This is a genomic window from Paeniglutamicibacter sp. ORCA_105 (assembly GCF_045798545.1).
Classification (GTDB): Bacteria; Actinomycetota; Actinomycetes; order Actinomycetales; family Micrococcaceae; genus Paeniglutamicibacter; species Paeniglutamicibacter sulfureus.
Window position 1 is genome coordinate 1 of sequence record NZ_JBIXLM010000008.1, and the last position, 55,113, is coordinate 55,113.

The window sequence follows — 55,113 nt, forward strand, 5'->3', positions numbered from 1 at the left end:
CCCCCCCCCCCCCCCCCCCCCCCCCCCCCCCCCCCCCCCCCCCCCCCCCCCCCCCCCCCCCCCCCCCCCCCCCCCCCCCCCCCCCCCCCCCCCCCCCCGCTTCTCCTGTCCCCGTGCTTGTGCCCCGGGTATTGGGCAAGACGAACTATCCGACCGGGACCTGCCTCAGGTCTGTTCCCACGATCAGTTTTCCGGAGTATCCCTCCTGGGCGTGCTGCCAGGCTTCGACCGGATTGTTGCCGGGAACCAAGTGCGAGAGCACCAGGGTTTTGGCACCCGATTTTTCGGCAACGTCCCGCCCGACCTGCTCAATGGTGGTGTGCGATTCGAGCAGGTGCTTCTTCAGCGGCACCCTGGCCTCCTCTGGCAGGTTTGCCGCCACCCGCTCCACGTAGGCCGGGTCGATGACTTCGTGGACCAGCACGTCGCAATTCTTCGCGAGGTCAATGAGGTTCGCGCTGACGTTGGTGTCACCAGAGATCACGACAGAGCCGTCGGGGGTGTCGAACCGGTAGGCAAAGGCCGGAGCCGTGGGGTGGTGGTCCACCAGGGTGGCGGTGATCCTGACGTCCCCGTCGTGCCAGACCTCGATGGGCCTGTCCAGGCGTGGCGGGACGCCGTCCGGATCCACATCCCAGATGCCCTCCAGATCGATGTCCTGAATGTCGAAGGTGGCATCGGGGTTGCCGAAGCTGCTGTCGCGCATGCGGTCGTTGAAGTCCGCGGCAAAGGCCCGGCGCAGCAGCGCCGTGGTGCCGACGATGCCCGGCGTCGGGGACTCGGGGCCGAACACCTCCGGTGCCTTGCGGCCCGGAGGATTCACACGGGGCAGGGTCCCGCGGTCGCCCGGGCCGAAGACACGGATCGGATCATCCCACGTTCGGCCAACCACGTTCTGGGCACCGGTGGCATACACCGCGGGCCACTCGACGGTGTGGTCGCTGTGCAGGTGCGTGAAGAAGATCCCGCGGACGCGGGCGAACGAGCCCGCGCCGGGCGTCTCGGAGGCCAGTCCCGCCTCGAACATGCGGCTGTGGGAGGCATGGCCAAGATCCACTAGGTAAACGCGGTCCCCGTAGACGACCGCCGTGCTGATTCCGCAACCGGAATTCTCCACCATCGCGGGCCCTCCGGCGGTGCCGAGCAGCACTACCCGGGTGCGGGTCGCCACCGCCGCCGGGTTCGCGGCCGGGACAGCCGCCGAAGCCTCCGCGGAACCGGCGACGGGCGTCGTCGCCGGGCTGGCAGGTGCCAAGTTGCCGGCGGCGGGGACGCATCCGGCGAGCGTGAGCGCCCCCAGCGCTCCGATGCTTCCCGCTAGAAAAGTCCGGCGACCGCTGCCGGCACCGATCTCGGTATGTTTCGTGCCCATGGTATTCCTCCTTGAATAACTGCTGTGATTGGTTGACATGATGCGTTCAGGGGCGCGGCGACTCCTGATGCGAAGGTGGGTTGCCCGGTCGCCTGGGTGGCGTTTCCCTAAGTGGCGTTCGCCGCGGAAGCATAGGGGACCGTGTCCGGGCCGTCCTCGCGCTCCTGCCCCTCGCGCGCCTTGACGGCAAGCGGGACGAAGGCGAAGGCCAGCGCCGCAAAGAGGCCCGGGATGGCGAAGAACAGGAAGTTCATTGCCACCGGCAGGTTCAGCGTCAGCAACACCCCGCCGAAGGTCGGTCCGACAATTGCCCCCAGCCGCCCGACGCCCGAGGCCAAGCCGATGGCCGTGGAGCGCATGAACGAAGGATAGTACTGGGATACAAAGGAGTAGGAGATGTTCTGCGCGCCCATGGTGCACGCGCCGGTGATGAACACCAGCACCAACAGGACGACCATGTTGCTGCCATAGCCCAGCAGCGTCAGCGAGATTGCCGAGACCACGAACATGGGTACGAGGACTTTCTTGACGCCCCACGTGTCGGAGAGCTTGCCCAGCAACAGGGTGCCGGCGATGGCGCCCGCATTCAGCACGATCATGAAGACCAACGAGGAATTCAGCGCGTACCCGGCGGTGACCATCAGCTTGGGCAGCCAGATGGAGACGCCGTTGATCATCAGCAGGCACATGAAGAAGGCAACCCAGATCATGATCGTTCCCAGTGCGCGGCGGTTGGTGAACAAGGCGGCCACGGGGCTGCCGTTTTCCTTCTCCTGCAGACCAATGAATTGGGTGTTTTCCGGTATGGCAGCCAGGGGGCTTACCTTGGCCAGGGCCGTGCGCAGTTCGCCGATCCGGCCCTGGCCCAGCAGCACAAACGGGGAATCAAGGAAGTACTTGTTCATGAGCGGCAACAGCAGCAGGGGAAGGGCTGCGACAAAGTAGACCGCGTGCCACCCCAGGGTCGGCAGCAGGAGCATCGAGACGAAGGCCGCAAGGATGCCACCCACGGAGAAGAAGCACATGAGCACCGCAATGAAGGTGTTGGCCCAGCCCTTGGGGGCGTAGTCGGTGAGCATAGCGATCAGACAGGGCAGGATGCCGCCGATGCCCAACCCGCCGAGGAAGCGCAGGACCGAGAATTCCAGCGGTCCGGGTGCGAAGCCACAAAGTGCCGACGCGAGCGAGAAGAGGATGATGCTGGCCATCAGCACGCGCTTGCGCCCGAGCTTGTCGGCGAGGATCCCGAAGAGGATCGCCCCGACCATCATCCCGAAAATGCCGTAGCTGCCGATGGCCCCGGCTTGGATGGGATCCATCTGCCATTCCTTCATCAGCACCGGCAACACGGAACCGTAGACGACCAGGTCGTACATGTCGAAGGTGATGATGAAGCAGGACCAGAACAACATGCCGGCGTGGAAGCGGTTGAACCGCGCCTGCGCGATGAAGTCCCTGATGTTGGTGGTTGTCATGGCTCTTGTTCCCGATGGATGGTTGGTGGCGCCGACCTGGTGCACTGCGAATGTGGACGATGTCCCGGGACGGCTAGCCCTTGTTGAGGAAGTCGCCGGTCTCGGCGAAGACCCGGTGGAATTCCGGGATCCAGGAGAAGTTCTGCACGAAGCCGTGGTTTGCCCCCGCGTAGCGGCACAGCGTCGTTTCCACGCCGGCCTCGGACAGGCGCCCGGCGTACAGCTCGCCCTCGTCGCGCAGTGGATCGAACTCCGCGGTGATGACCAGGGCCGGCGCCAGACCGGTGAGGTCCTCGCGCTTGATGGGGGAGACCAACGGGTCGGCCGGATCGGCGCCGTTCTCGAGGTAGAAGGAGTTGAAGGGAGCCAGGCCCGCTGTCTCCAGCCCGTAGCCGGTGGCGTTTTCCCTCATGGAGGAGTATCGCTCGACATCGAAGTCCAGGTCCAGCGACGGGTAGAACAGAATCTGGTGCGTCAGCGCATCGAATCCGTCATCGAGTGCCTTGGCTGCGACGGCGGCCACGAAGGTGCCGCCGGAGCTGTCGCCCGCAATGGCAAGGTTCTTGCCGTTCCAGCCGAGCGACTGCCCGTTATCCGCCACCCAGCGCAGCACCGCGTAGCAGTCCTCGAGTCCGGCGGGGAATGCGTTCTCGGGTGCCAGACGGTAGTCGACGGAAATGACCAGGTGGCCGGTTTCCTTGGCGAGGTTCCGGGCGACGTGGTCGTGGGTGTCCAAGGACCCCAGGAAGAAGGCGCCGCCGTGGAAGTAGACAAGCGCGCCGTGGGCCTCGGCCTCGGTCGGCGTATAGATGCGCACCGGCACCTCGCCGGCGGGCGTGTGCGCGGCGCGGTCCTCGACCCGGTGCAGCGACAGGCGGTCCTCCGGCGCGGGAACCTGCCCGGCCTCGAAGGCGCGCATGGCCGCCGGGTCCAGCGGCGAGCCGTCGGGTTCGGGGATGGTTGCCAGGATCTTGGCGATCTCGGGGTGAATGGCCATGGTGGATGCTTCCTTACTGGTTGGCCGGGAAGGCGGACTCGACGGCGTCGGCGTGCCAGCCCTGGCGCGAGACGCGCTGCAGCTCATCGGTCAGCGGCTTGCGGATTTCCTGGTAGATGGCCAGCGCGTCCTTCACGCTCTTGCCCTGCAGCAGTGCCTCCGCTAGGGAATCGGCGTCCATGATTGCGGAGTTCGCGCCCTGGCCCTGATGGTGGAGCATGGCGTGGGCGGCGTCGCCGAGCAGGGCGACGGAGTCGGTGTGCCAGGAATCTATCGGATCGATGTCAAACACCGAACGGCTCGTCACCTGGCTGATGTCGAGTTCGCCGGCGACCGCCACGATGCGCTCGTCGAAGCCTTCCAGCAGGCGGACCAAGTAGTCGTTGGTGATCTGCGGTGCCCACGAGCCGTCCTTGGACGGGGCCGTGATGTCGTAGGAAAGCTGGCCGCGGTGGGGCAGCGGCAGATTGTAGGCGATCGTGCCGTTCTCGCCCATGTAGAACCTCGGATTGTTGTCCGTGACCAAGCCGTGGGCGTCGTCGATCGCGATGACGGCGCGGTAGGCGTGCTCGCCTGAGAACACCGGCTCCTGCTGTGAGAACAACTGGTGGCGGACCGTCGAGCGGATGCCATCGGCCCCGATGACCAGGTCGGCCTCGACGACCGTGCCGTTGGCAAAGGTAAGCATCGCGGTTTCGCCGTGGTCCACGATGGTGTCGAGCTTGTGGCCCAGGTGCACCATGCCCTCGGGGAGCACGCTGAGCAGGACGTCGATGAAGTCGCCGCGGTGGATCATGCGGTTGTGGTTGACCTGTTCAAAGGCGTGCATGAACGGCCATTCCTCGGTGGCGAGGATATGTTTTCCGTCGGCGCTGATGATTTCCAGGTGGTCGCTGGGCGAGCTCACGGCGGCGATGGCATCGAAGATGCCCCACTTGCGGAAGAGTTCGACGGACGGCGGGCGCAGTCCGATCCCGGCGCCGACCTGGGCGAGGGCGGAAGCCTGCTCATAGACGTGGACGTTCTCGGCACCGATGTGCTGCAGGGCCTTGGCGAGGGCCGCCCCGCCGTAGCCGCCGCCGACGATGGCGATCCGGAGGTTCTTGATGTCGGAAATCTGCATGGTGGATTCTCTTTCGTGGGCCGGGAATGGAGCCCGGCAAGTTTGTGGGTGGGGAGATGGCTCGAGGCAGCGGATCAGGCGCTGAGCGACAGGAACCCGGCCGGGTTCTCGACGAAGATCTTGTTGATCTCGGCATCGCCGAGGCCTTCGTTGCGCAGGTCGGGGATGAGGTCCTCGAACATGTAGTTCACGGTGTGGCCCTTGACGCCGGGCCAGCCCAGCGGCGAGCAGTTGGCGTCGACACCGGCGAGCACCTTGTCGATGTTCCCGGCCTTGAGAAAGCGCATGAAGTGGTCCAGGCGGTCCTGGCGCGGGCGCGCCCAAAACGGTGGATCCTCCAGCTCTGTCTCGTATCCAAAGGTGTCGAAGCCGACTCGGCCGCCCTGTTCGGCGATCCAAAGGTCGGGGGTGTTGTCGGCGTTGAACCCGTCGTCCGCGTGGCCGAAGAGCACCCGGTCCAGGGACAGGCCCTCCTCGGTGAAGATGTCCATGGCAGGCTGCACATCGATGGCCAAATGGGTAAGGATCGGCGCGCCGGTGAGGGCCGAGGCGCGCGCTGCGGCGCGGTAGATGCGCTTGTCCAGTTCTGTCATCTTGCCACCCCGGGAGACGCCGACCTTGATGACGCCGGCTTTGGAGCCGGTGGTTCCGATGCCGATGGTGATTTCGTGGACGAAGACCTCGGCGAGGTACTCGACGGTGGCGCGGGCGAAGTGAGGCAGGGCGGTGTCGCCGCCGACGAACCCGGTGCAGGCGACGATGTGCACCCCGGTCTTAGCGGAGAGCGACTTGTAGTAGTCGATGTCCCGGCCGTTGCAGATGCCGGTGGCATCCACGAAGGTGCCGCCCCCGTACTCATGGAATGCACGCAGCTTGGGAACGGTTTCCTCGTACCTGGCTTCCGGGGTTTTCCACCATTTGGAGTCAAGCTCGGACCCGGGCATGCCGTATCCGATGTGTTCGTGGATGGCCACGAGTCCTAATTCTTCGGCCGGGAGGGTTCCCAATACCGTGTTTACCTTTGACATAAGAGTCACCTTTGGACAATAGAAAGCTTGGCGGGGGTATTGCGCATTGCTGATGTGCCTAGCGCACCGTGAGCAGCTCGCGCGGGTTGTCGATGAGGATGCGGCCGGCGTCCGCCTCGGTGAGTCCCTGCGATTTCAACTGCGGAATGAACGTGGTCAGCACATGGGCGAAGGAAACGCGGGAGTCCTGGTGGCCCTTGGCCACTCCGATGGCGTTGGACGACAGGACGATCCTTCCGGCGAAGCCCGCCGTGACCAGCTCCATAACCAGCGCGGCACGTTCGGCATCGTTGAGATGGTCCTCGTCGTCGGTGCCGACGTGGTCGATGCCGACAAAGGCGCCGCGCCGTGCGACCTCAAGGGCAACACCGGCGGCATCCTTGCGGTCCAGCCCGCCGACGAGCACCCGTCCGGCCGGGATTTTCTCGTCAAGCACGATGTCCAGGTCGGCCAGCGCGTCGGCGCCGTACCGGATGGACACCGGGACCCCGGTGGCGGCTGCGGTGCGGGCAGCACCGCGGAAGAGGGACTCCTCGGTGGGGGTCATGCCGTCGCGGGCGGCGGTGGTGGTCACCAAGCCGGCGGCGGCGCGGCGTTCGAGGCGCGGGACGACCATGCCGTCGGTGACTTCCCGGGAGAAGAGGTCGGCAAACTTCTCGGCCGGCCACGGGGTGGGCGGGTTCGTCTGCGGGGTGAGGAAGTAGCCGCCCAGGTTTTCCTCTGGGCCCATGCCGGTGGATGCGATGATGTGGACGCCGGTGGTGCGAGAGAGCGTCTCGTAGAGCGGCAGATCCCGGCCGTGGAACATGCCGGTGGAATCGACGATGGTCCTACCGCCCGCCTGGCGGAAATCGTTGAGCTTGTCGCTCAGGACCGCAAAAATTTCCGCGCGGTCCATGGTGATGTCCGGGGCGAACTGGGCGCCGGGAACAACCGATAGCAGGGCCTCGTGGACGGCGACGATCCCCAGGTCATGGGCTGAAACCGGGCCGAGGACCGTGTTAACGGAAGCGGGAGATGTTGTTGTATCCGTCATTCGGCACAACCTTTCGTCAGCGTCACGCCTGCAGTGGCGTCACGCGCTGGGAAGGATCATGCACCGCGACCTCTGGAAGGTATCCTCGCCGAACTCGGTGCAGGCAAGGCAATCGTGACGTCCGCCAGAGCGTGACGCCGTAGCCTTCCGGCTGTAGCGTGCCTCACGGGCGTGTGATTCCGATTACCTGTCAACTAGCTTTACATCGTGTCTTGCGAAAGTCAAGGGAGATTGGGATTGCGTCGGGTACGCCAAAGGTCGGGGCGTCGGGGGAGCGGTGATGCCAAAAGTGCGGTGAACGTGGTTTAGCGGCCGGTGGTGAACTTGTACTTGAACTTTTCGGCCTGGTGCACCGCGGAGCGCCAGCCGGCAGGTCGGTCGCCGGTGGTGTAGAAAATTGTTTCAATAACGAGCAGTGGACTGCCTTCTTTTACGCCGAAGACAGCGGCTTGCCTTGCCGTCGCGGCCGTGGCCCAGGCCTCGTGTTCGGCCCGGACAGGGGCAATGCCGAACTTCCTTTCCAGCAGTTCAAAGGCCGAACCCCCGGCCTCCAGTTCGGTGGCCGCGGGCTTGAAGTCTTCCGGTGCCCGGATGTAGACGTCGGCTTCGACGAGGGGCTCGCCCTCAATGGAGATCAGGCGCGTGAAGTGCAAAAGTCGTTCATCCGCGTCGAGCTCCAGTCGGTCGCGAACCCCTGCGGGGGGTTGGGTGCGTTCGACGTTGGAGACCTTGCCCGCCGGATGCAGCCCGGTCTCGGAAAGGTATTGGTACAGCGCGCCGGAACGTACGTTTGCGGGTCGCTGGACCCGGGCTCCGGTGACCGGAAATGTCCCCTTGCCCTGCTTTCGATAGACGTAGCCTTCCGCTGCCAGGTCGGCAAGTGCCTGTCGAATGGGTGCCCGGCTGACCTCGAAGCGGTCCAGCAGCAGAGCTTCGGTCATCGGCTTGTTGGGGTCGGCGGTGCCCTCGGCGATTTCCCTGCGCAGGATTTCCCTGATCTGACGGTAAAGGGGGACCCCGGACGCGGAATCGAGCTCGTCATGTGCCATGGTTTTTCCGTCCTAACGCGTCGTGGGTCGCCGGCGTGTCAACTGCGGGTAGTCAACCACGGGACGGTGAAAGCTTAGGCGATGGCTGTCCGTGGCGTGTAATGCGGGGCGCCTCGGTGCTGACGAGCGTGGCTGGACGATTCCGCCGAGTGTGGCCTGTCGGTCCGAGCGGGGCGAGGTGGGCCCGGCCATGCAGATCGCCGACCGGGTGCACTCTTGGAGGATCCGCATCAACTGACCGATAGCTTTCAGCGAGGCCACCGCCCGTTCGGCGGCGTTGCATCTTCTTCCACCGGGTCGCGCTCCGGCCAGGCGGCGGTGAAACTCGAGGCGTTCACCAGCGACTGACCATGCATCCGGAGACCGCCGACCACCTGCTCCGGGCAGGTGGCGGGAGGCCAAGAAAAACACTTTCAGCGGCTTTACTTGAAGCATCAACCATTTTAGGTGTATGCTGATGTCATGACTACTGCAGCCGACCGCCCACCGGTACTCTTCCTCTCCCACGGTGCCCCGCCCCTCGCCGACGACGCCACCTGGACCGCCGAGCTGGCCGGCTGGTCGGCGACCATGGAAAAGCCCAAGGACATCCTGATGATTTCCGCGCACTGGGAGAATGCACCGGTGTCGCTGAGTGCCACGCACCAGAAGCAGGAATTGGTCTACGACTTCTGGGGCTTCCCGCAGCACTACTACGACGTGCGCTACGACGCCCCGATGGCGCCGGAGCTGGCCGACGAGGTCGCCCGACTGACCGGCACCCACGGCCACCATGTGGAGCGCGACGAGACCCGCGGCCTGGACCACGGCGCCTACGTGCCGCTGAAGGAAATGTTCCCCGACGCGGATGTCCCGGTGGTGCAGATGTCAATGCCCACCCTGGATCCCCAGGGCCTCTTCGCCCTCGGCCAGTCGCTGGCTCCGCTGCGCGACCGCGGCACCATGATCATCGGCTCCGGCTTCACCACGCACAACCTGCGCTGGTTCAACCCGGCAGGCGGACCCGACGTCACCCCGCCGGCCGCATCGAGCGAATTCGACCACTGGGCCGAAGAGGCCATGGGCCGCGGCGACGTGGACTCCATCCTCGACTTCCTGCACAAGGCACCTGCCGCCCGCGAGGCGCACCCGCGCTCCGAGCACTGGGCACCGCTCTATGTCGCCCTTGGCGCCGCTTATGCCTCGGGAGGCATCGAGGCCAAGACTGCCATCGATGGCTTCTGGTTCGGGCTCTCCAAGCGCTCCTGGTCGCTCACCTAAACCCGAAGTAGGTCAGGGATTCGATCAGAGGTCGCGGCGCATGATCAGCCGCGGCATCCTGCTGGCCACCGCGTCGGTGGTGCCGATGGCGCGGAACCCTGCCTGCTCGAACATCGCCCGGGTTCCGACGAACGCCATGGTCGTGTCCATCCTGCCCGGGGGATCCACGGGGTGTGCCTCGATGGCCGGCGCGCCGCGGGAGGCCGCGTATTCCACGGCCCCCTCAAGCAGGTGGGCCATGACGCCCTGCCGTCGGTGCCCGCTGCGCACCACCACGCAGATGATGCTCCACACCGGGACCTCGTCCACGGGCCGGATGAGCTTTGAAGCCGCCAGCCGCGGGATCTCGGCGCGAGGGCCAATGCTGCACCACCCGACGGGCTCGCCGTCGCGGTACGTGATCACGCCTGGCGGATTCTCCCGCTCGCAGAGCCTGCGCATGGCGGTCTCGCGGTTGCCGCCGCCGAGCTCCTCGATGTCCTTCACGCCCAAGCGGTGCGAGAGGCACCAGCAGTGCGTGTCCCGCCGGGTCGGGTTGATGACGTCGGCGAAATCCTCGAAGTTCTCGGGCGTGACCGGATGGGTCTGCCACCGGTGGATCGATGCGGTCTCGGGCATATGCCCATTCTGCCGTTCCATTCCGGCCCCGGCTACCACCCGGCGACCGTGGACACTGAATTTCATACCTTATTAACTGCCTCCGGCCGCGACATTCAGGATCACCTGGAGATCGCGGCCGGAGCTGTTTGGGCAGCGCTTGGCCTCGGGGCGTCTGGTCTGCCTTGGCGTGCGCCGCTGCGGGTGGAAGGCATTCGGCGTTGGCGAACACATCGAGGCGCGGCAGGTACTCCTCGACGAGCAGGGGCCGATGTCCAGCATCTCGGGACCTTCGAGCTTATCGATGAGCCCGATGGACACGGGGAGGCAAATTCGTTGGACTGTTGTCAGTTTCCGGCCTAACGTGGGCATAGGAGGGGGCAGGCCGCACGAGGGACCAGGTTTGAGGGGCAACCAGCGAACCGTCATCGCCGGCGGGATGTTCCCCTCACCTGGCAACCAACGAACCGCAAGTTCCCCGTCCCAAGGAACCCGCCTGCGAAGCCCATACACCGCACACCAGTCCACCAGATAAGGAACCACAAAGTGTCATTGCTTGAAGAATCACTCTGGAGCTCGAAGATCAACGTCAACGGCTGGGTGGTCGGCGGCGCCGGCACCCAAGACGTCGTGGAGCCCGCCACCGGAAACATACTGGGCACCCTCGGATTGGCCTCCGCCGACGACGTCTTGCGTGCTGCCACGGCCGCCGCCAAGGCACAGGTTGCCTGGGCCGCGAAGAAACCGGAGGAACGGGCCGCGGTGCTGCGTAGGGCCGGCCTGCTCTGGGAGGAGCACGCGGACGAGGTCAATGAGTGGCTGGTGCGCGAATCCGGGGGCATTCCCGCCAAGGCTGCGCTCGAGACGCACACCGCGGCCAACGAGTGCTACGAGGCCTCGGCATTGCCTTCGCTTCCGGCCGGCGAGGTGCTCACCACCAACGAGGAGCGCTGGTCCTTCGCCCGGCGCCGCCCGGTCGGGGTCGTCAGCGTGATTGCCCCGTTCAACTTCCCGCTGATCCTGGGCATTCGTGCCGTTGCACCGGCCCTGGCCCTGGGTAACGCGGTGCTGCTCAAGCCCGACCCGCGCACCTCGGTCTGCGCCGGGGTGGCCATCATGCGGATCTTTGAGGAAGCCGGGTTGCCCGAGGGACTGCTGCACCTGCTTCCCGGCGGCGCGGACGTCGGGGCCGCCGTGGTCGAGGCGCCGGAGGTGCGCGTCATCGCGTTCACCGGGTCGACCGCCGCCGGCCGCAAGATCGGTGAGAGCGCCGCGCGGTTGCTCAAGCGCGCCCACCTCGAGCTGGGCGGCAACAGCGCCATGATCGTGCTTCCCGGTGCCGACCTGGCCAAGGCGGCATCCGCTGCCGCCTTTGGCTCCTTCATGCACCAGGGCCAGATCTGCATGGCCACCGGCCGACACATCGTGCACCAGGACATCTACGAGGACTATGTGGCGGCGCTGGCGGAAAAGGCACGAAACCTGCCGGTCGGCGACCCGAAGTCGGGCACCGTGGCGATCGGGCCGATCATCGACGGCCGGCAGCTGGAACGGATCGATTCCATGGTGCAGTCCGCGGTTGCCGGCGGCGCCCGGCTGGCCGCCGGCGGGAAGCGCGGCGAGGGCTGGTTTTACCCGCCCACCGTCCTGGCGGACCTGGACCCGGACCACGATGCCTGGAAGGAGGAGATCTTCGGGCCAGTAGCTCCGGTGCGCAGTTTCTCCACCATCGACGAAGCGGTGCAGATGGCCAACGCGTCGAGTTACGGGCTCTCGGTGTCCATCCTCGGGGACGTGGGGATGGCCATGAAGATCGCCGACCGGGTCGATTCCGGCAAGGTCCACATCAATGAGCAGACCGTCTCCGACGAGCCCAACTCTCCGTTCGGCGGGGTCAAGGATTCGGGCAACGGCGGACGCATCGGCGGGTCTGCGGCCAACATGGAGGCCTTCACCGAGACCCAGTGGCTGACCATGCGCCCCGAGATCGCGCCCTACCCGTTCTAAACCGGACCAACTGACGATCCGTCCCGCAGCGAGGGGTCGGTTCCAGCCCAACTCAAAAAGAGGGTGAAGGTCGACACGGGCAATCCGTGTCGACCTTCACCCTCTTAGCTGGTGGTTCGGGTCCAGCAAGCCCGAATGCCTAGACGCCGATCTTGTCGGTGTCGAATTTCATGGCCTGGCTCCGTGCCGCCCTGCTGTGGCGGACGTGCTGGATACCGGTGATCACCAGGGTAATGACCAGCAGTCCGTACAGCACCATGGTGACCGGGCTGTCGATGAGGATCGACAGGTCGCCTTCCGAGACAGTTAGCGCGCGGCGCAGTTCCGTTTCTGCCAGGGGGCCAAGGATCACCGCGATCAGCACCGGGGCGAGCGGGAACTTGTAGCGGCGCATCATGAAGCCCAACAGGCCAATGACCAGCAGGATCCACAGGTCGACGATCGAGGAACTGATCGCGTAGACGCCAAGTACCGAGAGCACCGTGATGCCCGCATAGAGGTAGTGCCGCGGGATCAGCAGAAGCTTGGCCCAGAGCACGGCGAACTGCATGTTCAGGATCAGCAGGACGACCAGGCCAATGAACAGCGACGCGAGCAGCGTCCAGACCATCGGACCGCTGCGTTCGAACAGCAACGGACCCGGCTGCATTCCATACTGCTGGAAGGCGGCCAACATGATGGCAGCTGTTGCCGAGGTGGGAAGGCCGAGGGCGAGCAGGGCGCCCATGGCGGTGCCGGCCGTGGCGTTCGCCGCGGCTTCCGGGGCCGCGACGCCACGGATCGACCCGGTGGTGCCAAAATCGGTGTCTCCATTGCGGGCAGCGAGCCGCTTTTCCGTGCCGTAGGCCAGGAACGTGGGTACCTCGGAACCGCCGGCGGGAATGACGCCGAAGGGAACACCGAATGCCGTGCCGCGCAACCAGGCAGGCATGGCCCTGCGGATGTCTTTCAGCTCCAGTCGCGGCCGGCCCTTGGATTCAACCCGGACGGCCGTCTCGTCACGGTGGATACGTGAGGCGATATGCAGGACTTCACCCAGTGCCAGCAGCCCAACGGTGATCACGACGATGGACATGCCGTCGAAGAGCTGCGGCAAGCCCAGGGTGTAGCGGGCAGTTCCGGACGGGCCGTCCACGCCGACCAGGGCAAGGACGAGACCCAGCCCCAAGGACATCAGGCCCTTGACCACTGAATCGGAGACCACGGAGGAAATCGCAAGGAAGGCGAAGACCGCCAGGGCGAAGTATTCGGCGGGGCCGAATGCCGTTGCCATCTTCACCAGCACCGGGGCGAAGAATACGACCACCGTCGTCGCAATGAGACCACCGATGAAAGCTCCCATGGCCGCAGTGGCCAGTGCCTTCGCGGCCCTGCCATCAAGTGCCATGCGGTGGCCCTCGAAGGTGGAGGCGATGGCAGATGAATTGCCTGGCGTGTTGAGCAGGATCCCGGAGGTTGAATCCCCGAAGAGACCACCGAAGTAGACCCCGGCGAACATGATGAATGCCGCGGTCGGATCAAGCGAAAAGGTAATGGGAAGCAACAACGCGACGGCCATAGCCGAACCGAGTCCGGGCAGCACGCCCACGGCGGTTCCGAGGACCGCGCCGATCAGCACCCACAAAAGATTCATGGGAGTCAGGGCCTGCGAGAAGCCCTCCATCAACAGGGATAAGGATTCCATGTCAGATCAGTCCTTCCAGGAAGCCCGACGGCAGGTTGAGGCCGAGGCCGGCATTGAAGGCCAGCTGGATGACCGCGGAAAAAAGGATGGAGACGCTGAGGTCGAACAATGGACGTCGGCTTCCCAAAGCGCGGCACACGACCCAGAACAGGCCAGCAGCACTCAGTATCCAGCCCAGGACGGGCAGCGCCACGATGAACGCAGCCACTGCTCCGATGACCATTCCGAGCGTCTTCCAATCCGAGTAGGCCTTGCGTTTGCCTGTGGCCGAAGGCTGCGTGCTTGGGCCATAGATGGATGTGCGCTCGGTGTCGGCCAGATCGCCGAGCATGTCCGTGGAAAAGTCGGGGTTCTGCCCTTCGCTGTCCTCGTGAGGGAAACGCCGAGTGCGCAGGATCTGCACCGTGTGGATGGCGGCCACCGAGAACAGCAGCACGCAGACGATGGTGGGGAAGAACTGCGGGCCCGGAACGCTGGTGCCCATCACCTGCATGGTCGCGGTCCCGTAGGAGAGGAAGCCGGCGAGGATGAATACCAGTGCCGGGACGATCAGCTCGCTGCGTCCCGACCAGAAGCCGGTGATGCGTATCGGGTAGTCATCTGCTGCCCGCACGGTTGCGGTGGATTCGTCGATCGATCTCACAGTCCCAGTCCTTCCACGATGTCCTTGGTCACTGCGACCTCCGAGTCGATGAACTCCTCGAATTCGTCGCCCGTCATGAAGCTGTCCGTCCAGCTGTTGCGTTCCAACGCTCCCTGCCAGTGTTCGGTCTGGCGATATTCGGAAACGATGTCCACGAATTCCTGCTTTTGCTCCTCGGTGATGCCGGGGGCAGCGGCGACGCCGCGCCAGTTGGCCATCGAGGCGTCGACGCCCTGTTCCTTGAAGGTGGGGATATCGACTCCGGGGAGACGCTCTTCCGAGGAAATTGCCAAGGCGCGCAGGCTGCCGGATTCGATTTGGTCGGCTACCTCGTTGTAGCCCGACATTCCGCCGACGGTCGTTCCGGAGAGCATCGAGGTCAGCGCCTCGCCGCCGCCGGAGTAGGCGATGTAGTTGGTCTCGATCGGATCGATGCCGACCTTCTGTGCCACCAAGCCGGTCAGCAGGTGGTCGATGGAACCCAGTGAGCCGCCGGAAATCGACGTTCCACCCGGATTTTCCTTCCAGCGCTTGACGAAGTCATCCAGTGTCTTGAACTCCGATTTGGCCGGCACCACCAACACGGCGAAGTCATCTGCAAGCCGGGCAATGGGCACGATGTCGTCGAAGGTGGCCTCGGAGTCGGAGAGTTCGATGGCGCCGACCATGACGCCGCCGGTGACCATCAACATGTCGCGGCGACCGTGCATCTGGACGAACTGGCTCAAGCCGATGGTTCCGCCGGCACCTGGCACATTGACGACCTGTGCGTTGTTCACCACGCCACCGGACTTCAGGGCCTGCTGCGACTCGCGGGCGAACCCGTCCCAGCCACCGCCGGGAGCCGCCGGGGCCATGAGGACGAGTTTCGAACGCGCGGTCGCTTCGCCTCCGCTTGCGGCCGCATTGACCAGTGCCAGACCCGCCACGACAGCGACGACGGTGCCGTACAGCGTCTTCTTGATTATGCTCTTGCTCATTTTCATCCGTAATCTCATGGGTGGTGGACCGGGTGTCATTGGCGGGTCCCTCGACCACAAAGGTGCCAGAGAAGTGATCTGAAGCACAGCGAAAATGTGCTTTAGTTCATAAGAACAGTAAAGAAAACAAAGTCAACGAAAAGTGAAAGAGGCCCGAAGCACAGTGCGATCCCTGTCTAGACACCGCCGCCGGGCACAGCTCTTGGCCATGCAGCTGGGAATCGTGTTGGGGTTGATGAGCGCAGTGTCCGTGGTGATCCTGGTCTTCGAGGACCACCGGACCCAAGAAGTCGCCTTTGAGCGTGTTCACACCGTGGCTCTCCAGATGGCCGCCAACGGGTCAGTGCGGGAAAGCCTGGATGGACCCAGGGCCACCGAGGTGATCGCGCCAATTGCCGAGCTCGCGACATCGGTTTCCGGTGTCCAATATGTGACGGTGGCGGATCTGGCGGGCATCCGGGTGGCGCACCCGGAACCGGAACTCATCGGGGAGCCGGTGTCCTCCGACCATGACGCGGTCCGGGAGGGGCAGTCCTTCAGGGGCACGGAGATGGGGCCGCAGGGCGTGACGCTTCGGGCGAAGGAGCCGGTGCGTTTCAACGGGAAAATTGTCGGAACCGTGTCGGTGGGCATCTTGCAGAGCGAGATTCGCGGGGAATTGCTGGAAATCGTGGCGGAGGTGGCTCCCTGGATCCTGGGCGCGGCGGCCGCGGGAACCGTTGCCTCGGCAGTGGTCGCGCGGGTGGTCCGCAGGCGGATCTACGGCGTTGAGCCCGAAGCCGTGGCGGGCCTGCTGCAGTCCCAGCAGGCGTTGCTGTTCAGCGTGCATGACGGCGTCGTCGGCGTGGATTCCGTGGGGCGGCTGACCTTGGTCAACGACGAGGCGCGGCGCCTGCTCGGGTTGACGGGGGAGGTCGTGGGGAAGCTGGCCTCCGAGGTACTCGATCCCACGGTCAGCGCCCAGCTCGGCAGCGAAGACCCGTGGGCCGAGGAAACGCAATACGTCCTGTCGGGGGAGCGCATCCTGGTGGCAACCCGGCGCGAGGCGCTGGCCAACGGCAAGTCGCTGGGCCGGACGCTGACGCTGCAGGACCGCACCGAGCTGGAGGAAACGCTGCGCGAATTGCAGGGGCAAAGAAGCCTCGCCGACGCCTTGAGCTCGCAGGCCCACGAGTTCGCGAACAGGCTGCATGTGCTCTCGGGCTACCTGTCCTTTGGCGAGCCGGGGGAGGCCGCCGAGTACCTGCAGCGGATCAGCGGCGCCGCCCTCGGGGCAGACGCCGGGATCCTGAAGGATCCGGCGCTCTCCGGGCTCGTCGGCGCCAATGCGGCCGGGGCGCGCGAAGCCGGGGTGAGGCTGCTGGTGGATCCGGAATCCCACGTCGAACCGGGCTGGCGTGCGGACGAGGACGTCCTGACGGTGGTCGGGAACCTGCTGGGCAACGCGATCGAGGCCGCCGGCGACGGAGGAACGGTGCGGCTGCTGGTGAAGGCCGGGCCCGGGCACCTGGGCATATGGGTGGAGGACAGCGGACCGGGCATTGCCCCGGGCGAGGTGGATAAGATCTTTCGCCGCGGGGTGAGCAGCAAGGCCGACACCGGGCGCGGCATCGGCCTGGCCCTGGTGGACCGGGTGATCCGGCGCCGTGCCGGTTCGGTGTCGGTGGACACCGGGGAACTGGGAGGGGCCTTGTTCGCGGTCGAGTGGAATGGGGTGGCGCCGGGGACGGCGCCGGGAAGCCAAACGGAGGAACCGGCATGATCAGGACCTTGGTTGTCGACGACGATCCGGATATCGCACGCCTTCATTCCCGCTACGTGGCAGCGCTCGAAGGGTTCGAGGTGGCCGGCGTGCTGGAGCGCGGCGGGCCTGTCCTGGCGTTTCTCGAGGAGGAGCACATCGACCTGGTATTGCTGGATGTGAACCTGCCGGACATGGACGGCCTCCAGGTCCTGGAGGATCTGCGCGGCAGCGGGCACGACACCGGCGTCATCATGATCACCGCTGCCAGCGAGCGCGACACCGTGCGCTTCGCCGTTGGCCGCGGCATCGACGACTACCTGGTCAAGCCCTTCACCGTGACCGATTTCAACCGCCGGCTCGAGGCTTTCAGGGCTTCGCGGTCCGTGGAGGCGGCGCAGGCCGAACCGTCCCTGGCCCAGGAGGACATCGACTCGATGCTGCGGGCCGGGGTGCCGGAGCGGCGCGGCGACGGACAGGCCGTGCCGGCTGCTGCGGCACTCGACGCGCCGCTGCCCAAGGGATTTTCCCGGCCAACCGTCGAGCTGGTGGGCCAGGCGCTGCGCGCTGCGGCTGGCGCGGGCGGGACCGGCGACATGTCCGCCGCCGAGATCTCCGAGACCTGCGGAATCTCCCGGGTGAGTGCGCGGCGGTACCTGGAGATGATGGCCGGGCGCGGGCTGGCGGAATTGCGGCCCAAGTACGGCGCGCCGGGACGCCCGGAACACCGCTACCGCTGGACCGGCCGGTAGCCGCGCCAAGCCCCGCTTCACCGACCAAGGAACGACACCCTCTGGCGCTCTTTGTATATTTGTGTATACACTCGTATCCAGAAGGTTCCGGACGGGGGCCGAAGACAGGGAGGCTCGATCATGGGCAGCATGGAAAACGAAGCAGGCAACGAACTCGCGGCAGACGTCATCGTCGTGGGCGGCGGCAACGCGGCCTTCACCGCGGCGCACGCCGCGAGGGAGCGCGGGCGCAAGGTGCTGCTGCTCGAGAAGGCACCGCGCGAGCTCTTTGGCGGCAACAGCTACTACACCGCCGGTGCCACCCGCATCGCCCACAACGGCATCGAGGACCTGAGTGACTTCATCGAAGCCGACGAACGCCACGCCGTCAGCGAGGTCCCGCCGTACTCCGCCGCCGATTATGCGGCCGACCTCAAGAAGGTCACCGAGGGACGCAACGACCCGGAGCTGACCGAGGTTTTGGTCAACGAGGCCGCACCGGGCTTGCGCTGGCTCCAGAGCCTGGGCCTGAAGTACCGCCTGATGTACGAGCGCCAGGCCTACGAACGCGAGGACGGCAGCTTCCTCTTCTGGGGCGGCCTGCACGTCGGAAACGTCGGCGGCGGCGAGGGTCTGATGGCCGACCACGTCGCCGTTGCCGAGAAGCTCGGCACCGAGGTCCGCTACGGACAAGATGTCTTTGACATCATTCTCGAGAATGGCGTGGCCAAGGGCGTCAAGGTCCGTGGCGAGGACGGAAGCGTGCAGGAATTGCGCGCCGAATCCGTCATCCTGGCGGCCGGAGGCTTCGAATCGAACCCGGAAATGCGCCGCGAGCACCTCGGCGAGGGCTGGCAGAACGCCAAGATCCGTGGCACTGCCTTCAACCATGGCGAGATGATCAACGCCGGTCTGGCCGCCGGCGCGGTCAAGGGCGGGGACTGGGGAACCTGCCACTCCGTGCAGTGGGATGCCTTCACCGCAAAAAACGAGTCAAACCGCGAGCTGACCAACCGACTGACTCGCCAGAGCTACCCGCTGGGCATCATCGTGAACAACCGTGGCGAGCGTTTCCTGGACGAGGGCGCGGATTTCCGCAACCTCACCTACGCCAAGTACGGACGGGTCATCTTGCAGCAGCCGGATTCCGTCGCCTACCAGGTCTTTGACGCCTCGCTGCGCCCCATGCTGCGTGCAGAAGAGTACGAGATGCCCGGAATCTCCGAGGTCATCGCCGACACCATCGAGGAACTGGCCGACAAGCTGGGCGTGGACGCCGCGGCTCTGTCCAAGACCGTCAGCGATTTCAACGGCTCCATCGACACCTCGATCGCCTATGACCCGAACGTGCTCGATGGCCGCGCGGCCAAGGTGACCCCGCCGAAGAGCAACTGGGCCATGCCCCTGGAGACCGGCCCGTTCTATGCCTACCCGGTCACCTGTGGCATCACCTTCACCTTCGGCGGCCTGAAGTCCGACACCCACGGCCGCGTGCTGACCGAGGACGGCGAGCACATCGACGGGCTGTATGTCTGCGGCGAAATGCTCGGCGGCCTCTTCTCCGCGAACTACCCGGGCGGTTCCGGGCTTGCCGCCGGCGTCGTGTTCGGACGCCGTGCCGGTACGCTGGCCTAGGCAAGAAATTACGACGGAGCCCCCTTCACGCGGGGCGGAGGTGGGTTGAGATGGCGGCAAAGGTGGACTCGGAGACGATCCATGCCGAACTGCGTGCCGAAATACTGCACGGTTCCCACGCCCCAGGCACCGCGTTCAAGGAAGTGGCCCTGGCCGAGCGCTTCGGCGTCTCGCGCACCCCGGTGCGCGAGGCGCTGGGCCGGCTGGCGCAGGAGGGGTTGCTCGAGCGCGGGGTCCGCGGGCTCCAGGTGCGCAACATCGACCCCGAACAGCTCATGCAGGTCTACGACCTGAGGATCTTGCTGGAGGGCCAGGCCGCCCTGGAAGCGGCGGCCACGCGGACCGAGATGGACCTGATCCGCCTCGAGGGCCTGGTTGAACGCGACAGGGCATTGCCGGATCCTGATGACCAGACGCGCCTGCGGACCAACATCGAGTTCCACTCCGCACTCTGGACGGCCGCGCACAACCCGATCCTCAAGGACCTGCTGGATCGCCTGTCGACCCACCAGATCCATGCGCCGTCCTCGACGCTGTCGGTCGGCGCCAGGTGGGCGGAATCCCTGGACGAGCATGCCGAAATGGTGCGGCTCATCCGGAACCGTGATGGCGCCGCGGCACAGGAAGCCATGCGCCGGCACATGGGCGAGGCGCGCAGGATCCGCCTCTCGCTCTTTGGGCAGATAGGTGTGCCCAACGGCTGAAATGCCGACGCCGCCCCGCCCGACAAGGGCTTGACCGGGCCCCACCGGTCCGCATGGAATGCCGAGGGCCGTGAAGTTGTTGTGATCCACATGACAACCATCGGCATCATCGGTGCAGGAAACATTGGCTCCCAGATCGCACGCAAGGCCGTGCAACTGGGTTACGACGTGGTCATCGGCAACTCGCGCGGGCCAGAAACCTTGACGGACCTGGTAGCCGAATTGGGGCCCCGGGCGCGTGCCGCGACGGCCTCGGAAGCCGGGACCGCGGCGGACTTTGCCGTGCTCACCATCCCCCTGAAGAACCTGGACCGGATTTCGGCGGAATCGCTGGCCGGCAAGGTAGTGATCGACACCAACAACTACTACTGGGAACGCGACGGCCACATCGACGCCCTGGATCGCGGAGAGACCACGACCTCGGGCATGGTCCAGGAGCACCTGCGGGACTCGCGGGTGGCCAAGGGCTTCAATCATATTCTCGCAGCAGAAATCACCACGACCGGAAGCCCGGAAGGGACCGAAAACCGACGGGCGCTGGCCACTGCCAGCGACCATGCAGACGCCTCGGCACTCGTGGCCGAGCTCTACGACGAGTTCGGCTTTGACACCGTGGACATCGGCCCGCTCTCCGAGAGCTGGCGGGTGGAACGCGACCGCCCCGCCTACGTGGCGCGGCAGAATGCGGCAGAGCTGGAGACAAACCTGGCTCGTGCCCCACGGACCGTCTAGAACGCTGCGGCAAGCCGACCCCTGCGCTGCTCCCGGCAGCACGAGGCGCACGAACACCGGGAGACGGCGAAAGCTAACGGGCCGACCAGCCGCCGTCCATGGTGTAGCTGGCACCGGTCACCATGGACGCCTCGTCACCGGCCAGCCATGCCACCAGTGATGCCACTTCCTCCGGTTCGACCAGGCGCTTGATGGCGCTTTCGGTCAGCATGATCTTGGCCAGCACCTCGGCCTCGGGGATGGAATGGACCCGGGCCTGGTCCGCCAACTGCTTCTCCACCAGCGGGGTCCGCACGTAGCCAGGGTTGACGCAATTGCTGGTCACGCCGTACTCGCCGCCTTCGAGTGCGGTGACCTTGGACAAGCCCTCGAGCCCGTGCTTGGCGGTGACGTAGGCGGACTTGAAGGGCGAGGCCCGCAGTCCATGCACGGAGGAGACGTTGATGATCCGGCCGAATCCCTGCGCGTACATCTTCGGCAGTGCAGCACGGATCAGCAGGAACGGGACCTCCAGCATGAGGGTCATGATCCGGCGGAAGTCCGCCGGGTCAAAGTCCTGGATCGGGCTGATGTGCTGGATCCCGGCATTGTTGACCAGGATGTCCACCCCGTCGAGGGCTTCCGCCAGCTTGTCCTCGGCGACGGCGGCCGGATCCAGCAGATCGACCACCCAGCTTGAGCCGCCGACCTCCGCCGCCACCGCCTCGGCCCCCTCCCGGTCCCTGTCCGCGACGATGACGTGGGCGCCGCGGGCGGCCAGCGCGCGCACGACGGCCAAGCCGATCCCGCTGGCGCCGCCGGTGACCAAGGCCCGCCTGCCCGTCAGTGTCTGGAGGGCAGATGCGTTCATCCGTGCGGTTTCCTGGTTGGTCATGAAAGTTCCCTAACGTAGAGCATGGTGGTGCCTGGTGCCTGGTGCCTGGTGCCTGGTGCCTGGTTGCGGGCGCGGAGGCGCTCAGTTGCTGACCCGGGCCGTGTTGAGCCCGTGCTTGCGGGCGTCGGCGTCGTCGATGTCGTGCAGGGAAGCACCCCGGGTTTCCTTCAGGGTGATGACGGCGACGGCGGTGATGGCACAGGCCACCGCCACATAGATGGCCACCGGCAGCCAGGATCCGAAGTCCTTCAGCAAGGCGGTCGCGATGATCGGTGCCATCGAACCTGCAACGATCGAGGTGACTTGGTAGCCCAGGGAGACGCCTGAGTAGCGCATGCGGGTCGGGAACATCTCGGCCATGATGGCCGGCTGGCCCGCATACATCAGCGCGTGGAAGCACAGTCCGATGGTGACGGCGGCGATGATGACCAACGGATTCCGGGTGTCGAACATCGGGAAGGCGAAGAACGCCCAGCTGGCTCCGAGCACTGCACCGGCGAGGTAAACCGGCTTGCGGCCGAAGGTATCCGAGAGCCGCCCGACCTGCGGGATCACGATGAAGTGGATGACGTGGGCCACCAGCAGGGCCAGCAGCAGCTGGCTCGTGTCATACGCGTGTACCGTCTTCAGGTACACGATGGTGAAGGACACGATGATGTAGTAGAGGATATTCTCGGCAAAGCGCAGGCCCATGGCACCGAAGATGCCCTTGGGGTACTTCTTCACAACTTCCAGCACGCCGTAGTTGACTGCCTTGTCGGCTTCCACCTGGGCGCGGGCCTCAAGGAAGATCGGCGCCTCGGAAACGTGGGTGCGGATGTAGTAGCCGATCACGACGATGACCGCCGACAGCCAGAAGGCCACGCGCCAACCCCAGCTCAGGAATTGGTCGGACGGAAGGATCCACGACATGCCCAGCAGCACCAGGGTGGCCAGCAGGTTGCCCACCGGAACGGCTGCCTGGGGCCAGCTGGACCAGAAGGCGCGCGATGAGTTGGGGCTGTGCTCGGCCACCAGCAAGACGGCTCCGCCCCATTCGCCGCCCACGGCGAAGCCCTGGACGAAGCGCAGGATCACCAGCAGTGCCGGCGCCCAGTAGCCGATGGAGTTGAAGCCGGGCAGGCAACCCATCAGGAAGGTGGCCACGCCGACCATGATGATGGTGACCTGCAGGGTGTGCTTGCGGCCGAGCTTGTCGCCGATCTGGCCGAACACGATGCCGCCCAGCGGCCGGGCGATGAAGCCCACGGCGTAGGTCAGGAATGCCGCGATGATGCCGTCGAGCTCCGAGCCTGCGTTGGGGAAGAAGAACTTGCCGAAGACCAGCGAGGCGGCGGTGGCGTAGAGGAAGAACTCGTACCACTCCACCACCGTGCCCACCATCGAGGCTGCGACAATCTTTTTCAGCCCGGATTGCTCGGTCTCCGGCTTCGTCACGGTGATGTCCGTGGGTTTGTTGACGCTCATCGTCTGACTCCTTTGTTCTGCCGTGGTCAACGTTGACATCGGCGTTGCGGGTGGCCCTGTGGTCCAGCACACAGGAAGACTCCACCCAGTATGGACAGAAGCGGCTTTCTGCAACAATGACCAGTTGAGCAGAGATCGGGTGCACAATTGCAGATATGAACCTCCAGTCCACCGCCGCCTCCCCGAACCCCCATCACTTGCTGATCCTGCTCGCGGTGGCGCGCACCGGAAGGTTCACCACGGCTGCCGAGTCCCTGGGCTTGAACCACACCACCGTGTCACGGCAGATCGCCGCTCTGGACAAGAGCCTGGGCGGCCGCACGCTGGCCCGCACCGTGGGCGGCTGGGAGCTGACCGACCTGGGCCGCCGGGCAGTGCGGGCGGCCGAGGACGTGGAAACCGCGGTGGCCACCATCAACGAAGGCGAGCAGGACGCGGACAAGATCACCGGCGTCGTGCGCATTTCCGCCACGGATGGTTTCAGCGCGTTCATCATCGCACCGGCGGTTGCCCAGCTGCGCCGCAAACACCCGAACCTCAGCGTGGAGATCGTCAACGTCACCCGCCGGGCGCTGCAGCACCGCTCCGGTCTGGATCTGGAAGTGGTGGTCGGCGAGCCCCAGGTGCACCGGGCGGAGGCGATTCTGCTCGGACACTACACGCTGGGGATGTACGCCTCGCGCCGCTACCTCGAAGACTTCGGCACGCCCGGAAGCATCGCCGAACTGGGCGAGCACCGGCTGGTGTACTTCGTCGATTCGATGCTTCAGGTCGACGCGCTGGATGCCCCGCGGCGGCTGGTTCCCGGAATGCTGGATTCACTCAGTTCCACCAACGTCTTCGTCCATGTCGAGGCCACGCGTGCCGGCGCCGGGATCGGCTTCCTGCCCTGCTACATGGCCGGCCGCCACCGGGACCTGGTGCGGCTGCTGCCCGGCGACTTCGCCGAACGCCTGCCGTACTGGATGGTGCTGCGGCCGGACTCGTTGCGCCAGCCCGCCGTTGCGGCGGTGGCCGAGGCGCTGCGCCGCCGCACGGCAGCCCTCGAGAACGCCCTGCTGGGCACCGAACCGCTGCCCGAGTAGGTCAGGCCAGCAAATTGACGGGCGTCCCGGCCGCCCAAGCGGCGATATCCTCCACCGCACCGGTGTAGAAGATCCCGAACTGCTCTTGGGTCACGTAGCCCAGGTGCGGGGTGGCGATGATGCCCGGGGTCTGCAGCAGGTGGTGGTTCTCCGGCAGGGGCTCGACATCGAACACGTCGATGGCAGCCACTGCGGGTGCGCCGGCGCCAAGCGCGGCAACCAGCGCATCCTCGTCGATGATGGGGCTGCGCGAGGTGTTGACCAGGATCGAACCGGGTTTCATCAGCGCCAGTTCCTGCGTGCCCACCACCCCGGTGGTGCGGTCGGAGAGTTTGAGATGGATGGTGAGCACGTCGCTGCGCGCAAAAAGCTCGTCCTTGCCCACCAGCTCGGCCCCGGCTTCGTCGGCTCGTTCGGCGGTCAGGTTCTGGCTGTGGGCGATGACCTGCATCCCGAAGGCCTGCCCGATCCTGGCAATCTGGCTGCCCAGCTTGCCCAGGCCGTAGACCCCAAGGGTCTTTCCCGACAGCTCCGTGCCCAGGGTCTGTTGCCACGGTTGGCCGGCGGCTCGCGGCCGCGAGGAAGAGATCAGCTCCACGTCCAGGCGGCGGGCCGCGGCCAGGATCAGTGCCCAGGTGTGTTCCGCGGCGGCGGCGGAGCTTCCCGCGGTGCCGCATACCGTGATGCCAAGGTCATGTGCCGCGTCCAGGTCGATGGATGCGTTGCGCATCCCGGTGGTGACCAGCAGCTTCAGTCCGGGCAACTTGCGCAGCCGGTCTGCGGTGAAGGGGGTGCGTTCGCGCATGGCGACGATGACGTCGAACCCTTGGAGTGCGCTGGCGACGGTGTCGTCATCGTGCCCGAGGAAACCCGAGAAGAAGACGGTCCCGCCCGGCAGCGAGTCCCAGTCCGCCAGGGATTGGGCAACATTCTGGTAGTCATCAAGGACGGCAATGCGCATGGCATCATCATAGGCGCCGCGGACGGCTACGGTGGAGGTGCGCCGCGCCCCGGAGGTCGGCGGAGAACTCGCGTTGAAGCTCGCGCTCATGCCCGAAGCGACACTGCTCAAAGGCCACGTCGAGCCCCCCCCCGCCCTTGTGCCAAGGCAAGGCGTGGCGGATGTATCGCATCAGCAGATGGCCCTGCGACACTTGTGCCATGAAGGCGCCGACAATTGACTTCTCCCGCAAGTGCTCACTTCCCGGCAGCCTGGTGACTCTTCGGCCTGTGACCATGGCTGACGTGTCTGCACTGCATGCCGCGCTCAGGGATACCGAGCTGGCGGTGCTGACGGGCTCAGTTCACGATCGCACCGAGGCGCGGCACAAGGAATGGAGCATGGCTGAATTGGAGGACATCTACCGACGCTGGGCGGTCGCCGAAGACCGTATCGTTTGGGCAATCGTTGACCATGACTCGGGAGAGGTCGTGGGCGAATCCGTTCTCAATGACCTCGATCTCGGCAACCGCTCCTGTGGCTTTCGCATCTGGATCTCGGGTGCCCGCAACAAAGGCTTGGGAACCGAAGCCACCCGACTCACGATGCGCCACGCTTTCGCAGACCAAGGACTCAACCGTGTCGAGCTCGAGGTCTATGACTTCAACCCCCGCGCCCGGCATGTGTACGAGAAGGTCGGCTTCGTCCATGAGGGCGTCAAGCGGCAAGCGCTCCGCTACGAAGGTGGGTGGATCGATGCGCACGTCATGTCCATTCTCGCCTGTGAATGGGCCGACCATTGAGGCGACCCGGCGCAGGCGGTAGCGCCGGGCCGCGGCATCGAATGCATGATCCGCCCACTGGGGGATCGGAAATCCCACCGCAAATGCGAGGGAAAGTCGGCGGCTGGCCCGTGTCATGCGACAAGGATGCCTACGAGCCACGCAACGAAAGTCGAGCGTAGCTTCAACTTCCTCTGGTACTGCGCGGGATGGCGACCCGTTACGGCGTGCTTGCCCTGGCTTGCCGTTCGGCCTTCGTGCTCCCTGCTGCGCTCACCAGGAGTTCTGCCATCGAGAAATCACCATTGGGAGACGATCCCTACGCTTGTTGTGCCGCAAGGGTGGCGGCGGCGAAGCGAACGGCCTCGCCCAGCGTCGTCGCGGGCCTGCCGATCAGGGTTGCCAGGGCGTTGCCCTCGACGAGCAGCTCGCCGCGGGCGATGCCGCTGTCGCTGTCGGCCAGGATCCTGGCGAAGGACACCGGCACTCCGGCGCCGGTGAGCAGGTGGGAGAAGTCCTCTTCCGACAGGTCCTGGTAGGTCACTGCCTGGCCCGTGGCGGTGCTGACCTCGCGTGCGAGGTCCTCAAGGGTGAAGGATTCTTCGCCGCCCAGCTCGTAGACCATACCCGCCTGGTCCTCCGCGAGCAGCACCGCTGCGGCAGCTTGTGCAAGATCGGCCCTGGTGGCGCCGTTGAGCCGGCCATCACCGGCGCTGCCGAAGACGGAGCCGTGCTTCAAGTAGCCAGTCAACTGCTCGGTGTAGTTCTCCAGGTACCAGCCGTTGCGCAACAGGACGTAGGGGACCCCGGAATCGCGCAGTGCCCGCTCGGTTGTCTGATGGTCCTCGGCCAGGGCCATGGTGGTGGTGTCGGCGTTGGGGATGCTGGTGTAGGCCAGCAACTGGACACCTGCATCCTTGGCCGTCTCGATGACGTCGAGGTGCTGGGCCACGCGCGGGCCCGGCTCGCTGCCGGAAACCAGCAGCAATTTCTCGACACCGGTGAATGCCTCGCGCAGCGACGCGGGGTCGGAGTAGTCCATGGCGCGGACCTGGACCCCGAGTTGTGCGAGGTCGGCGAGCCTCGAGAGGTTCCTGCCCCCGGCCACAATCTGTTCCGCGGGAACATTGCGCTCCAGGAGCGCTTCAACAACGAGGCGGCCGAGCTTGCCGGTGGCGCCGGTGACGAGAATGGTCATGGGGGTCCCTTCAAGGAATAATGACTGTCCCTCGTCACAACCACGGATCCGGAACATTACTTCCCGAAAGAGGGAACGCACTTTCTGCAGGGTGCCTTCACCTCGGCAACCAGCGGCCACCAATCAGTGGATGTGGAATGCCGCGGCGAGCCGGGATTTGCCGTCGAGCGGAAGCTAGCGGAATGGTTCGACTGAAGAGATATGAGCTTGCTGCGGCTTGGCTGAGCTCGATAGCGGCCTCAGCGGACAGGCGCATGCAACCTTGGATTCCTGCGACAGTGAATTCCCGGGTCTGGCCTTCCACCTGTACGGCACACCGGAACCCGGCGATGCATCCGCACTTCAGGACCTCGGCCGCTTTTGGCAGGCCCGCGGACACCCGGAAATGAACCAAAAACGCGGGGCTCCGCACGATTCAGCTGAATCGTGCGGAGCCCGGTGCCTTGTGTGTGGCCGGATGCCTATTTGGCGTCCTGCGCTTCGTACTCGGCCAGCACTGCCTTGCCGATCTTGAACGCGGTGTTGGCCGCCGGGACCGAGCAGTAGATGGCCGACTGCAGGAAGACTTCCTTGATCTCGTCCGGGGTCATGCCGTTGCGCAATGCGGCGTGCACGTGCATTTCCAGTTCTTCCCAGTAGCCGCCGGCGATCAGCGCGGTCAGCGTGATGGCGCTGCGGGTGGTGCGCGGCAGTCCGTCGCGGGTCCAGATGGTGCCCCAGGCGTAGCGGGTGATCATTTCCTGGAACTCGTCGGTGAAGTTGGTCGAGTTGGCCGTGGCGCGCTCGACGTGTTCGGTGCCGAGCACCTGCTTGCGGACCTCGAGTCCGGCGTCGTATGTGTCGCCGGGCAGGCGTGTTGAATCGGTCATGCCTTGGCCTCCTGTGTGACGGAAGCAAAGAACTCGACCAACAGTGCGGCGGTGGCCTTCGGGTCCTCGGCCGGGGCCAGGTGCGCGACGGTGTCGATGGTGGCCGCCTGGGCGTTGGGTGCGTGCTCGGCAATGAACTGCGCATCGGCCGGCGGGCAGACGACGTCGTGGGCACCGGCGATGGCCAGGATCGGGTCCTGCATGGACGGGAGCGCCTCGCGCAGGTCGAAGCCGGCCAGGGCGCCGCAGACGTGCGCGTAGGCAAAGCGGTCCGCATCCTGCAGGTTGTGCAAAAGGTCGGTGGACACCACCGGGTTGGCCTCGATGAAGCCGGGGGCGAACCAGCGCTCGGCCGAACCGGAGACCACCACCGGGGTGCCGGCCTTGGCCACGAGCTCGGCGCGTTCCTTCCAGCCCTCCGGGGTACCGATCTTGGCCGCGGAGCAGATGACCGAGAGTCCGGCGAAGGCGCCGGGGAAGTCGTTGGCCAGCTGCAGGGCGATGGCCCCGCCCACGGAAACGCCGGCGTAGAACAGCGGTGCGGCCGCGGTGATGGCCTTGTCGGTCTCCAACGCCTCGATCATCTTGATGACCCCGGCGGCCAGCTCGGCCATGGAGAATTCCTCGGTGGACGGCGCGGACTCGCCGTGGCCGGGCAGATCCCAGGCCACCAGCTGGAAGTGCTCCTTGAGGAACGGCACGGCTGGTCCCCACAGGGCCAGCGAGCCGGTGCCCAGCGAGGGGCCCAGCACCAGGGTGGGGAGGTCGGCTGCCGAATGCAGCAGGGACGGGGTCAGGGCGGGAATGCTCATGAGTCCTTCCAATCTGTGAAGTCTTCGCGGATACGGGTAATGAAATCGGTGGCCGAACCCAGGTAGCCGGCCGGGTCCAGCAGGTCATCGAGGAACAACTGGTTGTCCATGTCCGAGGGCAGCGCCCCCTGCAACAAGGTGCGCAACGGGGTGCCGGTGCGCAGGGATTCAAGGACCAGCTCCTGCACCGCGGCCTTGCCGCCCGCCACCAGGGGTGCGGCGACGGTGGAGATGCGTTCGGAAACCAGCAGGTCCCCGGACAGGGCGATGTTCCGCGCCATGGCCTCGGGGTGCACGCCCAGCCCGGTGGCCAGGATTGCCGCATGGTGTGCGGCGCCCCCGGCCAGGCGGATCAGTTCACGCAGTGAAGCCCACTCGGCGTGCCAGCCGCCGTCGGGGCGTTCGTCCACCGCCGTGCCGGCAGCGGTGTAGAGCGCGGCAACGTGGGCAGGGGCGGAGAACGCGGCATTGCGCAGCAGCACCGAATGCACGGGGTTCTGCTTTTGCGGCATGGCGGAGGAGCCACCCTTGCCCGCCTCGCGGGGTTCGGAGAGCTCGCCGATTTCCGGGCGGGATGCGGTGAGTACGTCAGCGCCGAAGGTGCCGGCGGCGGCGATGACGGAGCCCAGCGCGGAACCCAGCCCCAGCACCGGCTGGCGCACCGTGTGCCACGGTGCGATCGGTGCGGCCAGGCCGAGTTCGTCCGCAAGCGCGGCGGTGAGCTCGTGTGCGCGTTCGGCCAGGCGCTTTTCGGACTTGTAGGGCAGCGCGGAACCCAGGCGCTGGTGCAGCGAGGCCAGGGTGCCCACGGCACCGCCCCATTGCAGCGGCAGGGAGGCGGCGACGGCGTCCAGTTGGCGCCCGGCTGCGGTGAGGGATGCCAGCCAGTTGGCGGCGCGCAGCCCGAAGACGGTGGGCAGCGCATGTTGGGTCAACGAGCGCGCCACGCACAGGGTCGAAGCGTGTGCCGCGCTGAGTTCGGACAGGGCGCCGGCGGCGGCGAGCAGGTCGGTGCGGACGTCCGCGATGGAACGGGACGCGATGAGCATCAGGGCGCTGTCGATGATGTCCTGGCTGGTGGCCCCGCGGTGCAGGGCGGTCGCGGCGGTCGCCGGGGCGCCCGTGTCAGCGAGCTGCTTGCGCATCATGCCCAGCAGCGGGATCAGCGCGTTGGCGCCGTCCGGGCCCGCGGCGGCCAGTGCGGCCAGGTCGTAGAGTTCGACCTTGGCGATCTGCTCCACGGCCTGCGCATCCGCGGAGCTGCACAGCCCGGCTTCGGCCTGGACCTTGACCCAGGCTGCCTCGACATCGAGCATTCCCTGGGCAAACGCGGCGTCCGAGGCGGCTTTCGCCACGGGCGTCGCCGCCCATGCCGGGGTCAACAATCCGTAATCGGCCGGGTACATGGGCGGTGCTTCTCCTGTAGGTCTGTGGTTCGGGGGGTGTTGCAGGCGGTGGGGGCGTGAACCCCACAAAACCCCCGCAGCGCGGGAACCCGCCTTTTCCATCATCCCGGTTTGGGAGGGGATCGGCGAGTTCCGTGGCGCACGGGGGTCACATGCGGGATGCGGCGTTGGCTAGCTCTCGCGCGGGTAGGAGAGGAACACGGTTTCGTCCTCGCCCTGGAGCGAAATGTCGAAGCGCAGCGAGCCGTCGGCCTCGCGGGTGGCGATCAGCGTCTTGCGCTGTGCCTCGTCCAGCGAGGAGAGCAGCGGATCGCTGGCCAGTGCCGCGGTGTCCTCCGGCAGGTAGATGCGCGTGAACAGGCGGTTGAGCAGGCCGCGGGCGAACACCGTGAGCATGATGAACGGCGCCTTGCCGGCCTCGGTGGCCCCGGGGTTCAGCGTGGTGAAGGTGTAGTGCCCGACGTTGTCCACGGCGGTGCGGCCCCAGCCGGTGAAGGTGTAGCCGTCGCGCACCAGCGAGCCGTCCTTGGAGACGATGTTGCCCTGCTCATCGGCCTGCCAGATTTCCAGCAGGGCGTCGGGGATCACGGTGCCGGCACCGTCGGTGACCACGCCGTGCAGGCGGACCGAGGCAGGGTGGGCCTGGTTGACCAGCTCGTTGTCCTTCTCAAAGGGCAGCGCGTAGCCGTAGAACGGGCCGATGGTCTGGCCCGGGGTGGGCATGAGCTTGAGTTCAGGAGCATTCGACATTAGTGGTCCCCTTCTTCGTCTTCCATCCAGGTCCGGTTGGACCCGGTGAGCACGATGTCCCAGTTGTAGCCGGTGGCCCATTCGTGGCTGGTGATCGAGTGGTCGTAGGTGGCGACCAGGCGGTCGCGGGCGTCGGCATCGGTGATGGCCTGGTAGATCGGGTCCAGGGAGAAGAGCGGGTCGCCCGGGAAGTACATCTGGGTGATCATGCGCTGGGTGAAGTCGGTGCCGAAGAGCGAGAAGTGGATGTGCGCCGGGCGCCAGGCGTTGTGGTGGTTCTTCCACGGGTACGGGGCCGGCTTGATGGTGGTGAAGGAGTACTCGCCGTTCGGGCCGGTGATCGCTCGGCCCACGCCGGTGAAGTTCGGGTCGATCGGGGCGGGGTGCTGGTCGCGCTTGTGGATGTAGCGTCCGGCCGCGTTGGCCTGCCAGATTTCCACCAGCTGTCCGGCCACCGGGCGGCCGTCTCCATCGAGCACGCGACCGGCGACCACGATGCGCTCGCCGATCGGCTCGCCGTTGTGCTGGATGGTCAGGTCGGACTCCAGGACGTGCACGTCGCGCTCGCCGAAGGCGGGGGAGTGCAACTCGATGGTCTCGGGGTCCACGTGGTGCAGGTTCTTGGTGGGGTGGCGCAGCAGCGAGGAGCGGTAGGGCGCGAAGTCGATGCGCGGCTGCGTCTCGGCCTTCTTCCCGTCGACGATCGACTGGCGGTAGGCCGCGTGGATGTCGGTGATTTCCTTGCTGATGGATTCCTGCGAGACGGCTGTGGCTGCGGGATCCAATACGTGGGAATCGTTGAACGTCTCATTCACTGTGGTTTCGGTGCTCACTGCGTGCTCCTTTCGGTGGTGGGTGCGTGCGGGTGTAATGAAGAAAAGAAAAATGTCGGCGAAGCCTAGGAATGCGGCCAGCCCGTGTAGGACTCGGCCAGGTACTGCTGGCCGTAGCGCGAGGACACCACGGTGTCGAGCTCGCCGAGCGCACGCTTGGCCATGAACGGGTCGGCGTCCACCGGGGTGTGCAGCATCGAGGTCATCCAGTAGGAGAAGTTCTGCGCCTTCCACACGCGCTTCAGGGCCAGATCCGAATAGCCGTGCAGCAGCGCGGAGTCCTTGGTCGAGTAGTAGGAGTCGATGGCCTCGAAGAGCACCTTGACGTCGGCGAAGGCCAGGTTCAGGCCCTTGGCGCCGGTGGGCGGGACGGTGTGCCCGGCATCGCCGATGAGGAACATCCGGCCGTGCGAGAGCGGTTCGCGCACAAACGAGCGGAACTTCAGCACGGTCTTGTCGAAGATGTTTCCGGTCTTCAGGGTGAAGCCGTCGGGCCCGTCGACGCGGCGCTGCAGCTCGGACCAGATCCGGTCATCGCTCCAGGTGTTGACGTCCTCGTTCGGATCGCACTGGAAGTACATGCGCTGGACGGTCTCGGACCGCTGGGAAATCAGCGCGAAGCCGTGCGGGGAGTTGGCGTAGATGAGCTCGGGTGCGCTCTTGGGGGCCTCGGTGAGGATGCCGAACCAGGCGAAGGGGTACTCGATCTTGAAGTCCTGGGTTCCGGGCACCGCGCGGCGGCAGAAGCTGCGCGAGCCGTCGGCGCCGACCAAGATGTCGCAGTGCACCTCGAAGCCGTTGCCCTCGGCGTCGGTGAAGTGGAACTTCGGGGTCTCGGTTTCCAGGTCGAAGACCGCGGTGACCTCGGAGGAGTAGCGCACATCCCCGGCATCGCGTGTTCGGGCGGCGGCGAGGTCGACGAAGACCTCGTTCTGGGCGTAGAGCGTGACGGTGGCATCGACCAGGTCGGTGAAGTCCAACGGGTGGGATTCGCCGTTGAAGCGCAGGTCGATCCCGGCGTGCTCGTCCCCGTGGGTGAGTACCCGTCCGTCGACACCGGTGTCGGTGAGCATCTTGACCGAGCCCGCCTCTAGGATGCCGGCGCGGTGGGTGTTGCGGATGGTCTCGTGGTCCCGTGACTCGACCACGATGTTCTCTACATTGCTCTTGGCCAAAAGGTGCGAGAGTATCAGCCCGGCGGGGCCGCCGCCGACGATGCCGACCTGGGTCTTGAGGATGGTGCGCGCTGTGGCCATAAGGGGTTCGCGTTCCTTCGGTGCGGCGGGAGATCGCAGGTGCATTCGAACGTCGTTGTGTCGATTGCACCCGGCGGGGAACCCGGAGTGTGAGGTATCTGCATCCAGTCTGTGGGCGCGGCCACCAAAGAACCACGCCGCGTCTCATTGAATAAGAATTCTTGATTGGGGGCTGGTGGCCCTCGCCCTCTTGCCCCGAAGGCACGGGAAACAGCCGGCCCCGGCGAAGGGGCCGGCTGTTTCCTAGGTCGCGGCGATGCCGAGAAAAAGCATGCGGATGGCCTGGCCGACCCGTTCCCGGCTTTCGAGATTCCCGCCATCGGGGCGAACCACGGTCTGGTAGTAGGCGGCGCCGTTGATGAGATCCAGTGCGACTTCCAGGTTGGCGTCGGCCCGGATTTCCCCTGTTTCCTTGCCTCGTTCAAGGAGGGCGAGGGACGCGGCTCGGCGCCGGCGGACGTGTCGTTCCCAATAGGCCTGCTGCAATGCCTTGTCCCTCAGGCCCAGGGCCAGGCGCTGGTTGATCAGCCGATTTCCCTCCACGGAGGTATCGATCTCCAGCAGGACCTGTTCATAGGATGCGACCATTGTCTCCAGGACGGTGTCGCGTTCGGCGTGCTCGATCGACCGACGGTCGGCGTCGAGGGCCGCGACGACGACGGCCTGCCGGTTCTCCCAGCGCCGGTAGATCGCCGCGCGGCTGGCGCCGCTGCGCTCAACGAGTTCGGCGAGGGTGAAGTCCTCGCCGAGAGGTTTCTCGCCCAGCAGGTCGACGGCGGCGCGCAGGACCCGTTCCGCGATTGCCGAGTCGCGCGGGCGTCCCACGGGCCGGGACTCGCCGACGCCTTGTTCCGTCGCCGTCTCGGTATCAGTTTTCAATGAGCCGCTCCCGCAGCCGTGCGGTCGTTTCGGCACGGTGGCCCGCTCGCTCTAGGACGGCCACAGGTCCGCCGTCGCGCTCCAGCTCGGCGAGCATACCCGCCATGCTGCCGGCGTGCGCCCCGAGCATCGGGTGGCCGGCCGCTCGCTCCGGGTACCCGTCGATGGCAACTGCACTGCGCATTGACTCAAGGCGGGCCAACACCGCCGGGACATTGGCGTGGGTGGCGGCGTAGTCCTCGATGATTGTTTCCGGTTGTGCGCCGAGCACCGAGAGGATGGCAGCGGCCAGGACTCCGGTGCGGTCCTTGCCCGCGGCGCAGTGGAAGAGCACGCCCCCGGGGGCGTCGGCGATCAGGATCAGCGCCTCGACCAACTGCGGTGCCCGGCCGCGGAACAACTGTGCGTACCAGGTGCCGACGTCCGCCGGGGTCTTGGTCGACGCGAACAATGCTGCCAGTGCCTGCGGGTCGGCGGAATCGTCGGTGAGCGGCAGGTGGTGCCTGGCCAGCGGGGGTCCGTCGGCGGGGCAGCTGCCGCTGCGCTCGACTTCGCCGGCCGAACGCAGGTCCAGGATGGTGCCCAGCCCGGACGCGGCGAGAGAGGCGATTTGGTCGGCCGGCGCGGACGCGATGTCATCGGCGCGCCACAGCATCCGGCAGCGCAGCCGGCCACCGGCCACCGGCAGATGGCCGAGGTCGCGCAGGTTTGCCAGGGGGGAAACAAGGGGTGTGAGAGTCATCAGCTCAGCTTCTTTCTGACCAATGCGCTGGCGCGGTCGATGAGGGTCACCAGGACCACGATGGAAATGATGATGGCGAACATGTGGCCGTAGTCGTACAGCCGCATGGCATTGGTCAGTTCCAGGCCGATGCCGCCGGCGCCGACCAGCCCGAGCACCGTTGCGCCGCGGACGTTGCCCTCGAAGAGCAGCAGGGTGTAACTGACCAGCAGTGGTGAGGCCTGCGGCAGCACGCCGTAGCGGATCACCTGTCCGCGGGTTGCCCCGGAGGCGCGCAGCGCATTGAGCGGTGCCTCGGGCACAGACTCCATGGATTCGGCGTACATCTTCCCGATCGACCCGATGGATCCCAGGATGATTGCCAGGATTCCGGCGAACGGGCCCAGGCCCACGGCCGAGACGAACATAAGCGCGAAGATCAGGTCGGGTATCGACCGCAGGACGTTCAGCACGCCGCGGGTGAGCGTGTAAAGCCAGGCGGGCGCGATATTCGATGCCGCACCGAATGCCGCCAGCAGGGACAGGAGTGCTCCGATCAGGGTGCCGACGACTGCCATCTGCACGGTCTCCGCCAGGAGGTCCAGCACAACGTCCATCTTGTCGAAGGTCGGCGGCCACATGCGCACCAGGTAGTCGCCCATCTTCGGAAGTCCGTCGGCAAGGCGTTGCAGGCTGAAACCGGAACCGTCCATTGACCACCAGACGGCAATGGCCGCCACGGCAATCGCGATGATCCCGGAAGGGCCGGGGGCCTGGAAGGGGCGGGAAAGCCGCAACCGGTCCCGCTCGTCAAGGGCGGGGAGCCGGGCCGGCTTGGTGTCAGTGCTCTTCATCGTCTTCGCTTTCCTGCCCATAGATGTCGGTGACCATTTCCGGTGTCAGTGCGTCGACCGAACCGGTGTGCCGTACCTGCCCCGCCTCGAGGGCGACAAACCTGTCGGCGTAGCGGACTGCCAGATCCACCACGTGGAGGCTGACCACCACGGGGATGGAATCCTCGCGGGCAATGCGGCGCATCAGGCGCAGCACGGAGCCCGCCAGCCGCGGATCCAGGGATGCAACGGGTTCGTCGGCCAGGATGATGCGGGGTTCCTGCATGAGGGCGCGGGCGATGGCAACGCGCTGCTGCTGCCCGCCGGAGAGGCTGTCGGCGCGCTGACGGGCCTTGTCGGCCAAGCCCACTCGGTCAAGCAGTTCCAGGGCACGTTGGCGTTGGCGCCGCGGGAAGATTCCCAGCGCGTTGGCCGGACCGGCGTCGTGGAGCCCGCCGGTGAGCACGTTGGTCAGTGCGCTGAGCTGCGGGACCAAGTTGAAGTGCTGGAAGACGTAGCCGACCTTGGAGCGAAGTTGCCTCAGTTGGGCGCCGGATGCTCCAAGCACGTCCTGCCCGTCGATGGTCAGTTGCGCGGCGGAGGCCGGGGCCATGCCGGTGGCCGCCTTCATGAAGGTGGATTTGCCGGAGCCCGAATGGCCAAGCAGGGCCACCACCTCACCCGGGCGAACGTCCAAGGTGAAACGCTCAAGGGCAGTGAAGCCGTTGGGGTAGGTGACGCGCAGGTCCTTGGCGACCAGCACGGGAGCAGGCAAATAGGTTTCGGCCTCAGGGGAAGCGGCCGCGGTGGCGTACCGTGTCGCGGATTGTCCCGCCGGGGGAAGATTGAGGGTCACCGCATGTCCTCGAGGTCAACGCCGACGTTCTCGGCAACCTTGAGCAGCGGCTCGTAGGGCGCGATGCCGGGGTTCTTAACGTACTCGGTGGCCCCGCCAAGGGTGAGGATCTCCGGGTTGTTGGTCATCTTTTCGGGCAGCGTGTCCAGCAGCTGCTGGCGGGTTTCTTCGGGCAAGTCGGGGCTGACCACGATGCCGATGCCAACCGGGATGGGGGCGGTCTCGCCGATCAGCTGCAGGTCACTCTTCTTCAGGGCGCCGGATTCGATGATCCGCTCCGCGATGGAGGAACAAGCGACGTCAACGGAGCCATTGACCATGGCCAGCAGTGCGGAGTCGTGGCCGCCGGCGAAAGCGGATTTGTAGTCTTCCCCGTCAATCAGGCCGTTGTCGGCCAGCAGCGACTTGGGCATGAAATAGCCGGTGGTGGATCCGGGATCGACGAAGGAGACTGTCTTTCCGGCGACGTCCGCGATCGATTCGATGCCGCTTCCCGGCTTCGAATAGCAATACGATGCAGGCTTCGTTGCGTCCTTGTTCCAGACGATGAGCGGATCCACCGAGCCGTTCTTGACGGCTAGGGCGGTGGAGAACGGGCTCATGACCGCCACGTCGACGTGGCCCTGGCGCACTGCCTCGACCACCCCCAGGTAGTCGGCAGGCATCTCGCGGGTGACTTCCTTTCCTGTTGCCTCGGCGATGAAGCCCTGGATGACCTTGGCTTCGGAGAGGATGTCCGGGTCGTCGGTGCCCGGGGGCATCGCAAAGACCAAGGTGTTGCCGGCGGCGGCCGCATCGGCGGCGGACGTGGCACTGCCGCAGGCGGAAAGGACGAACGTGCCGGCAGCGAGTATGGCTGCAGCGCAAGCAAGGCGTTGGGCGCGTTTGGCGGAAGACATGGAAGGGCCTTTCTCGAGTGTGGGGGGGGCGTCGGGCAGTGGCGATGCCTGGGCCCGAATCGCTGCCGGCGGGGAACGCTGCCGGCACTATCGAGAATGGCAGTCCGATATTGCCGAGAATTACGAGAACGGAAGACTCGAAATGTCGTGGAGTTGAACATTCAACGACGCTGATCCAATCGCCGCTTGCGAAGTGCGTTCATTGCCCGCGGAGTCGGTTCCCCCCGGACCCGTTTTCAGTCCCGGCGTAGCGGGAGGTCTCCGGAAAATCAGGAGGCGTAAATGGTGACTGCGGTGGCCTTGAGCACGAAGTAGGCGCGGGTCCCGGGCACCAGTCCGAGGTCGGTGAGCGCGGCCGGGGTGATGTCGGCCGCCAGCTCCCCGGCACGCACCCTGATGGCGTCGCCGTGGGGTTCAAGGTCGGTGACGGTTGCCTCGAGCATGTTGCGCGGGCTTCCGTGCGGTGGATCCAGATACACCGAGACGGCGGAAGCGGGGAATGCCGCGGCCGCGTTCTCGCCGGGGACCAGCTCGGTTTCACGGGTGCCGAAGATCCGCCCGAAGGCCGTGTCGATTCCATCCTCGTGGGCGGTGCCGGTGACCAGGTTCAGCCCGGCGAGCCCGGCGGCGAAGCGGGATCGCGGCCGGCCGAGCACTTGGCGGGTCGGGCCCGATTCGGTGACGCGACCATTCTCCAGGATGACGACCTTGTCTGCCAGCATCAGCGCATCGAGGATGTCGTGGGTGATGATGATGGCGCTGCGGTCGGCAAGGACGTGTTTGAGCAGTCGGCGCATCAAGGGCGCGGCGTGGATGTCCAAGGCCGCCATGGGTTCGTCGAGCAGCAGCAGGTCGGGTCCCGCTGACAGCGCCCGGGCGACCGCGACCCGCTGCGCCTGTCCTCCGGACAGTTCGCCGGGCTTCCGTGCGGCTAGGGTCTGGGTGTCCGTGGCTTCGAGCCACTGGCGGGCCGCCGCCTTGGATTTGGCTGCGCCGGCGCCCTTGCTCCGCGGACCGAACGCGACGTTCTCGAGGACGCTCAGGTGCGGAAAGAGCAGGGGTTCCTGCGCAAGCAACGCGGTGCCCCGCGCGTGCGGCGCCACCCATTGCGGGCGCACGGAGTCGAGGTCAAAGAGCGTGCGCTCGCCGATGGAAGCTGTTCCCGAATCCGGGCGCAGCAGCCCGGCCATGATCGAGAGCAATGTCGACTTGCCGGCCCCGTTCGGTCCCAAGACCGCCAGGGTCTCGCCCCGGGCAAGGTCCAGGGAGACGTTGAAATTCCGCACGGTGAGCTTCGCCTCGAAGTGGATCGTCACAGTGCCGTCCCCTGCATGGACTTCTTCTGGCGGCTGCCGCCATAGGACAGTGCCACCACGATGACGGCCACGGCAACCAGCATCAGGGACAGTGCCACAGCGGCATCGGCGTCGGTCTCGCGCTGCAGGTAGATTTCCAGCGGCAGGGTCCGGGTGACGCCCTGCAGGGATCCGGCAAAGGTCAGCGTGGCCCCGAACTCCCCGAGACTGCGCGCAAAGGAGAGTACCGCGCCGGAGGCCAGGCCGGGCAGCACCAGAGGCAGGCTCACGCGGCGCAGCACCGTGGTGGGGCGGGCGCCCAGGGTTGCGGCAACGGCCTCGTACTTTCCGCCCGCGCTGCGCAGCGCGCCCTCGAGGCTGACGACCAGGAAGGGCAAGGCGACAAAGGTCTGGGCCAGGATCACGGCGGTGGTGGAGAACGCAATCTGGATTCCCGCAATCTCAAGGCTGCGGCCCAGCAGGCCCTGACGCCCGAAGGTGTAAAGCAGGGCGATGCCGCCGACCACGGGCGGCAACACCAGTGGCAGGAGTACGAAGGCACGCAGTACCCGCTGGCCGGGGAAGTTCCCGCGGGCCAGCACCAGCGCCAACGGAACGCCCAGGACGATGCACAGCGCGGTGCTTGCCGCCGAGGTGCGCAGGCTCAGGCCCAGCGCCGTCAGCGAGGATTCCGAGGTGATCAGGGGGATGAACTGGGACCACTTGACCTTGGCCAGCATGGCCACCAGCGGGAGTATGACAAACGCGGCGCCGACACACGCCAGTGCATAGATCCATGGGGGAACGGCGGTGTACCCGGCCCCGCCGCGTATGGAGTTCGAGCGGCTACGGAGTTCCAAAACCGGCATCGGTGAGGACCTTCCTGCCTTCGGGTCCGGCCACGAATTTCGTGAACGTATTGGCCAGATTCTTGTTGGGGCTGGTGGCGACAGTGGTGATGGGGTAGGCGTTGACCGCCGTTTTGGACTCGGCGAACTTGATTCCCTTGACCTTGTTGCCAGCGGTCAGGACGTCCGTGACATAGACCAGCCCGGCATCCGCCTCGCCGCTGGTCACCTTGCCCATCACATCGGTGACCGAGGATTCCTCGCTGACGGGTGCAAGGGGAGTCTCCGCGGCTTCTTCCACGGCCGTGGCGGCAATGCCGCAGGGAACCTGGGGCGCGCATATCACGACCTTCACCCCCGGAGTTGCAAGGTCTGAAAACGTGGCGATCGAGGCCGGGTTGTCCGGCGGGACCGCGATGGCCAGGGTATTGGTGGCGAAGATTGTGGGCGCGCCGTCGACGAGACCCGCCGCGGAAAGCTTGTCCATGTTGCTTGGGTCGGCCGACGCGAACACATCGGCGGGTGCTCCGGCGGAGATTTGGGTGACGAGGTCAGAGGACCCGGCGAAGTTCAGCCCGATCGCCGTGCCCGGGTGTTTCGCCTCGAATCCTTCCGCGATCTCGGTAAACGGGGCCTTCAGCGAGGCCGCGGCAAAGACGGTGATTTCCCCGCTCGGGCCCGCGTCGGCCGGCGGTGGCTGGGCGGGGGATGCGCATCCGGCCAGTCCCGGGACCCATGCCAAGGCGAGGACGATTGCAGCGCCGATCCTGCGGCGGGCGCTCATGTCGCCGTCTTTCCCTGCGGGGATTCGATGATGACGGTGGTCGCCTTGACCACTGCCGTGGCGATCGATCCCAGCTCGAGTCCCAGTTCGCGGGCGGCTTCGCTGCTCATCAGCGACACGACGCGAAACGGGCCGCATTGCAGCTCGACCTGGGCCATGACGGTATCCATGGTGATGCCGGTGACCAATCCGACGAACCTATTGCGGGCCGAGGACCCAACCAGCGACTGGTCATCGGGGAGCTGGGCCTGGCTGCGTGCCAGTTGGGCAAGCTCGAGTCCGTCCACGGCCACGCGACCGGAATCGTCCTTATGCGCGGTAAGGGTTCCGTTGTCGGTCCAGCGGCGAATGGTGTCGTCGCTGACTCCGAGGAAGCGGGCTGCTTCGGAGACTCGAATTTTCGGCATGATTCAATAATGCCTCATATGCGGTGATTTGAGGTTGAAATCGCCGCAAATTCCAAATGGGGAGTTTGGTGACGAGGCCAGACGTTGCTGCAGAGGGACGGGTGGTTCCTTCGTTGCGCAGTGGGTCGGGGCTGCGCGGGCTTTGCCGGGGGACTCGGTCTAGTCGCGGAAGGCAATGCGCGAGAGCAGTTCGCGCAGGGTCTCTTGTTCGGGCTTGCTCAGCATCGCCATGGCAATGGCTTCACCTTCGGCCGTGGCCGTCCGTGCCTTCTTGTAAAGCTGCTCTCCGGCCTTCGTCCCGGTGATGACCTTCGAGCGGCGGTCGTTGGGGTCGGCGGTCCGCTCGACCAGCCCCTCGCCCTCCAGCGCGTCCACCAGCGGCACGATCTGGCTCGGATCCAGCGAAAGGAATTCCGCCAGTTCGCGCTGCGTGGGTGCCAGCCCGCTGCAGGCCAGCGAGAGCACCGAGTAGGAGCGGACCTTTAGTCCCAGTGGGGCCAGGAGCCTGTTGGCGCGTGCCGATCCCAGTGAGCGGGTGCGGGCGGTGAGGAACTCGATGTCCCCCGCCAGTTCGCTGGCCAGGAATCGATCAATGGTGTTCATGGTGGTGCCCGGCTTGGTCGCCATGCTGCTGCCCCTCGGGATTGATAAGAAACTTAATCGTTGACTTTATCAAGAGTTTAAGTTGTTATGTATATAGCAAGGTTCCCACGACAGGGTCGGCGGGGGCAATAACTACCCTCGAAGGAGCAGACATGTCACTGGCTGGAAAAGTTGCAATCGTTACCGGCAGCGGCCGCGGACTCGGCCTGAGCTACGCACAAGAACTGGCCCGCCAGGGTGCCGCAGTGGTCATCAACGACGTCGATGCAGACGTGGCCGCCGAGGCCGTAGCCTCGATCAACGCGGCGGGCGGCAAGGCCGTGTCGGTCGTGGCCCCCGTCGGTTCCACCGAAACCGCCAAGGCGCTCGTGGCCTCCGCCGTGGAAAACTTCGGACGCCTGGACATCCTGGTGACCAATGCCGGCGTGCTGCGCGACAAGTCGATCCTGAAGATGACCGACGAGGACTTCGATACGGTCATTAACGTGCACCTGCGCGGCACCTTCACCTGCGTCCGCGAGGCCTACGGGTACTTCAAGGAAAACAACATCGCCGGTCGCATCATCACCATCGGCTCGCCCACCGGCCAGCGCGGGAACTTCGGCCAGACCAACTACGCCGCCGCCAAGGCCGGCATCGTGGGCATGGTCCGCACCTGGGCCATGGAAATGAAGCGCGCCGGGGTCACCGTCAACGCCGTCATCCCGGTGGCCGCCACCGCCATGACCAAGACCGTTCCGTTCTTCGCCAAGGCCGTGGAGGCCGACGAGCGCGGCGAAGCCATGCCGGACTTCTTCCGCAAGGAACTGGGCTTCGGCACCGCCGACGACGTTGCCGGGCTCATCGCCTTCCTGGCTTCCGAGGAAGCCGGACAGATCACCGGACAGGCCATCGGCGCCGGCGGAGACCGCCTGCAGCTGTGGAGCCACCCCGAGGCCATCGCCTCGGAGTTCAACGACGGCGGCTGGGACTACGAGACCTTGCAGGAACGCTTCCCGTTCGCGGGCAACCTGCAGTCGGTCGGGGAGACGTTCCCGGAGCTGCCCGCCGAGCTGCAGCCCGAACCGGCCGCCAAGTAGCAAAGGTACCCCGGCACACCATGAGCATCCGCTATGAATCCAGGATCGACCTCGACGCCATCACCGCCATCGACATGCATGTGCATCTCGAGGTCGACGAATGCGGGCACAAGGCCATGCCCGAGGACCTCTTCGAGGCCTCGGCCGCGTACTTCAAGTCCGAGGAACGCACGCCTTCGGTGGATCGCATCGCCGAGGTCTACCGCGAGGCGAAGATGGCCGCGGTGCTCTTTACCGTCGATGCCCGCACCGCGCTGGGCCACGAGCCGAACTCCATCGACGATCTGGTCGCGGGGGCCGCGCGCAACAACGACGTGCTGATCCCCTTCGGCTCGGTCGACCCGCGCACCGGTCCGGCCGCGATCACCGAGGCGCGCCGCCAGGCCACCGAGCTGGGTGTGCGCGGCTTCAAGTTCCACCCCTCGGTCCAGGGCTTTGACCCCTCAAGCGAGGATTTCTATCCGCTGTGGGCGGCGTTGGAAGAGCTCGGGCTGCCGTGCATTTTCCACACGGGCCAGAACGGCATGGGTGCCGGGCTGCCCGGCGGGCGGGGCATCAAGCTGCGCTATTCCAATCCGCTGCTGCTCGACGACGTGGCCGCGGACTTCCCGGGGCTCACCATCATCATGGCCCACCCCTCGGTCCCGTGGCAGGACGAGGCTAACTCGATCGCCACGCACAAGGCCAACGTGTTCATCGATCTCTCGGGCTGGAGCCCTAAGTACTTCCCCGAATCCCTGGTGAAGATGAGCAACAACGTGCTTTCCAGCAAGGTCCTCTTCGGCACCGACTACCCACTGATCACCCCGCAGAAGTGGCTCGGCGCCTTCGCGGGACTGCCATTGAAGGACGAGGTGCGCCCGTTGATCCTCAAGGACAACGCGGTGCGTGTGCTGGGAATGGGCAAGTCATGACCGACTTCTATCCCAGTGACCAGTACGGCTTCGCCCGGTTGCTTTCAGACGCCGAGCGCGCCGCCCTGCTGCGCCTGCGCTCCGTGCTGGATGAGCACGTGCGTCCGGTGGTCAACGACTACTGGGACCGCGGGGAGTTCCCGGAAGCGATCATTGACCCGCTGGTTGAACTGGACATGATGCGTCCGGCCGAGGTGCTGGCGGCCGGTGAAAAGGTCCGCGGACTCTTCGGCGGCTTCAGGAACTTTGAGCTGGCCCGCGTGGATGCCTCGGTCGTCACCTTCTACAACGCCCAGTCCGGGCTGTTCCGCACCACGGTGAACCTGGGCGGCAGTGCCGAACAGGTCGCCGAGCTGGACCCGCGGATCGCCTCGTACGAGTACAAGGGCGTCTTCGCGCTCACCGAACCGGAACACGGATCGGACATTGCCGGGGGGCTGGAAACCTCTGCCACCTTCGAGCCCGGGGCCGACGGCGGGCACTGGATCATCAGCGGGGCCAAGCGCTGGATCGGGGGAGCGGCCCAGGCCGACGTTCTGGCGGTCTTCGCCCGCGACACCGCGGACGCCAAGGTCAAGTGCTTCCTGGTGCCCACCGACGCCCCTGGGGTGAAACTGAGCAAGATCGAGCGCAAGACGTCCTTGCGGATCATGCAGAACGCCGACATCGAGCTTGCGGACGTGCGCGTGCCCGACTCGGCGCGGCTGGCAAACATCAACTCGTTCGCCGACGTCGCCGCCTGCCTGCGCAACATGCGCTCGGATGTCGCCTGGATCGCGGCCGGCGCCGCGGCCGGCGCGTACGAGGCGGCTTTGAAGTACGTCACCGAGCGCCACCAGTTCGGCAAACCGCTGGCTTCCTTCCAGTTGATCCAGGAAAAGCTGGCCACGATGCTCACCAACGTGACGGCGTCCCTGGCCGTCGTGGTCAGTCTGACCCAGGCGCAGGACGAGGGCATCTACAAGGACGAGAACTCCGCCATGGCCAAGATGTTCACCGCCCGCATGCTGCGCGAGACCGCAGCCTTGGCGCGTGAGGTCTGCGGGGGCAACGGCATCGTGCTCGACTTCGACGTTGCCCGCTTCCACGCCGATGCCGAGGCCATCTACTCCTATGAGGGCACCGACGAGATCAATGCATTGATCCTGGGCCGGGCCATCACCGGCATCGGGGCCTTCCGCTAGGCGGTCACGGCACCATTTAGCTCTTTTCAAACAATTCAAGACCAACCACCTTTAAAAGGAGTACCCAACATGGGCCAGACAGTTCTTTCCTACGAGCAGCTTGCAACCGCCGCCGGCACCGACCTGGGATACAGCGAATTCCGCACCGTGACCCAGGAGCAGGTCAATACCTTTGCCGACGCGACCGACGACCACCAGTGGATCCACACCGACCCGGAAAAGGCCAAGAACGGACCCTTCGGCGGACCGATTGCCCACGGATACCTTTCGCTGAGCCTTCAGATCGCGTTCTGGTCCGAGCTTTTTGATGTCACCGACGTCTCCACCCGCGTCAACTACGGCCTGGACAAGGTCCGTTTCCCGTCCCCGGTGCCGGTGGGTGCACAGATCCGCATGAAGGCAACCATCGCCGAGGTCGAAGAGGTCAAGGGCGGCTACCAGATTGCCGTTGACCAGGTGGTCGAGGTCGAGGGCGCCCCGAAGCCCGCCGTCGTTTCCCGCGGCATCTACCGGTTCTACGCCTAGGAATCGTGTCAGTGGCCGGGACCGCCTGCGGGTGGTCCCGGTCGTTGTCGTATCCGCGCACAGCTGCAGGCCGAATATAACGTCACATTCGGCGACCCCAGGTGCACAGAAGTGACAACTATTGATTTATTCAATGATTGTGTTTAGATTGTCTTATGTGGCAGGGGTCACAACTACTCGCGGTTGGGGCGTAGGTGCCTGGGCCATCATTTTTCACCAAGGAGCATTCATGAAGAAGCGGCTGTCTACCATTCTCGCCGGGGCATCGATTGCGGCGCTCGCACTGACCGGCTGCGGCCAGGGATCACCCTCCGGTTCCTCGGCTACCGACTCGGGCTCGGCCGCGGCTTCGGGTTCCGATGGGCTGACCAAGGTGGTCGTCGGGGTCCTTCCCATCGCACCGTCCGTCGCGGTGAAGTACGGAATCGACAATGGCATCTTTGAGAAGCACGGCCTGGACGTCGAACTGACGACCAGCTCCGCCGGCGCGGCGATGCTTCCGGCAGTTTCCACCGGCGACCTGAATTTCGCGGTCGGCAATCCGCTTTCCGTGCTGACCGCGGTGGACAAGGGCCTGGACATGAAGATCGTGTCGGGTTACTCCGACTCCAAGGCCGAGGGCGATGACATCAACGGCGTGGTCGTGCGAGCCGATTCCGGGATCAACAACTTTGCCGACCTCGCCGGCAAGACCACCTCGGTCAACGCGCTGAAGACCCAAGGCGACCTGACCATCATGGAATCCGCCGCCATTGACGGTGGGGACCCGAGCGCCCTGAAGTTCTCCGAGATGCCTTTCCCGGACATGGAAGCCCAGCTGGAACGCAAGAACATGGACGGCGTCTGGCTCCCGGAACCGTTCCTCTCCAAGGCCCTGGCCAACCCGGACAACAAGCTGCTGGGCTACCCAAACCAGAAGGCCATCCCCGGTCTGCCGACCATGGTCAGCTTCACCAGTGGCAAGTTCGCCCAGGACAAGCCTGAAGTCGTCGCCGACTTCAAAGCGGCCATGACCGAGACGCTCGAAACCGCCGAAGGAGACCAAGCCGGGGCGAAGGCCCTGCTGCCGGAGTTCATGAAGATGGATGCCAAGGTGGCGGAAAACCTGAAAATGGAGACTTGGGACGGCGTGGTTCCCAGCGAGCAGCTGACCAAGCTGGCCGAACTCGCCTCCAAGCACGGGTTCCTCTCCGAGGCACCTGATGTCGCGGCCATGACGGTCAATTAGTTCCCACGACCACAACGTACGAAGAAGGTGTGCCGGCCATGCGGCCGGCACCCGGGAAGGCGCCCATGCTCAACCAAGGCCTCGGCGGCTGGATCCACAAGCGCCGCGTCAAGTCGCACGACAACGCGGCCGTCATCGAAGGCGAGAAGTCGCTGAGCTATGCGCAGCTGGCGACCCGCATCGATAGGCTGGCCAATGCGCTGCGCGCACTGGGCGTGGTCAAGGGAAGCCGCGTGGCCTACCTGGGCAACAACCACTCCGCATTCCTGGAAACCCTTTTTGCCTGCGGCGGCATCGGTGCCATCTTCGTTCCACTCAACACCCGGCTGAGCCCGCGTGAACTGAACTACGCGCTGGCCGACTCGGGCAGCACCGTGCTGATCAACCCGGTCTCCCTCGATGACCTTGCGCTGGCCGCCATGGACGAAGGCCCCGTGGAGCACCACCTGGTGCTCGAGGACGAGCCGGGGGCCGACTCGGCATACGAGCGCGCACTGGCTGCGGCGGATTCCGGATACGTGGATGCCGCCGTGGACCACGAGGACCCCGCCATCATCCTGTACACCTCCGGAACTACCGGGCGGCCCAAGGGTGCGGTGCTGACCCACGGGAACATGACCTGGAATTCGCTGAACGTCCTGGTCGACTACGACGTGACCAGCGATGCCAAGGCCCTGATGATCGCGCCGATGTTCCACGTCGCCTCGTTGGGCATGGGAGCGCTGCCGACCCTGCTCAAGGGCGGCACACTGGTGCTGCAGGACAGGTTCGAGCCATCATCGGTGTTGGCGGCGATCGAACGCCACTCGATCACCTCGCTTTCAGGGGTCCCCACCACCTATCAGATGCTGGCCGAGCACGCCGACTGGGCCACCACCGACATCTCGTCGCTGCGCATGCTCACCTGTGGAGGGTCGGCGGTTCCGATGCGCGTGCTTGAGGCCTACGAAGCGCGGGGACTGGGCTTCTCCGGCGGATACGGAATGACGGAGACCGCCCCTGGAACGACCTCCCTGCAGGCCGAACGCTCCCGGTCCAAGGCCGGGTCCGCGGGTTTGCCGCACTTCTTCACCGACGTGAAGATCGTTGATCCCTCGGGGGCCGAGCTGCCGGCCGGTGAGGCCGGCGAGATCCTGATCTCGGGCCCGAACGTGATCAAGGAATACTGGCAGCTCCCGGAGGCCAGCGAAGCGGCCTTCATCAACGGGAACTGGTTCCGTTCCGGGGACATGGGGTACCTGGACGACGAGGGATTCCTGTACATCTCCGACCGACTCAAGGACATGATCATTTCGGGTGGGGAAAACATCTACCCGGCGGAGGTGGAACAGGCCATCATGGAGCTAGAAGGCGTGGCTTCGGTGGCCGTCATCGGCGTCCCGGATGAGAAGTGGGGCGAGGTGCCGCGGGCCGTCGTGGTCCCGGTTCAGGGCATGTCCATCACTGAATTCGAAATCAAGGAGCACCTGGCCGGACGCCTGGCCAAATACAAGATCCCCCGCACGGTGGTCCTCACGGACGACTTCCCACGCACTGCCAGCGGCAAGATCCGCAAAACCGACCTTCGCAAGACCTTCGGTGGGACCACCCCACCGGCACACATTCTCTAAGGACAAAGAAGCACCATGAAAAACAAACTCACACTCGCAGTCGCCGCCTTGGGGATCTTCGCATTGAGCGCTTGCGGCTCCGGCTCGCCCAGCGGCTCTGCCGATGGCTCCGCCGCCGAATCCGGAGGCGCCGGCCTGGAAAAGATCACCGTCGGTGTGATCCCGATCGTGGACACGGCCCCGATCTTCCTCGGCGATTCGAAGGGCTTCTTTGAAGAGGAGGGCCTGGACCTGGACATCCAGACCGCCACCGGCGGCTCGGCCATCGTGCCGGGGATCCAGTCCGGAAGCTACGACTTCGCCTTCTCCAACTACGTTTCGCTCATGGTCGCCAACGACAAGGGCCTGAGCATGAAGGTCGTCGCGAACGGCGTCACCACCTCCGGGAACGCTGACGGGGACTTCGGGGCCGTGGTGGTCAACGAGGATTCCCCGATCAAGACTCCCAAGGACCTGGCCGGCAAGAAGGTCTCGGTCAACAACCTCTCCAACATCGGCGACATCACCGTTTCCCAGGTCGTCAAGGATGACGGTGGAGACCCGAGCACCGTCGACTTTGTGGAGGTCCCGTTCCCGGATGCACCGGCTGCCCTGGAAAACGGCATCGTGGATGCCGCCTGGATTCTTGACCCGTTCCTGGTCCAGGCCAAGGGCGACGGTGCGCGGGTTGTGAGCAACAACTTCGCCGACTTCGACCCCGAGCTGGACATCGCCGGCTACTTCACCTCCGCCGAGAAGGTCGCCGCGGAGCCGGAGCAGACGGCCAAGTTCCAGCGCGCCATGAACAAGTCGCTCGAATATGCCCAGGAGAACCCGCAGGAGGTCCGCGACATCGTGGGAACGTACACCAAAATCGATGAGGGAACCCGAGGAAAGCTCGTGCTGCCGCGCTACCGCGTGGACATCAACACCGAAGCAGCACAGAAGCTTGGCGACGCGGCCCAGGAATTCGGTGCCATCGCCAAGCCGGTTGACTTGGAAAGCCTGCTTCCGTGATGACGCAGGTAACCGAACCAACCTCGCGCGCCGCGGCGAAGGCCAGGGCCACCCGCGCGCCATCCAAGGGATGGCCGAAGTGGGCGCTGGGGCTGATCGGCATCGTGGTGTTCCTGGGGTTGTGGGAGCTGATGCCGGCCCTTGGCGTGGTGCAGGCGCGGTATTTGCCACCCGCTTCCGAGGTCATCGCTGCCCTGGTCACGGATCTGGGGTTGACGGCGTTTTGGGTTGCCGTGGGTGACACGATGTTGGCCTGGGCCATCGGATTGGCGATCGCGGTGGTGGCGGCGCTGGTGCTGGGCCTGGTCATTGGGGTGTCGCCGTTCCTGCGGCGCTTCACGAACTCCAGCATCGAGTTCCTACGCCCGATCCCGTCGGTAGCCTTGATTCCGCTGGCGGTGCTGCTCTTTGGCATCAAGATCGAGTCCTCGCTGCTGCTGATCGTTTACGCCTGCTTCTGGCAGGTGCTGATCCAGGTGCTTTACGGGGTGGCGGATGTGGACAACGTCGCGATGCAGACGGCCCGCTCCTACGGGTTCTCCTATGTGCAGCGGGTGCGGGACGTCGTGTTCCCCACGATGCTGCCGTATTTGATGACCGGTATCCGGTTGGCCGCCGCGGTGGCGCTGATCCTGGCGATCACCGCGGAGCTGCTGATTGGGACCCCGGGGTTGGGCAAGGAGATTGCCCTGGCCCAGTCCGGCGGCGCGATTTCCGGGATGTATGCGCTGATCCTGGCCACCGGGTTCCTGGGTGTGGCCATCAACGGCGTGACGCGTGTGGTGGAGAAGCGGGTCCTGTCCTGGCACCCGTCCGTTCGTGGGGAGGCCACGGTATGAAAACGCTGAAGTCCATGGGCTACCTGCTGGGGTTGCCGCTAATCCTGCTGGCCTGGTGGTGGCTGGCCACCTCGGGCGAACCGAACTTCTTCGTCCCCACCCCCGCCAAGCTGGTGGAAACCTTCATTGACACCTGGTTCGGGGAACGGATCCTCACCGACGTGCTGCCAAGCATCATGCGCCTTCTGGTCGGCGTGCTCAGCGCGATCGTCCTCGGCGTGGTGTTGGGGCTCGCGGTCGGCCTGAACCGCACCCTGCGTGCGGTGACCGAGCCGGTCTTCGAGTTCTTCCGGGCGCTGCCGCCGCCGGTGCTGGTTCCGGTGCTGATGCTGCTGGTGGGCATCAACGACGGCATGAAGATCGCCGTGATCATTTCCGGGTGCGTCTGGCCGGTGCTGCTGAACACCATCGAGGGCGTGCGTTCCATCGACCCGGTGCAGAACGAAACCTCGCGTTCCTACGGGATCACAGGGTTCTCCCGGATCCGGTACCAGATCCTGCCCGCGGCAACCCCCACCATCATGGCCGGGGTCCGCCAGGCGCTGTCCATCGGATTGATCCTGATGGTCATCTCCGAGATGTTTGCCTCGTCCTCCGGACTGGGGTTCACCATCGTGCAGTTCCAGCGTTCCTTCGCGGTCCCGGAGATGTGGTCCGGCATCGTGGTGCTGGGCCTGATCGGCGTGGCCCTGTCCTTTATCTTCCAATGGGTCCAACGGCGCGTACTGCGCTGGTACCACGGCCTGAAAGAGGTTGAAAATGCTGTCTAAGAACCCCACATCCCACAAAGGCGGGCGTACCCTGCCCGAGGGCGAGGCACTGCTCTCGGTGCGGAACCTGAAAAAGGTCTACCACACCGATGCCGGTGACATCGAGGCGGTGCGGAACCTGACCTTCGACCTGGGCCGCGGCGAGCTGGTGTGCCTGGTCGGGCCCTCGGGCTCGGGCAAGACGACGCTGCTCAAGTGCATTGCCGGGCTGATGAATTCCACCGAGGGCGAGGTGCTGCTTGATGGCCAGAAGGTCACCGGCCCGCCGAAGAAGATGGCGGTCGTGTTCCAGGAATACGGGCGCTCCCTGTTCCCGTGGCTGCGCGTAGCGGAGAACGTCGAGCTGCCGCTGAAGAACGCCGGTGTTCCCAAGGAGGAACGCAAGCGCCTGGTGGCCGAGGCCTTGGAAGCGGTGGGGCTGGACCATGTGCCCAAGTCCTACCCGTGGCAGCTCTCCGGCGGCATGCAGCAGCGCGTGGCGATCGCCCGCGCGGTGGCGTACCAGCCCGAGGTGCTTTTGATGGACGAGCCCTTCGCGGCCGTCGATGCGCAGACGCGTGCGGACCTGGAAGACCTGATCCGCAGGGTCTGGAAGAAGCTCGGGGTGACGGTCCTGTTCGTCACCCACGACATCGACGAATCCATCTACCTGGGCGAGCGCGTCATCATCCTGTCCTCCTCGCCGACGATCGTGCAGGAAGACATCGTGATCGACCTTCCGGCCGAACGCGACCAGCTCGAGACCCGGTCCCTGCCGCGCTTCACCGAGCTGCGCCACCACGTCTACGCGGAGATCCAGAAGGCGAAGCAGGGGCACCGCCCCGAGGAAGCCATCACCATGGTCGCCAAGTAGCGAGGCCCCGGCCCTGCAGCAGTGATGCCGGCCGCCCGCCATCCTGGTAATCCGGGAATGGAGGGTGGCCGGCGTCTTTTTTGTTTTCCGGCAGGAGGGAAGATGCAATGCGGCGGGGGACTACGGACGCCGCGCGGAGCTATGCGTCGCCGGTGCGCGGCTCGGTGGCAGACCGGTCGCGGGCGAGGCATTCGGCGTCGATGACCGCGCCGAGCAGGCCGGGGAAACGTGTGTCAACGTCCTGACGGCGCAAGGTGTTCAGGATCGCGGTGCCCGCGTAGCGCTGGGTGATCAGCCCGGCTTCGCGCAACACGCGGAAGTGGTGGGTCGAGGTGGACTTGCTCACCGGCAGTTCGAAGGCGATGCATGCCTGGTCGTCGTGGCCCTGCGAAAGCTGGGCGATGATTTCGCGTCGCACCGGGTCGGCCAATGCCGCCAGGACCGTGTCCAAGGACAACGTGGTGACTTCGGGATGGGGCAACTCTCGCGCCACGTCTGGCCTCCGGACTCGACTGGTGATGAATCCCGCGCATCGCGGCTTCCCACCCATTCTATCTTGTTGTACGGCCGTCATCGTTGTACGATCGCTAGCGTACTACTTTGATCCACGGAGGAGCCCCACATGCCAAAACTGTTCGACCCGATCCGGATCAGGGATCTGGAAGTCCCCAACCGCGTGTGGATGTCACCGATGTGCACCTACACCGCGGCGCCACAGCAGGGACTTGCCGGCCGTCCCGTCGACTTCCACTATTCGCACTACACGAACCGTGCCGCCGGAGGCGTGGGCCTGGTGATGGTCGAAGCGACCGGAGTGCTGCCGGAAGGGCGGATCTCCCCGTACGACCTGGGACTGTGGGAAGACGGGCAAATCGACGACTTCACTCGCCTGGCCGCCGGCATCCGCGCCAACGGGGCGGTGGCAGGCATCCAGCTCGCACACGCGGGCCGCAAGGCCTCCGTCGATCGACCCTGGCAGGGCGGGGCACCCCTCGATGAATCGCAGCATGGTTGGGCGCCGGTGGCCCCCAGCGCGCTCGCCTTCCCCGGATACCCCGTGCCCCGCGAGCTGACGCGGGCGCAGATCGCTGCAACCGTGGCGGCCTTCGCCGATGCAGCGCTGAGGGCCGACGCCGCGGGATTCGATGTCATCGAGATCCATGCCGCGCACGGGTACCTGCTGCACTCCTTCCTCTCGCCGATCTCCAACCAGCGCACCGACGAGTACGGCGGCGCGCTTCAAAACCGTGCCCGCATTGTCCTGGAGGTCATCGACGCGGTGCGCGCGGTGTGGCCGGTGGACAAACCGGTGTTCCTGCGCGTCTCGACCACCGACTGGGTCCAGGAAAACCCCGGAGATGACCGTGATTCCTGGACTCTCGAGCAGAGCGTGCAGCTGGCCACATGGGCTGCCGAACACGGCGTCGATCTCATCGATGCCTCCTCGGGCGGCCTCGATGTGGTTCCGATCCCGCGGGACAGGGACTACCAGACCCGCAAGGCGGCAGTCGTGCGGTCCGAGTCCGGTGTTCCGACAGCCGCGGTCGGCCGCATCGAGGACCCCGCTTTCGCCGAGGAACTTGTCGTTTCCGGTGGCGTCGATGCGGTGTTCGTGGGCCGTGCCCTGCTGCGCAACCCGTCGTGGGCCAATGATGCGGCGCTCGAGCTGGGTGCAAGCCCGCGGTTCATAGAGCAGTACGCCTACACCCTGTAATCCCGAACGACTTGGCGCCTAAGTTGGGTCAACACGTGGAAAAGAACCAAGACATGAAGGTATTCCAGATCGGTGCAGCAGGTGGCGTGGGACGTCGCCTCTCGGCACTGCTTGCCGCCCGCGGCGTGGCGGCAACGGGGATGCACCGCAAGCCCGAGCAGGCCCAAGCCATCACGAAGACCGGGGCGATCCCGGTGCCAGGTGACCTGATCACCGACAGTGTCAAGGAATTGGCCGCGAAGATGGCCGGGCATGACGCCGTGGTGTTTTCCGCCGGCGCCCACAGCACCGGAATGGACCAGACATCCCTGATCGACGGGAAGGGGCTGGAGAAGGCCGCCGATGCCGCGGCGCTGGCCGGCGCATCCCGTTTTGTACTCGTCTCGGCCTTCCCCGAATCCGAGCGGGGCAAGGACCCAAGCGAGGGCTTTGAGCATTACATGCGGGTTAAGAAGGCCGCCGACATCCATCTGGCCCACACCGACCTGGACTGGGTCATCGTGCGCCCCGGATTGTTGCGCGACGAGGACGGCGACGGATTGGTGACCGCCGGACCGGCGATCGCCTACGGGGACGTGCGGCGCGGCAACGTCGCGGCGTTCATCGACGCGGCACTGCACGAACCCGGGCTGTCACGGGTCATCGTCGAGCTCACCGACGGGTCCACACCGGTGGCCGACGCGGCGGCACGGATCGCCGCCTCCACCGGCGCACGCCGGTAGGCAGAACCCCAAGTGGCCGCCGTTCCCACGCTTGGGAACGGCGGCCACTTTCTCGGCTGCTGGGGTGCCTACTTCCCGTAGGAAGTGCGCCACCCGCCCTGGTATTCGGCCCGGGCCACGGTCGAGTACGGCACCGGGCTGACCACCACGCGGGCCTCGAACTGGCGGTGCGGCTCAACGGTGGTCTTCTTCGTCCCGCCGTCCGGTTCGCCCCACACCACCCGCAGCTCGGTGCCCTCCGGTACATCCGGATCGACCACGGCCAGGGACAGGCCCCGACGCTCGTTGGAGCTGTAGCCGGTGAACATGGACAGCCCCACGGTCTTGCCATCTGCATCGATGACGCGGTCGTAGTTCGAGGAGCCGTAGTTGGCCAGCGGAAGGTCGAAGTACTTGTAGGGGACGGCGTCCGGATCCAGCGTCGAGGTCAGGATCGTGCCCAGGTCCTCCGCGTTCCAGGCCAGGGTGACCTTTTTGCGTTGGGTGGCGGGGTCGATCTTTTCCAGCGCCTCGCGGCCGATGAAGTCGTGGTCGAACTTCACGAAGGACCCGTATCCGAGCTCCCAGGGCGTGTGGTAATAATCCTCGATGTCCGCCGAGTCGAAGCTGCCGGCCACGGCGTTGGTGGCCTCGTAGCTGTCGGCTCCCAGCCATTCGCGGTATGGGCGCAGCTCTTCACCGGTGTAGATTCCCGGCAAGGGAGAAGGAATCCACCCGGATTCCAGGGTGTTCGAAGGATAGGCCCGCGCCCCGACCGGCATCATGCCGAACTCCGCACCGGCTTCCAGCACCGCCTCGCGGATCAGGTCGTAGGACTCGTACGGACCCCAGATCTCCAGCCCGGGCGCCCCCGCCATCCCGTGGCGCAACGTGCGTACTTTTTGGCCGGCGATGGTCATGGTGTCCATGGAAAAGAAGCGCTGCTTTTCCAGCGGCTCCCCGTTCAGCTTCTCGATGATGTTCCAGGCCTGTGGACCCTGGATCTGGAATCGCCAGTACGTGCGTCGCACCGGCTTGCCCATGGGCCGGGAGGGCGAGCGGCGATCCACCTCGATCTGCACGTCGTATCCGCCGGTCTCGGACTGGAAGAGCAACCAGTTGGCGGCCGGCGCCCGGCCCACATAGACGTATTCGTCCTGCTCCTCGTGGAACAGGATGCCGTCGCCGATGACGTGGCCTGCGGGAGTCGTGGGTACATATTGTTTGGCTCGGTTCACCGGGAAGTTGGAAACGCTGTTGATGGCGGTGTCGGAGATCAGCTTCAGGGCGTCGGGGCCCTTGATGAAGAGATTGTCCATATGGTGGGTCTGGTCGTAGAGCACGGCGGTTTCCCGCCAGGCCCGCTGTTCGGTGCGCCAGTTCGAGAACTCCGGGGCCACGACCGGATAGACGTAGGCGCCAAGCTGGGAATTGCGCAACAGCTCGACGGTGTTTCCGGCGGCATCCAGGACGTCTTGTAGGTTCTTGGGTGACATGCGAGAAGGCTTC

Annotated in this window: 54 protein-coding genes; 21 read left to right on the plus strand and 33 right to left on the minus strand. The window is 65.7% G+C overall.

Translation table 11 applies throughout. The annotated features are described in order from the left end of the window. Positions 1–145 precede the first annotated feature (145 nt). The 7 genes from ACIPUB_RS05680 to ACIPUB_RS05710 all read right to left on the minus strand — a co-directional run bounded on the left by ACIPUB_RS05680 (position 146) and on the right by ACIPUB_RS05710 (position 8,080). Positions 146–1,372, minus strand: coding sequence for an MBL fold metallo-hydrolase (locus ACIPUB_RS05680; protein ID WP_407606485.1), 1,227 nt, complete (start codon positions 1,370–1,372; stop codon positions 146–148). 107 nt (positions 1,373–1,479) lie between these two features. Further along, on the minus strand, positions 1,480–2,847 hold the full coding sequence (locus tag ACIPUB_RS05685; RefSeq protein ID WP_407606486.1) for an MFS transporter: 1,368 nt from the start codon (positions 2,845–2,847) through the stop codon (positions 1,480–1,482). Between the two features lie 73 nt (positions 2,848–2,920). Continuing rightward, positions 2,921–3,844 (minus strand): alpha/beta hydrolase, encoded by a 924-nt coding sequence (locus ACIPUB_RS05690; protein WP_407606487.1) that lies wholly within the window; start codon positions 3,842–3,844, stop codon positions 2,921–2,923. Between the two features lie 13 nt (positions 3,845–3,857). Further along, a complete protein-coding gene (locus tag ACIPUB_RS05695; protein WP_407606488.1) occupies positions 3,858–4,967 on the minus strand; it encodes an FAD-dependent oxidoreductase in 1,110 nt (369 codons plus the stop codon). A gap of 74 nt (positions 4,968–5,041) precedes the next feature. Beyond that, positions 5,042–5,995, minus strand: coding sequence for a phosphotriesterase (locus tag ACIPUB_RS05700; RefSeq protein ID WP_407606489.1), 954 nt, complete (start codon positions 5,993–5,995; stop codon positions 5,042–5,044). Between the two features lie 58 nt (positions 5,996–6,053). Further along, positions 6,054–7,031, minus strand: a complete 978-nt coding sequence (locus ACIPUB_RS05705) for a phosphotriesterase (protein ID WP_407606490.1) — start codon at positions 7,029–7,031, stop codon at positions 6,054–6,056. Between the two features lie 305 nt (positions 7,032–7,336). Next, complete coding sequence (locus ACIPUB_RS05710; protein WP_407606491.1) at positions 7,337–8,080, minus strand: GntR family transcriptional regulator; 744 nt, start codon at positions 8,078–8,080, stop codon at positions 7,337–7,339. Between the two features lie 462 nt (positions 8,081–8,542). Between ACIPUB_RS05710 and ACIPUB_RS05715 the strand changes: the two genes are divergently transcribed. Then, a complete protein-coding gene (locus tag ACIPUB_RS05715) occupies positions 8,543–9,340 on the plus strand; it encodes a dioxygenase (RefSeq protein ID WP_407606492.1) in 798 nt (265 codons plus the stop codon). A 24-nt stretch (positions 9,341–9,364) separates the two neighbouring features. Here the strand turns inward: ACIPUB_RS05715 and ACIPUB_RS05720 are convergent, their stop codons facing one another. Continuing rightward, positions 9,365–9,958 carry a GNAT family N-acetyltransferase gene (locus tag ACIPUB_RS05720; RefSeq protein WP_407606493.1) on the minus strand — a complete coding sequence of 198 codons (594 nt, stop codon included), beginning with the start codon at positions 9,956–9,958 and terminating at the stop codon, positions 9,365–9,367. Between the two features lie 525 nt (positions 9,959–10,483). Between ACIPUB_RS05720 and ACIPUB_RS05725 the strand changes: the two genes are divergently transcribed. Then, positions 10,484–11,944, plus strand: a complete 1,461-nt coding sequence (locus ACIPUB_RS05725; protein ID WP_407606494.1) for an aldehyde dehydrogenase family protein — start codon at positions 10,484–10,486, stop codon at positions 11,942–11,944. Positions 11,945–12,083: 139 nt separating this feature from the next. Here ACIPUB_RS05725 and ACIPUB_RS05730 read toward each other — a convergent pair whose 3' ends face one another. Genes ACIPUB_RS05730 through ACIPUB_RS05740 form a run of 3 tightly spaced genes read right to left on the minus strand, consistent with a single transcriptional unit; the run spans position 12,084 to position 15,251 of the window. Beyond that, entirely contained in the window at positions 12,084–13,628 is a 1,545-nt protein-coding gene (locus ACIPUB_RS05730; RefSeq protein ID WP_407606495.1) for a tripartite tricarboxylate transporter permease, read from the minus strand. Between the two features lies 1 nt (position 13,629). Continuing rightward, positions 13,630–14,271, minus strand: coding sequence for a tripartite tricarboxylate transporter TctB family protein (locus ACIPUB_RS05735; RefSeq protein WP_407606496.1), 642 nt, complete (start codon positions 14,269–14,271; stop codon positions 13,630–13,632). Further along, on the minus strand, positions 14,268–15,251 hold the full coding sequence (locus tag ACIPUB_RS05740) for a Bug family tripartite tricarboxylate transporter substrate binding protein (RefSeq protein ID WP_407606497.1): 984 nt from the start codon (positions 15,249–15,251) through the stop codon (positions 14,268–14,270). Before ACIPUB_RS05740 ends, ACIPUB_RS05735 begins: the two co-directional genes overlap by 4 nt. A 235-nt stretch (positions 15,252–15,486) precedes the next feature. On the opposite strand from ACIPUB_RS05740, the gene ACIPUB_RS05745 reads away from it, so the two are divergent. From ACIPUB_RS05745 to ACIPUB_RS05765, 5 genes are all read left to right on the plus strand, one after another. Further along, the gene (locus tag ACIPUB_RS05745; RefSeq protein WP_407606498.1) at positions 15,487–17,013 is read left to right on the plus strand and encodes an ATP-binding protein; all 1,527 of its coding nucleotides are present in this window, start codon (positions 15,487–15,489) and stop codon (positions 17,011–17,013) included. Beyond that, a complete protein-coding gene (locus ACIPUB_RS05750) occupies positions 17,010–17,744 on the plus strand; it encodes a response regulator (RefSeq protein ID WP_407606499.1) in 735 nt (244 codons plus the stop codon). Before ACIPUB_RS05745 ends, ACIPUB_RS05750 begins: the two co-directional genes overlap by 4 nt. Before the next feature lie 129 nt (positions 17,745–17,873). After that, positions 17,874–19,358 carry an FAD-dependent tricarballylate dehydrogenase TcuA gene (gene tcuA / locus ACIPUB_RS05755; protein WP_407606500.1) on the plus strand — a complete coding sequence of 495 codons (1,485 nt, stop codon included), beginning with the start codon at positions 17,874–17,876 and terminating at the stop codon, positions 19,356–19,358. A gap of 50 nt (positions 19,359–19,408) precedes the next feature. Then, complete coding sequence (locus ACIPUB_RS05760) at positions 19,409–20,062, plus strand: GntR family transcriptional regulator (protein WP_407606501.1); 654 nt, start codon at positions 19,409–19,411, stop codon at positions 20,060–20,062. Between the two features lie 30 nt (positions 20,063–20,092). Then, positions 20,093–20,794: an NADPH-dependent F420 reductase gene (locus tag ACIPUB_RS05765; protein ID WP_407606502.1), complete on the plus strand. Its 702-nt coding sequence runs from the start codon at positions 20,093–20,095 to the stop codon at positions 20,792–20,794. A 73-nt stretch (positions 20,795–20,867) separates the two neighbouring features. Here the strand turns inward: ACIPUB_RS05765 and ACIPUB_RS05770 are convergent, their stop codons facing one another. Together ACIPUB_RS05770 and ACIPUB_RS05775 are read right to left on the minus strand one after the other, a co-directional pair. Next, complete coding sequence (locus tag ACIPUB_RS05770; protein WP_407606503.1) at positions 20,868–21,668, minus strand: 3-hydroxybutyrate dehydrogenase; 801 nt, start codon at positions 21,666–21,668, stop codon at positions 20,868–20,870. Positions 21,669–21,749: 81 nt separating this feature from the next. Further along, positions 21,750–23,135, minus strand: a complete 1,386-nt coding sequence (locus tag ACIPUB_RS05775) for an MFS transporter (RefSeq protein WP_407606504.1) — start codon at positions 23,133–23,135, stop codon at positions 21,750–21,752. Positions 23,136–23,290: 155 nt separating this feature from the next. On the opposite strand from ACIPUB_RS05775, the gene ACIPUB_RS05780 reads away from it, so the two are divergent. Beyond that, positions 23,291–24,220 carry a LysR family transcriptional regulator gene (locus ACIPUB_RS05780; protein WP_407606505.1) on the plus strand — a complete coding sequence of 310 codons (930 nt, stop codon included), beginning with the start codon at positions 23,291–23,293 and terminating at the stop codon, positions 24,218–24,220. Between the two features lies 1 nt (position 24,221). Here ACIPUB_RS05780 and ACIPUB_RS05785 read toward each other — a convergent pair whose 3' ends face one another. Further along, positions 24,222–25,181 (minus strand): D-2-hydroxyacid dehydrogenase family protein, encoded by a 960-nt coding sequence (locus tag ACIPUB_RS05785; RefSeq protein ID WP_407606597.1) that lies wholly within the window; start codon positions 25,179–25,181, stop codon positions 24,222–24,224. A gap of 200 nt (positions 25,182–25,381) precedes the next feature. Between ACIPUB_RS05785 and ACIPUB_RS05790 the strand changes: the two genes are divergently transcribed. Continuing rightward, entirely contained in the window at positions 25,382–25,963 is a 582-nt protein-coding gene (locus ACIPUB_RS05790; RefSeq protein ID WP_407606506.1) for a GNAT family N-acetyltransferase, read from the plus strand. Positions 25,964–26,261: 298 nt separating this feature from the next. On the opposite strand, the gene ACIPUB_RS05795 is transcribed toward ACIPUB_RS05790, so the two are convergent. From ACIPUB_RS05795 to ACIPUB_RS05875, 17 genes are all read right to left on the minus strand, one after another. Next, positions 26,262–27,140 (minus strand): SDR family oxidoreductase, encoded by an 879-nt coding sequence (locus ACIPUB_RS05795; protein WP_407606507.1) that lies wholly within the window; start codon positions 27,138–27,140, stop codon positions 26,262–26,264. 461 nt (positions 27,141–27,601) lie between these two features. Further along, complete coding sequence (gene pcaC, locus ACIPUB_RS05800) at positions 27,602–28,009, minus strand: 4-carboxymuconolactone decarboxylase (RefSeq protein WP_407606508.1); 408 nt, start codon at positions 28,007–28,009, stop codon at positions 27,602–27,604. Beyond that, positions 28,006–28,821, minus strand: a complete 816-nt coding sequence (locus tag ACIPUB_RS05805) for an alpha/beta fold hydrolase (protein ID WP_407606509.1) — start codon at positions 28,819–28,821, stop codon at positions 28,006–28,008. The genes pcaC and ACIPUB_RS05805 overlap by 4 nt, the downstream gene beginning before the upstream one ends. After that, on the minus strand, positions 28,818–30,227 hold the full coding sequence (locus ACIPUB_RS05810; protein WP_407606510.1) for a lyase family protein: 1,410 nt from the start codon (positions 30,225–30,227) through the stop codon (positions 28,818–28,820). Before ACIPUB_RS05810 ends, ACIPUB_RS05805 begins: the two co-directional genes overlap by 4 nt. Before the next feature lie 171 nt (positions 30,228–30,398). Beyond that, positions 30,399–30,977, minus strand: a complete 579-nt coding sequence (pcaG, locus tag ACIPUB_RS05815; protein WP_407606511.1) for a protocatechuate 3,4-dioxygenase subunit alpha — start codon at positions 30,975–30,977, stop codon at positions 30,399–30,401. Then, positions 30,977–31,810 carry a protocatechuate 3,4-dioxygenase subunit beta gene (gene pcaH / locus ACIPUB_RS05820; RefSeq protein ID WP_407606512.1) on the minus strand — a complete coding sequence of 278 codons (834 nt, stop codon included), beginning with the start codon at positions 31,808–31,810 and terminating at the stop codon, positions 30,977–30,979. Before pcaH ends, pcaG begins: the two co-directional genes overlap by 1 nt. A gap of 65 nt (positions 31,811–31,875) precedes the next feature. Beyond that, positions 31,876–33,066 carry a 4-hydroxybenzoate 3-monooxygenase gene (locus ACIPUB_RS05825; protein ID WP_407606513.1) on the minus strand — a complete coding sequence of 397 codons (1,191 nt, stop codon included), beginning with the start codon at positions 33,064–33,066 and terminating at the stop codon, positions 31,876–31,878. Positions 33,067–33,309: 243 nt separating this feature from the next. Further along, the gene (locus tag ACIPUB_RS05830; RefSeq protein WP_407606514.1) at positions 33,310–33,945 is read right to left on the minus strand and encodes a TetR/AcrR family transcriptional regulator; all 636 of its coding nucleotides are present in this window, start codon (positions 33,943–33,945) and stop codon (positions 33,310–33,312) included. Next, positions 33,935–34,687, minus strand: a complete 753-nt coding sequence (locus ACIPUB_RS05835) for a tyrosine-protein phosphatase (RefSeq protein WP_407606515.1) — start codon at positions 34,685–34,687, stop codon at positions 33,935–33,937. Before ACIPUB_RS05835 ends, ACIPUB_RS05830 begins: the two co-directional genes overlap by 11 nt. Then, positions 34,687–35,520 carry a phosphonate ABC transporter, permease protein PhnE gene (gene phnE, locus ACIPUB_RS05840; RefSeq protein ID WP_407606516.1) on the minus strand — a complete coding sequence of 278 codons (834 nt, stop codon included), beginning with the start codon at positions 35,518–35,520 and terminating at the stop codon, positions 34,687–34,689. The genes ACIPUB_RS05835 and phnE overlap by 1 nt, the downstream gene beginning before the upstream one ends. After that, a complete protein-coding gene (phnC, locus tag ACIPUB_RS05845) occupies positions 35,507–36,355 on the minus strand; it encodes a phosphonate ABC transporter ATP-binding protein (RefSeq protein WP_407606517.1) in 849 nt (282 codons plus the stop codon). Before phnC ends, phnE begins: the two co-directional genes overlap by 14 nt. Then, the gene (gene phnD / locus ACIPUB_RS05850) at positions 36,352–37,254 is read right to left on the minus strand and encodes a phosphate/phosphite/phosphonate ABC transporter substrate-binding protein (RefSeq protein WP_407606518.1); all 903 of its coding nucleotides are present in this window, start codon (positions 37,252–37,254) and stop codon (positions 36,352–36,354) included. Before phnD ends, phnC begins: the two co-directional genes overlap by 4 nt. A 269-nt stretch (positions 37,255–37,523) precedes the next feature. Continuing rightward, positions 37,524–38,570: a sulfate/molybdate ABC transporter ATP-binding protein gene (locus tag ACIPUB_RS05855; protein ID WP_407606519.1), complete on the minus strand. Its 1,047-nt coding sequence runs from the start codon at positions 38,568–38,570 to the stop codon at positions 37,524–37,526. Further along, positions 38,567–39,418 (minus strand): ABC transporter permease, encoded by an 852-nt coding sequence (locus ACIPUB_RS05860; protein ID WP_407606520.1) that lies wholly within the window; start codon positions 39,416–39,418, stop codon positions 38,567–38,569. Before ACIPUB_RS05860 ends, ACIPUB_RS05855 begins: the two co-directional genes overlap by 4 nt. After that, a complete protein-coding gene (gene modA / locus ACIPUB_RS05865; RefSeq protein ID WP_407606521.1) occupies positions 39,396–40,181 on the minus strand; it encodes a molybdate ABC transporter substrate-binding protein in 786 nt (261 codons plus the stop codon). The genes ACIPUB_RS05860 and modA overlap by 23 nt, the downstream gene beginning before the upstream one ends. Further along, positions 40,178–40,588 carry a molybdopterin-binding protein gene (locus tag ACIPUB_RS05870; protein WP_264268650.1) on the minus strand — a complete coding sequence of 137 codons (411 nt, stop codon included), beginning with the start codon at positions 40,586–40,588 and terminating at the stop codon, positions 40,178–40,180. The genes modA and ACIPUB_RS05870 overlap by 4 nt, the downstream gene beginning before the upstream one ends. Before the next feature lie 159 nt (positions 40,589–40,747). Continuing rightward, positions 40,748–41,215 carry a MarR family winged helix-turn-helix transcriptional regulator gene (locus ACIPUB_RS05875; protein ID WP_264268651.1) on the minus strand — a complete coding sequence of 156 codons (468 nt, stop codon included), beginning with the start codon at positions 41,213–41,215 and terminating at the stop codon, positions 40,748–40,750. Between the two features lie 128 nt (positions 41,216–41,343). On the opposite strand from ACIPUB_RS05875, the gene ACIPUB_RS05880 reads away from it, so the two are divergent. The 10 genes from ACIPUB_RS05880 (at position 41,344) to ACIPUB_RS05925 (ending at position 51,189) form a co-directional block, all read left to right on the plus strand. Then, positions 41,344–42,270 (plus strand): SDR family oxidoreductase, encoded by a 927-nt coding sequence (locus ACIPUB_RS05880; protein WP_407606522.1) that lies wholly within the window; start codon positions 41,344–41,346, stop codon positions 42,268–42,270. 20 nt (positions 42,271–42,290) lie between these two features. Next, positions 42,291–43,184 (plus strand): amidohydrolase family protein, encoded by an 894-nt coding sequence (locus tag ACIPUB_RS05885; protein ID WP_407606523.1) that lies wholly within the window; start codon positions 42,291–42,293, stop codon positions 43,182–43,184. Beyond that, positions 43,181–44,368, plus strand: coding sequence for an acyl-CoA dehydrogenase family protein (locus ACIPUB_RS05890; protein WP_407606524.1), 1,188 nt, complete (start codon positions 43,181–43,183; stop codon positions 44,366–44,368). Before ACIPUB_RS05885 ends, ACIPUB_RS05890 begins: the two co-directional genes overlap by 4 nt. Positions 44,369–44,437: 69 nt before the next feature. Next, positions 44,438–44,893: a MaoC family dehydratase gene (locus tag ACIPUB_RS05895; protein ID WP_407606525.1), complete on the plus strand. Its 456-nt coding sequence runs from the start codon at positions 44,438–44,440 to the stop codon at positions 44,891–44,893. 229 nt (positions 44,894–45,122) lie between these two features. Next, a complete protein-coding gene (locus ACIPUB_RS05900) occupies positions 45,123–46,121 on the plus strand; it encodes an ABC transporter substrate-binding protein (protein WP_407606526.1) in 999 nt (332 codons plus the stop codon). Positions 46,122–46,186: 65 nt separating this feature from the next. Continuing rightward, positions 46,187–47,731, plus strand: a complete 1,545-nt coding sequence (gene menE, locus ACIPUB_RS05905; RefSeq protein ID WP_407606527.1) for an o-succinylbenzoate--CoA ligase — start codon at positions 46,187–46,189, stop codon at positions 47,729–47,731. A 15-nt stretch (positions 47,732–47,746) separates the two neighbouring features. Continuing rightward, entirely contained in the window at positions 47,747–48,727 is a 981-nt protein-coding gene (locus tag ACIPUB_RS05910; RefSeq protein ID WP_407606528.1) for an ABC transporter substrate-binding protein, read from the plus strand. After that, positions 48,727–49,566 (plus strand): ABC transporter permease, encoded by an 840-nt coding sequence (locus tag ACIPUB_RS05915; protein WP_407606598.1) that lies wholly within the window; start codon positions 48,727–48,729, stop codon positions 49,564–49,566. Before ACIPUB_RS05910 ends, ACIPUB_RS05915 begins: the two co-directional genes overlap by 1 nt. Then, positions 49,563–50,336 (plus strand): ABC transporter permease, encoded by a 774-nt coding sequence (locus ACIPUB_RS05920; protein ID WP_407606529.1) that lies wholly within the window; start codon positions 49,563–49,565, stop codon positions 50,334–50,336. Before ACIPUB_RS05915 ends, ACIPUB_RS05920 begins: the two co-directional genes overlap by 4 nt. After that, the gene (locus ACIPUB_RS05925) at positions 50,326–51,189 is read left to right on the plus strand and encodes an ABC transporter ATP-binding protein (protein WP_407606530.1); all 864 of its coding nucleotides are present in this window, start codon (positions 50,326–50,328) and stop codon (positions 51,187–51,189) included. The genes ACIPUB_RS05920 and ACIPUB_RS05925 overlap by 11 nt, the downstream gene beginning before the upstream one ends. Positions 51,190–51,328: 139 nt before the next feature. On the opposite strand, the gene ACIPUB_RS05930 is transcribed toward ACIPUB_RS05925, so the two are convergent. Continuing rightward, a complete protein-coding gene (locus ACIPUB_RS05930) occupies positions 51,329–51,682 on the minus strand; it encodes an ArsR/SmtB family transcription factor (RefSeq protein ID WP_407606531.1) in 354 nt (117 codons plus the stop codon). A gap of 129 nt (positions 51,683–51,811) precedes the next feature. Here ACIPUB_RS05930 and ACIPUB_RS05935 point away from each other — a divergent pair, with 129 nt between their 5' ends. Beyond that, entirely contained in the window at positions 51,812–52,903 is a 1,092-nt protein-coding gene (locus ACIPUB_RS05935; RefSeq protein ID WP_407606532.1) for an NADH:flavin oxidoreductase/NADH oxidase, read from the plus strand. Positions 52,904–52,956: 53 nt separating this feature from the next. Continuing rightward, positions 52,957–53,625 (plus strand): NAD(P)-binding oxidoreductase, encoded by a 669-nt coding sequence (locus ACIPUB_RS05940; RefSeq protein ID WP_407606533.1) that lies wholly within the window; start codon positions 52,957–52,959, stop codon positions 53,623–53,625. 68 nt (positions 53,626–53,693) lie between these two features. Here the strand turns inward: ACIPUB_RS05940 and ACIPUB_RS05945 are convergent, their stop codons facing one another. Further along, the gene (locus ACIPUB_RS05945; RefSeq protein ID WP_407606534.1) at positions 53,694–55,100 is read right to left on the minus strand and encodes an aminomethyl transferase family protein; all 1,407 of its coding nucleotides are present in this window, start codon (positions 55,098–55,100) and stop codon (positions 53,694–53,696) included. Positions 55,101–55,113: the final 13 nt, after the last annotated feature.

Excerpts from the sequence above, each read along its gene's own strand:
- pcaC (WP_407606508.1), bottom strand. The coding sequence starts at position 28,009 with ATGACCGATTCAACACGCCTGCCCGGCGACACATACGACGCCGGACTC.
- ACIPUB_RS05870 (WP_264268650.1), bottom strand. The coding sequence starts at position 40,588 with ATGCCGAAAATTCGAGTCTCCGAAGCAGCCCGCTTCCTCGGAGTCAGC.
- ACIPUB_RS05775 (WP_407606504.1), bottom strand. The coding sequence starts at position 23,135 with ATGAGCGTCAACAAACCCACGGACATCACCGTGACGAAGCCGGAGACC.
- ACIPUB_RS05925 (WP_407606530.1), top strand. The coding sequence starts at position 50,326 with ATGCTGTCTAAGAACCCCACATCCCACAAAGGCGGGCGTACCCTGCCC.
- ACIPUB_RS05745 (WP_407606498.1), top strand. The coding sequence starts at position 15,487 with ATGAGCGCAGTGTCCGTGGTGATCCTGGTCTTCGAGGACCACCGGACC.
- ACIPUB_RS05895 (WP_407606525.1), top strand. The coding sequence starts at position 44,438 with ATGGGCCAGACAGTTCTTTCCTACGAGCAGCTTGCAACCGCCGCCGGC.
- ACIPUB_RS05860 (WP_407606520.1), bottom strand. The coding sequence starts at position 39,418 with ATGCCGGTTTTGGAACTCCGTAGCCGCTCGAACTCCATACGCGGCGGG.
- ACIPUB_RS05740 (WP_407606497.1), bottom strand. The coding sequence starts at position 15,251 with ATGAGCAAGAGCATAATCAAGAAGACGCTGTACGGCACCGTCGTCGCT.
- ACIPUB_RS05685 (WP_407606486.1), bottom strand. The coding sequence starts at position 2,847 with ATGACAACCACCAACATCAGGGACTTCATCGCGCAGGCGCGGTTCAAC.
- ACIPUB_RS05910 (WP_407606528.1), top strand. The coding sequence starts at position 47,747 with ATGAAAAACAAACTCACACTCGCAGTCGCCGCCTTGGGGATCTTCGCA.
- ACIPUB_RS05715 (WP_407606492.1), top strand. The coding sequence starts at position 8,543 with ATGACTACTGCAGCCGACCGCCCACCGGTACTCTTCCTCTCCCACGGT.
- ACIPUB_RS05695 (WP_407606488.1), bottom strand. The coding sequence starts at position 4,967 with ATGCAGATTTCCGACATCAAGAACCTCCGGATCGCCATCGTCGGCGGC.
- ACIPUB_RS05730 (WP_407606495.1), bottom strand. The coding sequence starts at position 13,628 with ATGGAATCCTTATCCCTGTTGATGGAGGGCTTCTCGCAGGCCCTGACT.
- modA (WP_407606521.1), bottom strand. The coding sequence starts at position 40,181 with ATGAGCGCCCGCCGCAGGATCGGCGCTGCAATCGTCCTCGCCTTGGCA.
- ACIPUB_RS05770 (WP_407606503.1), bottom strand. The coding sequence starts at position 21,668 with ATGACCAACCAGGAAACCGCACGGATGAACGCATCTGCCCTCCAGACA.
- ACIPUB_RS05810 (WP_407606510.1), bottom strand. The coding sequence starts at position 30,227 with ATGTACCCGGCCGATTACGGATTGTTGACCCCGGCATGGGCGGCGACG.
- ACIPUB_RS05890 (WP_407606524.1), top strand. The coding sequence starts at position 43,181 with ATGACCGACTTCTATCCCAGTGACCAGTACGGCTTCGCCCGGTTGCTT.
- ACIPUB_RS05780 (WP_407606505.1), top strand. The coding sequence starts at position 23,291 with ATGAACCTCCAGTCCACCGCCGCCTCCCCGAACCCCCATCACTTGCTG.
- menE (WP_407606527.1), top strand. The coding sequence starts at position 46,187 with ATGCTCAACCAAGGCCTCGGCGGCTGGATCCACAAGCGCCGCGTCAAG.
- ACIPUB_RS05720 (WP_407606493.1), bottom strand. The coding sequence starts at position 9,958 with ATGCCCGAGACCGCATCGATCCACCGGTGGCAGACCCATCCGGTCACG.
- ACIPUB_RS05880 (WP_407606522.1), top strand. The coding sequence starts at position 41,344 with ATGTCACTGGCTGGAAAAGTTGCAATCGTTACCGGCAGCGGCCGCGGA.
- ACIPUB_RS05940 (WP_407606533.1), top strand. The coding sequence starts at position 52,957 with ATGAAGGTATTCCAGATCGGTGCAGCAGGTGGCGTGGGACGTCGCCTC.
- ACIPUB_RS05915 (WP_407606598.1), top strand. The coding sequence starts at position 48,727 with ATGACGCAGGTAACCGAACCAACCTCGCGCGCCGCGGCGAAGGCCAGG.
- ACIPUB_RS05750 (WP_407606499.1), top strand. The coding sequence starts at position 17,010 with ATGATCAGGACCTTGGTTGTCGACGACGATCCGGATATCGCACGCCTT.
- ACIPUB_RS05795 (WP_407606507.1), bottom strand. The coding sequence starts at position 27,140 with ATGACCATTCTCGTCACCGGCGCCACCGGCAAGCTCGGCCGCCTCGTT.
- ACIPUB_RS05710 (WP_407606491.1), bottom strand. The coding sequence starts at position 8,080 with ATGGCACATGACGAGCTCGATTCCGCGTCCGGGGTCCCCCTTTACCGT.
- ACIPUB_RS05785 (WP_407606597.1), bottom strand. The coding sequence starts at position 25,181 with ATGCGCATTGCCGTCCTTGATGACTACCAGAATGTTGCCCAATCCCTG.
- ACIPUB_RS05920 (WP_407606529.1), top strand. The coding sequence starts at position 49,563 with ATGAAAACGCTGAAGTCCATGGGCTACCTGCTGGGGTTGCCGCTAATC.
- ACIPUB_RS05805 (WP_407606509.1), bottom strand. The coding sequence starts at position 28,821 with ATGAGCATTCCCGCCCTGACCCCGTCCCTGCTGCATTCGGCAGCCGAC.
- ACIPUB_RS05700 (WP_407606489.1), bottom strand. The coding sequence starts at position 5,995 with ATGTCAAAGGTAAACACGGTATTGGGAACCCTCCCGGCCGAAGAATTA.
- ACIPUB_RS05875 (WP_264268651.1), bottom strand. The coding sequence starts at position 41,215 with ATGGCGACCAAGCCGGGCACCACCATGAACACCATTGATCGATTCCTG.
- phnD (WP_407606518.1), bottom strand. The coding sequence starts at position 37,254 with ATGTCTTCCGCCAAACGCGCCCAACGCCTTGCTTGCGCTGCAGCCATA.
- ACIPUB_RS05690 (WP_407606487.1), bottom strand. The coding sequence starts at position 3,844 with ATGGCCATTCACCCCGAGATCGCCAAGATCCTGGCAACCATCCCCGAA.
- phnE (WP_407606516.1), bottom strand. The coding sequence starts at position 35,520 with ATGAAGAGCACTGACACCAAGCCGGCCCGGCTCCCCGCCCTTGACGAG.
- ACIPUB_RS05885 (WP_407606523.1), top strand. The coding sequence starts at position 42,291 with ATGAGCATCCGCTATGAATCCAGGATCGACCTCGACGCCATCACCGCC.
- pcaG (WP_407606511.1), bottom strand. The coding sequence starts at position 30,977 with ATGTCGAATGCTCCTGAACTCAAGCTCATGCCCACCCCGGGCCAGACC.
- ACIPUB_RS05790 (WP_407606506.1), top strand. The coding sequence starts at position 25,382 with ATGAAGGCGCCGACAATTGACTTCTCCCGCAAGTGCTCACTTCCCGGC.
- ACIPUB_RS05760 (WP_407606501.1), top strand. The coding sequence starts at position 19,409 with ATGGCGGCAAAGGTGGACTCGGAGACGATCCATGCCGAACTGCGTGCC.
- ACIPUB_RS05680 (WP_407606485.1), bottom strand. The coding sequence starts at position 1,372 with ATGGGCACGAAACATACCGAGATCGGTGCCGGCAGCGGTCGCCGGACT.
- ACIPUB_RS05705 (WP_407606490.1), bottom strand. The coding sequence starts at position 7,031 with ATGACGGATACAACAACATCTCCCGCTTCCGTTAACACGGTCCTCGGC.
- ACIPUB_RS05835 (WP_407606515.1), bottom strand. The coding sequence starts at position 34,687 with ATGACTCTCACACCCCTTGTTTCCCCCCTGGCAAACCTGCGCGACCTC.
- tcuA (WP_407606500.1), top strand. The coding sequence starts at position 17,874 with ATGGAAAACGAAGCAGGCAACGAACTCGCGGCAGACGTCATCGTCGTG.
- ACIPUB_RS05900 (WP_407606526.1), top strand. The coding sequence starts at position 45,123 with ATGAAGAAGCGGCTGTCTACCATTCTCGCCGGGGCATCGATTGCGGCG.
- ACIPUB_RS05945 (WP_407606534.1), bottom strand. The coding sequence starts at position 55,100 with ATGTCACCCAAGAACCTACAAGACGTCCTGGATGCCGCCGGAAACACC.
- ACIPUB_RS05825 (WP_407606513.1), bottom strand. The coding sequence starts at position 33,066 with ATGGCCACAGCGCGCACCATCCTCAAGACCCAGGTCGGCATCGTCGGC.
- ACIPUB_RS05935 (WP_407606532.1), top strand. The coding sequence starts at position 51,812 with ATGCCAAAACTGTTCGACCCGATCCGGATCAGGGATCTGGAAGTCCCC.